The organism is Methylobacterium sp. WL119 (genome assembly GCF_008039875.1).
In the GTDB taxonomy this organism is placed as follows: Bacteria; Pseudomonadota; Alphaproteobacteria; order Rhizobiales; family Beijerinckiaceae; genus Methylobacterium.
Genome location: NZ_VRUU01000026.1, coordinates 1 through 52598 on the forward strand (window position 1 = coordinate 1; position 52598 = coordinate 52598).

General features: G+C 71.7%; 52 protein-coding genes and 1 pseudogene. 20 read left to right on the top strand and 33 right to left on the bottom strand.

Annotated elements, in window-relative coordinates:
- The 3 genes and pseudogenes from FV227_RS11855 to FV227_RS11865 all read right to left on the bottom strand — a co-directional run.
- A pseudogene (locus FV227_RS11855) lies at positions 1-190 on the bottom strand (sugar transporter); the annotation flags it as partial.
- A gap of 215 nt (positions 191-405) precedes the next feature.
- Positions 406-1902: an LTA synthase family protein gene (locus FV227_RS11860; protein ID WP_147858992.1), complete on the bottom strand. Its 1497-nt coding sequence runs from the start codon at positions 1900-1902 to the stop codon at positions 406-408.
- Positions 1903-1912: 10 nt separating this feature from the next.
- Positions 1913-3433, bottom strand: coding sequence for a capsular biosynthesis protein (locus FV227_RS11865; RefSeq protein WP_147858993.1), 1521 nt, complete (start codon positions 3431-3433; stop codon positions 1913-1915).
- Between the two features lie 406 nt (positions 3434-3839).
- Here FV227_RS11865 and FV227_RS11870 point away from each other — a divergent pair, with 406 nt between their 5' ends.
- Genes FV227_RS11870 through FV227_RS11880 form a run of 3 tightly spaced genes read left to right on the top strand, consistent with a single transcriptional unit; the run spans position 3840 to position 6808 of the window.
- On the top strand, positions 3840-5147 hold the full coding sequence (locus tag FV227_RS11870) for a capsular biosynthesis protein (RefSeq protein ID WP_147858994.1): 1308 nt from the start codon (positions 3840-3842) through the stop codon (positions 5145-5147).
- Positions 5148-5180: 33 nt separating this feature from the next.
- The gene (locus FV227_RS11875) at positions 5181-5948 is read left to right on the top strand and encodes an SDR family NAD(P)-dependent oxidoreductase (RefSeq protein ID WP_147858995.1); all 768 of its coding nucleotides are present in this window, start codon (positions 5181-5183) and stop codon (positions 5946-5948) included.
- Positions 5948-6808 (top strand): formyltransferase family protein, encoded by an 861-nt coding sequence (locus tag FV227_RS11880; RefSeq protein WP_147858996.1) that lies wholly within the window; start codon positions 5948-5950, stop codon positions 6806-6808. The genes FV227_RS11875 and FV227_RS11880 overlap by 1 nt, the downstream gene beginning before the upstream one ends.
- 9 nt (positions 6809-6817) lie before the next feature.
- Here the strand turns inward: FV227_RS11880 and FV227_RS11885 are convergent, their stop codons facing one another.
- The 8 genes from FV227_RS11885 to FV227_RS11920 form a co-directional block, all read right to left on the bottom strand.
- Complete coding sequence (locus FV227_RS11885) at positions 6818-7018, bottom strand: hypothetical protein (protein ID WP_147729517.1); 201 nt, start codon at positions 7016-7018, stop codon at positions 6818-6820.
- Positions 7019-7075: 57 nt separating this feature from the next.
- The gene (locus tag FV227_RS11890; RefSeq protein ID WP_147729516.1) at positions 7076-7672 is read right to left on the bottom strand and encodes a glutathione S-transferase; all 597 of its coding nucleotides are present in this window, start codon (positions 7670-7672) and stop codon (positions 7076-7078) included.
- Positions 7673-7700: 28 nt separating this feature from the next.
- Positions 7701-8876 (bottom strand): alpha/beta hydrolase, encoded by a 1176-nt coding sequence (locus tag FV227_RS11895; protein ID WP_147858997.1) that lies wholly within the window; start codon positions 8874-8876, stop codon positions 7701-7703.
- A 131-nt stretch (positions 8877-9007) separates the two neighbouring features.
- Positions 9008-9466, bottom strand: coding sequence for a response regulator (locus tag FV227_RS11900; RefSeq protein ID WP_147729357.1), 459 nt, complete (start codon positions 9464-9466; stop codon positions 9008-9010).
- 215 nt (positions 9467-9681) lie between these two features.
- Entirely contained in the window at positions 9682-10563 is an 882-nt protein-coding gene (locus FV227_RS11905; protein ID WP_147729356.1) for a dienelactone hydrolase family protein, read from the bottom strand.
- A gap of 81 nt (positions 10564-10644) precedes the next feature.
- Entirely contained in the window at positions 10645-11058 is a 414-nt protein-coding gene (locus tag FV227_RS11910; RefSeq protein ID WP_147843686.1) for a hypothetical protein, read from the bottom strand.
- A 150-nt stretch (positions 11059-11208) separates the two neighbouring features.
- On the bottom strand, positions 11209-11652 hold the full coding sequence (locus FV227_RS11915) for a DUF192 domain-containing protein (RefSeq protein ID WP_147728639.1): 444 nt from the start codon (positions 11650-11652) through the stop codon (positions 11209-11211).
- Between the two features lie 65 nt (positions 11653-11717).
- Positions 11718-12326, bottom strand: coding sequence for a cold-shock protein (locus tag FV227_RS11920; RefSeq protein WP_147728637.1), 609 nt, complete (start codon positions 12324-12326; stop codon positions 11718-11720).
- A gap of 378 nt (positions 12327-12704) precedes the next feature.
- Here FV227_RS11920 and FV227_RS11925 point away from each other — a divergent pair, with 378 nt between their 5' ends.
- The gene (locus tag FV227_RS11925) at positions 12705-13715 is read left to right on the top strand and encodes a heparan-alpha-glucosaminide N-acetyltransferase (RefSeq protein WP_147858998.1); all 1011 of its coding nucleotides are present in this window, start codon (positions 12705-12707) and stop codon (positions 13713-13715) included.
- A gap of 19 nt (positions 13716-13734) precedes the next feature.
- Here the strand turns inward: FV227_RS11925 and efp are convergent, their stop codons facing one another.
- Entirely contained in the window at positions 13735-14301 is a 567-nt protein-coding gene (gene efp, locus FV227_RS11930; RefSeq protein WP_147728635.1) for an elongation factor P, read from the bottom strand.
- A gap of 202 nt (positions 14302-14503) precedes the next feature.
- Between efp and epmA the strand changes: the two genes are divergently transcribed.
- From epmA to FV227_RS11955, 5 genes are all read left to right on the top strand, one after another.
- Positions 14504-15559, top strand: a complete 1056-nt coding sequence (gene epmA / locus FV227_RS11935; RefSeq protein ID WP_147728634.1) for an EF-P lysine aminoacylase EpmA — start codon at positions 14504-14506, stop codon at positions 15557-15559.
- Entirely contained in the window at positions 15556-16626 is a 1071-nt protein-coding gene (locus FV227_RS11940; protein ID WP_147858999.1) for a lysine-2,3-aminomutase-like protein, read from the top strand. The genes epmA and FV227_RS11940 overlap by 4 nt, the downstream gene beginning before the upstream one ends.
- Before the next feature lie 4 nt (positions 16627-16630).
- Complete coding sequence (locus tag FV227_RS11945; RefSeq protein ID WP_147729734.1) at positions 16631-17251, top strand: glutathione S-transferase family protein; 621 nt, start codon at positions 16631-16633, stop codon at positions 17249-17251.
- A gap of 119 nt (positions 17252-17370) precedes the next feature.
- A complete protein-coding gene (locus FV227_RS11950) occupies positions 17371-18015 on the top strand; it encodes a dimethylmenaquinone methyltransferase (RefSeq protein WP_147859000.1) in 645 nt (214 codons plus the stop codon).
- A 27-nt stretch (positions 18016-18042) separates the two neighbouring features.
- Complete coding sequence (locus tag FV227_RS11955) at positions 18043-18867, top strand: YdcF family protein (RefSeq protein ID WP_147726994.1); 825 nt, start codon at positions 18043-18045, stop codon at positions 18865-18867.
- On the opposite strand, the gene FV227_RS11960 is transcribed toward FV227_RS11955, so the two are convergent.
- From FV227_RS11960 to FV227_RS12000, 10 genes are all read right to left on the bottom strand, one after another.
- The gene (locus FV227_RS11960; RefSeq protein WP_147726996.1) at positions 18840-19070 is read right to left on the bottom strand and encodes a DUF3253 domain-containing protein; all 231 of its coding nucleotides are present in this window, start codon (positions 19068-19070) and stop codon (positions 18840-18842) included. The genes FV227_RS11955 and FV227_RS11960 overlap by 28 nt on opposite strands.
- Positions 19071-19117: 47 nt before the next feature.
- Positions 19118-19876, bottom strand: coding sequence for a DUF599 family protein (locus FV227_RS11965; RefSeq protein WP_147726993.1), 759 nt, complete (start codon positions 19874-19876; stop codon positions 19118-19120).
- A 130-nt stretch (positions 19877-20006) separates the two neighbouring features.
- Positions 20007-20288 (bottom strand): acylphosphatase, encoded by a 282-nt coding sequence (locus FV227_RS11970; protein ID WP_147726992.1) that lies wholly within the window; start codon positions 20286-20288, stop codon positions 20007-20009.
- Between the two features lie 52 nt (positions 20289-20340).
- Positions 20341-21147, bottom strand: a complete 807-nt coding sequence (locus FV227_RS11975; protein WP_246686547.1) for a formate/nitrite transporter family protein — start codon at positions 21145-21147, stop codon at positions 20341-20343.
- A 131-nt stretch (positions 21148-21278) separates the two neighbouring features.
- Entirely contained in the window at positions 21279-21710 is a 432-nt protein-coding gene (locus FV227_RS11980; protein WP_147726990.1) for a gamma-glutamylcyclotransferase family protein, read from the bottom strand.
- A gap of 39 nt (positions 21711-21749) precedes the next feature.
- Positions 21750-21872 (bottom strand): hypothetical protein, encoded by a 123-nt coding sequence (locus tag FV227_RS30320; protein ID WP_281406255.1) that lies wholly within the window; start codon positions 21870-21872, stop codon positions 21750-21752.
- Complete coding sequence (locus FV227_RS11985; RefSeq protein ID WP_147726989.1) at positions 21869-22096, bottom strand: hypothetical protein; 228 nt, start codon at positions 22094-22096, stop codon at positions 21869-21871. Before FV227_RS11985 ends, FV227_RS30320 begins: the two co-directional genes overlap by 4 nt.
- Positions 22097-22126: 30 nt before the next feature.
- Complete coding sequence (locus FV227_RS11990; RefSeq protein ID WP_147726988.1) at positions 22127-24145, bottom strand: acetyl/propionyl/methylcrotonyl-CoA carboxylase subunit alpha; 2019 nt, start codon at positions 24143-24145, stop codon at positions 22127-22129.
- Positions 24146-24294: 149 nt separating this feature from the next.
- Entirely contained in the window at positions 24295-24738 is a 444-nt protein-coding gene (locus FV227_RS11995) for a hypothetical protein (RefSeq protein ID WP_147859001.1), read from the bottom strand.
- 392 nt (positions 24739-25130) lie between these two features.
- Positions 25131-25709, bottom strand: a complete 579-nt coding sequence (locus FV227_RS12000) for a L,D-transpeptidase (RefSeq protein ID WP_147726986.1) — start codon at positions 25707-25709, stop codon at positions 25131-25133.
- Positions 25710-25896: 187 nt separating this feature from the next.
- Between FV227_RS12000 and FV227_RS12005 the strand changes: the two genes are divergently transcribed.
- The 3 genes from FV227_RS12005 to FV227_RS12015 all read left to right on the top strand — a co-directional run bounded on the left by FV227_RS12005 (position 25897) and on the right by FV227_RS12015 (position 31298).
- Positions 25897-26823 carry a histone deacetylase family protein gene (locus FV227_RS12005; protein ID WP_147726985.1) on the top strand — a complete coding sequence of 309 codons (927 nt, stop codon included), beginning with the start codon at positions 25897-25899 and terminating at the stop codon, positions 26821-26823.
- A 175-nt stretch (positions 26824-26998) separates the two neighbouring features.
- Positions 26999-28108, top strand: a complete 1110-nt coding sequence (locus FV227_RS12010; protein WP_246687858.1) for an efflux RND transporter periplasmic adaptor subunit — start codon at positions 26999-27001, stop codon at positions 28106-28108.
- Between the two features lie 4 nt (positions 28109-28112).
- Positions 28113-31298 (top strand): efflux RND transporter permease subunit, encoded by a 3186-nt coding sequence (locus FV227_RS12015; protein WP_147859002.1) that lies wholly within the window; start codon positions 28113-28115, stop codon positions 31296-31298.
- Here the strand turns inward: FV227_RS12015 and ribB are convergent.
- The 4 genes from ribB to FV227_RS12035 all read right to left on the bottom strand — a co-directional run bounded on the left by ribB (position 31238) and on the right by FV227_RS12035 (position 35915).
- Complete coding sequence (ribB, locus tag FV227_RS12020; protein ID WP_147726622.1) at positions 31238-32314, bottom strand: 3,4-dihydroxy-2-butanone-4-phosphate synthase; 1077 nt, start codon at positions 32312-32314, stop codon at positions 31238-31240. The two genes, FV227_RS12015 and ribB, sit on opposite strands and share 61 nt — an antisense overlap.
- 70 nt (positions 32315-32384) lie before the next feature.
- The gene (aroC, locus tag FV227_RS12025; protein WP_147726624.1) at positions 32385-33479 is read right to left on the bottom strand and encodes a chorismate synthase; all 1095 of its coding nucleotides are present in this window, start codon (positions 33477-33479) and stop codon (positions 32385-32387) included.
- A 140-nt stretch (positions 33480-33619) separates the two neighbouring features.
- Entirely contained in the window at positions 33620-34717 is a 1098-nt protein-coding gene (locus FV227_RS12030; protein ID WP_147726626.1) for a catalase family protein, read from the bottom strand.
- Positions 34718-34772: 55 nt separating this feature from the next.
- Positions 34773-35915 carry an anhydro-N-acetylmuramic acid kinase gene (locus tag FV227_RS12035; protein WP_147726627.1) on the bottom strand — a complete coding sequence of 381 codons (1143 nt, stop codon included), beginning with the start codon at positions 35913-35915 and terminating at the stop codon, positions 34773-34775.
- A gap of 221 nt (positions 35916-36136) precedes the next feature.
- Here FV227_RS12035 and tyrS point away from each other — a divergent pair, with 221 nt between their 5' ends.
- Positions 36137-37411, top strand: a complete 1275-nt coding sequence (gene tyrS / locus FV227_RS12040; RefSeq protein ID WP_147726629.1) for a tyrosine--tRNA ligase — start codon at positions 36137-36139, stop codon at positions 37409-37411.
- 61 nt (positions 37412-37472) lie between these two features.
- Here tyrS and FV227_RS12045 read toward each other — a convergent pair whose 3' ends face one another.
- A complete protein-coding gene (locus FV227_RS12045) occupies positions 37473-38219 on the bottom strand; it encodes a glucose 1-dehydrogenase (RefSeq protein WP_147726631.1) in 747 nt (248 codons plus the stop codon).
- Positions 38220-38326: 107 nt separating this feature from the next.
- On the opposite strand from FV227_RS12045, the gene FV227_RS12050 reads away from it, so the two are divergent.
- Entirely contained in the window at positions 38327-38695 is a 369-nt protein-coding gene (locus tag FV227_RS12050) for a helix-turn-helix domain-containing protein (RefSeq protein ID WP_147726633.1), read from the top strand.
- Between the two features lie 25 nt (positions 38696-38720).
- On the opposite strand, the gene FV227_RS12055 is transcribed toward FV227_RS12050, so the two are convergent.
- Positions 38721-42044, bottom strand: coding sequence for a DUF3971 domain-containing protein (locus FV227_RS12055; protein ID WP_246686555.1), 3324 nt, complete (start codon positions 42042-42044; stop codon positions 38721-38723).
- 312 nt (positions 42045-42356) lie between these two features.
- Between FV227_RS12055 and FV227_RS12060 the strand changes: the two genes are divergently transcribed.
- Together FV227_RS12060 and FV227_RS12065 are read left to right on the top strand one after the other, a co-directional pair.
- The gene (locus tag FV227_RS12060; protein ID WP_147726636.1) at positions 42357-42824 is read left to right on the top strand and encodes a peroxiredoxin; all 468 of its coding nucleotides are present in this window, start codon (positions 42357-42359) and stop codon (positions 42822-42824) included.
- A gap of 25 nt (positions 42825-42849) precedes the next feature.
- Positions 42850-44058, top strand: a complete 1209-nt coding sequence (locus tag FV227_RS12065; protein WP_246686554.1) for a M23 family metallopeptidase — start codon at positions 42850-42852, stop codon at positions 44056-44058.
- Positions 44059-44164: 106 nt separating this feature from the next.
- Here FV227_RS12065 and prfB read toward each other — a convergent pair.
- A protein-coding gene (prfB, locus tag FV227_RS12070; protein WP_147728103.1) for a peptide chain release factor 2 occupies positions 44165-45293 on the bottom strand; the annotation gives its coding sequence in 2 pieces (ribosomal slippage) (positions 44165-45223 and positions 45225-45293; 1128 coding nt in all).
- Between the two features lie 197 nt (positions 45294-45490).
- Between prfB and FV227_RS12075 the strand changes: the two genes are divergently transcribed.
- Complete coding sequence (locus FV227_RS12075) at positions 45491-45862, top strand: DUF3140 domain-containing protein (protein ID WP_147728102.1); 372 nt, start codon at positions 45491-45493, stop codon at positions 45860-45862.
- A gap of 48 nt (positions 45863-45910) precedes the next feature.
- Here the strand turns inward: FV227_RS12075 and FV227_RS12080 are convergent, their stop codons facing one another.
- The 4 genes from FV227_RS12080 to FV227_RS12095 form a co-directional block, all read right to left on the bottom strand.
- A complete protein-coding gene (locus tag FV227_RS12080) occupies positions 45911-46246 on the bottom strand; it encodes a hypothetical protein (RefSeq protein ID WP_147728101.1) in 336 nt (111 codons plus the stop codon).
- Positions 46247-46398: 152 nt separating this feature from the next.
- Positions 46399-46611 carry a hypothetical protein gene (locus FV227_RS12085; protein ID WP_147728100.1) on the bottom strand — a complete coding sequence of 71 codons (213 nt, stop codon included), beginning with the start codon at positions 46609-46611 and terminating at the stop codon, positions 46399-46401.
- 128 nt (positions 46612-46739) lie between these two features.
- Positions 46740-47957: an LL-diaminopimelate aminotransferase gene (locus FV227_RS12090; RefSeq protein ID WP_147842879.1), complete on the bottom strand. Its 1218-nt coding sequence runs from the start codon at positions 47955-47957 to the stop codon at positions 46740-46742.
- A gap of 111 nt (positions 47958-48068) precedes the next feature.
- Positions 48069-48512, bottom strand: a complete 444-nt coding sequence (locus FV227_RS12095) for a hypothetical protein (protein WP_279603625.1) — start codon at positions 48510-48512, stop codon at positions 48069-48071.
- A 154-nt stretch (positions 48513-48666) separates the two neighbouring features.
- On the opposite strand from FV227_RS12095, the gene phaC reads away from it, so the two are divergent.
- From phaC to FV227_RS12110, 3 genes are all read left to right on the top strand, one after another.
- Entirely contained in the window at positions 48667-50460 is a 1794-nt protein-coding gene (gene phaC / locus FV227_RS12100) for a class I poly(R)-hydroxyalkanoic acid synthase (RefSeq protein WP_147859004.1), read from the top strand.
- A 69-nt stretch (positions 50461-50529) separates the two neighbouring features.
- Positions 50530-51414, top strand: coding sequence for a fumarylacetoacetate hydrolase family protein (locus FV227_RS12105; RefSeq protein WP_147729626.1), 885 nt, complete (start codon positions 50530-50532; stop codon positions 51412-51414).
- 110 nt (positions 51415-51524) lie between these two features.
- Positions 51525-52517 carry a DUF808 domain-containing protein gene (locus tag FV227_RS12110; RefSeq protein ID WP_147859005.1) on the top strand — a complete coding sequence of 331 codons (993 nt, stop codon included), beginning with the start codon at positions 51525-51527 and terminating at the stop codon, positions 52515-52517.
- The last annotated feature ends 81 nt before the right edge of the window (positions 52518-52598 follow it).

Sequence of the window (52598 nt, forward strand, 5' to 3'; positions counted from 1 at the left end):
GGCGCCCGCGCAGGGCCTCGATCACCGCCGGGGTCACGTCCACCAGCTCGTAGCGCGCCAGCAGCCCCTCCGGCGTCGACAGCTCCGCCCCCGCCTCCACGGCACGCGCCGTCGGACCCGAAGCCGGGAGAACCGAGCAGCCGCCGACGAGGCAGGCCGTCAGCGCGAACAGCGCCGTGAAACGAACCATCTTCGAACTCCCGGAGCCGTGCCCGTCTCCGTGAGACCGGCACGCAACGCCCGTATGACCCTGTCGTCTTCGTCGCGAGCCCGCGCCACCGAGGTCCGTGCCGAAGTGTCGGCGGACGACGCGCGCATGGCTGGAGCCTCGACGTTGCGCGCCAAAGCCTGCGATCGCTTTAACGACGGCTCGAGCACGCGCGCCGGACATCGCCCGGCATTGCGTCACGACCGTGGCACGGCCACGCTTGGCCCATCCGCCGACGTCGCGGCTCGGCCGATCGCGGCTCGCAGCCGGCGCCCGAGATCGTCGGCGGTGCGGTCGACCCGACGCGGCGCGGCCGGGTCGGCGTGGCCGAACCGGAACAGCGCGTAGTCGGTGGCGGTGTCGCCGAAGCCGGGCCGGCAGGTCGGCAGGGCGGGCGCGTGGTCGCCGTAGATGCAGAGCGTCGCGTTCAGGCCCGCGAGCGCGGCCACGAGGTCCTCGACCATGCGCCCGGCGGCGGCGACGTGGTGGAGGTACTGGGCGACCGGGTCGTCGATCCCCGGCAGGCGTCCCGGCTTCCAGGGGCCGTGGTTCTCCATGGTGACGCCGAACAGGAACAGCGGCCCGCGCCGTGCCGCGACCTCGGCGCGCACGCGCTCGCCGAAGGCCGCATCGCCGACATAGGGTCCGATGCGGGGCGCGTCGCCGAACGCCTCCTCCATCACGAGGGTGTCGAAGCCGAACGCCTCCATGACGCGGGCGCGCTGGAAGAAGTCGCGGTGGAACGGGTGGACGAAGGTGGTCGCGTAGCCGTTCCGCCGGGCCGTCCGGGCGAGGCTGTCCGGCTCGTTCCCGCCCGAGGCGAGATAGGGGTCGAACACGCCGAAGCCGAGATCGCGCGCGCCGCGCCCGGTGAGCACGGCGTGCTCGGTCCGCATGGTGTAGGCGCCGTGCGCCGGCACCCGCAGGCGGCCGTGCTCGCTGGCGCGCGCCCGGATCAGGTCCATCAGCGGCAGGTGCGGTCCGCCGAGCCGTTCGGGGTCGAGGAAGGATTCGAGCTGGATCACCACCACGACGTCGTCGCCCGGCGGCTGCGCGATCGCGGGCGCTGCGACGGCCGCGGGGTCGCCGCGCTCGCTCCGCCACCGCAGCGCGTAGGCGATCAGGCAGGCGGGCAGGCCGTAGCGGGCGAGGTCGGCTTCGAGCTCCGGCTGCGGGAACCGCCGGGCGACCCGGCCGGCGAACGGCCCGCGATCGGCGGCGACGAGCAGGGCGGCGAGGCCGAGCGGCAGGCCCAGGACGGCGGCCAGGGCCCCGCCGGCGGAGGCGGGCAGCAGGCTCGGCTCGATCCGGTACCACAGCGCGATGTTGGCCAGCCCGAGCAGGAGCGGCACGGCGATCCGCGGGCTGGTGACCGGCGGCACGTAGTAGAGCTGCGGATGGCGCGGCACCTGCGGCAGCAGCGCGAAGTCGCTGAACACCAGCGGCTCGCCGATCACCGCGCGTTTCAAGTGGCTGACGAGGTGGAGGATCGCGACGGTGAGCACGCAGCTCGACGCGGCGAGCCACGGGCGCCACGAGAACACGAACCAGAACAGCAGGATCAGCCCGTAGGCGCCGAGCCGGATGGCGAGGTCGCCGGGCCTGCGGCTCGCGCGCCCCGGCACGTCGCCGAAGCGGAACTCGATCGCGAGGCAGAGGACGAAGGCGACCACCGTCGCGAGGAGGAAGGACATCGTGCTCGGCTCAACCTTGCCCGGGCTTCCGGGTGACGGGCTTGTCGCCGGACGCGACGCCGCGCCGGGCGCGCAGGGCCCGCACGATCGGGTTCAGCAGGCGGTAGCGCGCTCGCATGCCGAAGCCGGCGAGCCGGCCGAGCGCGAGGGCGCTCGGGGGCGCTGCGGCGCGGGCGGCGCTGAGGCGGTCGAGCAGCTGCTCGGGGCCGCACGGCTTCATCGCCACCGGATCGAGGTAGCGCGGATACAGGATCAGCGCGCCGGCGACGAGCTGGTCGAGGGCGAGCGTCCGGCCGCGGTCGGCGCCGGGCGCGAGATCCTCGGTGAGGCCCCAGCCGGCATAGAACGGCCGCCCGTGCGTCGCGACGCTCAGGCCCCGGATCAGCGCCTCGAAGCCGGCGAGCGAGGTCATCGTCTCGACGTGGTGCACCCGGTCGAGCAGGTCGACGATGCTCAGGCCCGAGACGATCCGGTCGGCGAGCCCCAGGGCCTCGGCTTCGGGGATCGCGCCGGGGCGGAACCCGGCCTCCACGTCGGGATGCGGCTTGTAGAGCAGGAAGGCGTCCCGGTTGCGCGCCCGCGCCGCCTGCAGCAGCGCCCGGTTCGAGCGCACGTTCGGCGAGCCGTAGCGGACCGAGGCGTCGTCCTCGACCTGGCCCGGCACCAGCACGATCCGCCGGTCCGCCGGCCACGCGCCCGCGGCGACCGTGAGGCCGACATTGTACTTGCTCAGGCGCCGCGCGACGATCGTCTCGCGCAAGGACTTCGCCCGGGTGACCAGGGCGTCGGAAAATTCGGCTTCGGCCAGGATCCGCGAGAGACGGCTCTCGCGCCGCGGATCGTAGTAGATGCCACGATCGTCGACCACGATCGAGGCGCCGGGCTGCAGGCTCGCCCCGAGGCCGACCGAGCGCAGGAAGCCGTCCTCGACCCGCGCCAGCGGCAGGCCGGCCTCCGCGCAGACCGCCTCCAGGGCCTCCGGCGCGCGCGTGGCCCAGGCGAGCACCTGCCCGTCGTGGCGCTTCGCGGCGGCGACCGCGTCGGCGACGGTCATGGTGTGGATCGGCGTGCCCTTCGGGCCGACGGCGAAGGCGTCGAGCGCCGGCCGCTTCCAGCGCGAGATGCCGACGTAGACGACGCGCCGCGCGTTCTCGGAAAACCGCGCCCGGAGCCAGGCGACGCGCTCGGCGCAGGCCGCGCGGTCGATCGGCGCCCGCGTCCAGGGGTCGAAATGGTGCAGGCCCGGCGTCTCGCGCCCTCCGACCGGCTCGCCGGCCAAGGTCAGGATCAGGCTCGAGAACCCGGTCTCGGCGCTGTCATAAGGGCTGAGCAGCGGCCCGGGCGCCACGACAAGCGGGGGACGGCCGGCGAGCCGCAGCAGCCGGGCGGCCGGCCCGTCGCGCCAGACGACGGCGCGGCCGCAAAGGCCGGGCGCGCCGAAGCGGCTGCCGGTGGCGGCCTCGATCTCGGCGCGCAGCAGCCGGATCGTGCGGCCGACGGGAAACAGCGTGTCGGGAAGGATCGGGCGCATCACCATTTCGGTCGAGGGCTCCGGGCCGGGCGGGTCGCGCGGCGGCGCCCGGCATCGCCTGCCGGGATCCCGCGACCCATCGTGAGGGCCGAGCGACGGGTCGCGCCGGCCTCGACGCGTTCCTGCCCGGACCCGCGGGCTTTAGCCCAATTCATCCGCGGCAGGCGAATGCTTCCTGGGGCGGGCGGATGAGCGGGACATGAACGGACACCCCCCGGACATATCGCCGCCGCGATTGGCTCCTAGCTCGTTACCCGTTCGGGGCCGGCCGCGACGGCGTTGCGGGACGGCCACGACCCGGCGGAATCGTGCGGGGCGGAACGGCCTCGGATTGCCGGGCCGCCTCGGCCGTGCGACCCGTGGTGGCTGCCCCGTCCCGTCCGCTGAAGGTACAGAGCGCTCCGGAATGCTTCAGCCTCGCCCAGATTCCGTCGATGCGAGCCCGGCGACGTTCCTCTTCCTCCAGGGCCTCGCCTCGACCTTCTTCTCCGATCTCGGCGGCGCCCTGGCCGCCCGCGGGCATCGGGTGCGGCGGATCAACTTCTGTCCCGGCGACTGGCTGTTCTGGCGCGGCGACGCGGACCATTACCGCGGCACCCGGCCCGGCTGGGAGCGCTGGCTCGACGCCTACGTCGCCACCTACGGCGTGACCGACATCGTCCTGTTCGGCGATTGCCGCCCCTATCACGTCGTCGCGCGCGCCGTCGCGGTCGCCCGCGGCCTGCGCGTCCACGTGTTCGAGGAGGGCTACATCCGCCCGAACTGGATCACCTGCGAGCTCGGCGGCGTGAACGGGTACTCGACCCTTCCGAAGACCGCCGAGGGCGTCCGGGCGCTGGCGCGCCGCCTGCCGCAGCCCGGCCGCGCGATGCCCTCGACCGGCGACATGGCCCTGCGCAGCATCTGGGACGTCGGCTACAACGTCGCCAACGTCTGCTTCCCCTACCTTTACCCGCGCTTCCGCAGCCACCGCCCGACGCATATCGCGATGGAATATGCCGGCTGGATCAAGAAGTTCTCCCGCCGCGGCCGGACCAGGCGCGAGGCCGCCCGCTGCAACGAGATCTACAACGCGGTCGGCTGCGACTACTTCCTGCTGCCGCTCCAGCTCGACAGCGACTACCAGATCCGCGTGCACTCCCCCTTCCTCGGGGTCGAGGGCTTCATGGACCGGGTGATCAAGTCCTTCGCAGAGGCCTCGCAGGCGCCGACCCGCCTGCTGGTGAAGCTCCACCCCCTCGATGCCGGCCTGATCAACTGGCGCAAGTTCGCCCGCGCCTCGGCCCGCCGCCACGGCGTGAGCGAGCGCCTCGACTTCATCGACGGCGGCGAGCTGCCCAGCCTGATCGCCGGCGCCCGCGGCGTGGTGATCGTCAACAGCACCGTCGGCATGCTCTCGCTGGAGATGAGCCGGCCGACGATGGCGCTCGGCACCGCGATCTACAACATGCCCGGCCTCACCCATCAGGGCGACATCGACGGGTTCTGGACCGCACCGACCGCTCCGGATCTCGGCCTGATGTCGGATTTCCGCCGCGTGGTGCTGCACCGGACGCAAGTGAACGGCGGCTACTTCTCCAAGGCCGCCATCGCCCGCGCCGTCGCCGCGACGGTCCCGCGGATGGAGGCGGCGCTCCCCGACGCCCGGGTCGCGGCCGCCCGGACGATCCGCGAGGGCGAGGCCGATGCCGGCCGTCTCGCCGAGGTGTATTGATTCGGCCGACCGGCGCGCGGTAGCACCCGGATCATGCCCCACATCCTGATCACCGGCGCGTCGAGCGGCATCGGCGCGGCGCTCGCCCGCCGCTATGCCCTGCCCGGAAACCGCCTGACCCTCAACGCCCGCGACCGCGGCCGCCTCGAAACGGTGGCCGCCGCGTGCCGCGCCCGCGGCGCCGAGGCGACGGTCGTGCCCCTGGACCTGCGCGACCGCGAGGCGGTCCGCGCCTGGATCAGGACCCTCGACGGGGATGACCCGATCGACCTCGTGATCGCCAATGCCGGCGTCAACGGCGGCCATCCGACCGGCGAGGTCGAGAGCGAGGACGTCGCCTTCGAGACCCTCGACATCAACCTCGTCGGCTGCCTCAACGTCGTGCTGCCCTGCGTCACCGCCATGGCGGCCCGGGGGCGCGGGCAGATCGCCCTGATCTCCTCGCTCGCCGCCTACGCGCCGCTCGCCGACGCCCCATCCTACAGCGGCACCAAGGCGGCGCTGGTCGCACATGGGCAGGCCCTGCGCGCCAAGCTCGCGCCGAGGGGCGTGCGGGTCAACGTGGTGATGCCTGGCTACGTGAAGACGCCGATGGGCGGCCAGCTCAAGGGCTGGCGGCCGCTCGAGATGAGCGCCGATCAGGCCGCCGAGCGCATCGCCCGCGGGCTGGTGCGCAACCGGGAGATCGTCACCTTCCCGAGCGTGCTCTTCCACCTCGCCCGGGCCGGCCTCGTCGCACCGGAATTCCTGCGCACCGCCGCCATGCGCGCCTTCCGCTTCCAGCTGCGGCCGCGCCGCTGATGCCCAAGCCCAGCATCGCGCTCTTCGCCCTCGAGGCGCTGCCGAACGCGCGCGCCGTGCGCCGGTTCGTGGCCGATCACGCCGCGGAGATCGCCTTCGTCGGTCTGTCGAACGCCGAGCGGCCCTCGACCGGCGGCCTCGTCGGGCAGGTCCGGCGCCATCTTGCCCGCTCCGGGCCGGCCTTCCTGCCCTACCTCGCGGTGAATTTCGGCCTGCCCGACCTGCTCCGCCCGGTCGCGCCGCTGACCCAGCGCATCGCCGGCACCACCGGCTCGCCCGAGGCGACGCCGCTCGCGACCCTGTGCCGGCGGCACGGCATCCCGACGCTGACGGTCGACGACGTCAACGGTGCCGACGTCGCCGATCTCCTGCGCCGGCACGAGCCGGACCTGATCGTCACCTTTCACTTCGACCAGATCCTGGCGGGCGAGACGATCGCGCGGGCGCGGCTCGGTGGCCTCAACGTCCATCCCGGCCTGCTGCCGCGCCATCGCGGGCCGGTGCCGACGATCCACGCGCTGGCCGAGGGGCCGGACGCCTTCGGCGTGACGGTCCACCGGCTCGCCGTGGCGATCGATGCCGGCGCGATCCTCGAGCAGGCGCCGGTCGCGCTGCCCGCGGACGTGACCGCGACCCGCGCCGCCGTACTGCTGCACGAGCACGGCCGGAACCTGCTCGATGCGGTGCTGGCCGATATCGCCCGCGACGGCGCGGTGCCGGAAGGCCGCACCGTGCCGGTGCTGCCCTATTGCCCGTTCCCGGATGCCGGCTTCCTCAAGGCGATGCGCCGCCGGGGCCGCTATCTCACCGATGTCGGCGACCTGCGCGAAGCCCTGAGCCTGTCGGCGCGCGGCGCTTGATACGGCGGCCTAGGTGATGCGGCGGACCGGAGCGCGCCGGTAGGCGACGCGGGCCAGAACCACGGCGCCTCCGAGCTGCAGGAAGCCGTTCTCGGCGAGGTCGGACGGCGCCAGGTGCCAGTGGACCAGCCCGCGCGTGAGCGCGTTCAGGGCCATGAGGACGAGGCAGAAGGCGGCGGCGGCAAGCAGCGCGGCGACGAAATCGGGCATGGCTCGGCATCCCACTCTCGGACGATGCCGGCCGCCGCAAGAACCGCGCCGGTCGCGTCAGGCCGTCGCCCGCATCGACGCCCGCTCGCCGAATGTCGCGAACCAGGCGGCCAGGCCCGGTCGGCTCGCGCGCCAGCCGAGCTCGGCGAAGCGCAGGTCGAGGTAGCCGAGGGCGCAGGCGAGCGCGATCGTGCCGATGTCGACGCCCGTGAGCGACGGCGCCTGCGTCTCGAACCAGTCGAGGGCGCTGACGATCTTGGCGGTCTGCCCGTCGATCCACGCCTGCGAGCGCTCGGATTCGGGTCGCGCGGTCAGCTCGTAGCGGATCAGCAGGGCGGCATCGAGCACCGCGTCGGCGGTCGATTGCAGGTTCAGCGCGGCCCAGCGCGCTGCGCCCGGCGCCGGGAACAGGTGGCCGCCGGCGAGCGCATCGAGGTACTCGCAGATCACCCGGCTGTCGGCGATCGCCGCGCCGTCGTCGAGGATCAGAGTCGGGACCTGCGCCAGCGGATGCACGCTCAGCACGCGCCCGTCCCGGGTCACCGGGTGGACGGCGCTCGGCAGCGTCTCGATGCGCTCGGCCAAGCCGAGCTCGTGGGCCGCCACCATCACCTTGCGGACGAAGGGCGAGGTCGGGGAATGGAACAGCTTCATCGGGGTCTCGTCGGCGTGGGCGGCGCGATCAGCGCCGGGCGGCGGGTTTGGCCGGGACGGTGCCGGCCGTCGCCGCCGGCGTGACGGCGGCGGGCGGGCTCGCGCGCGGCGTCTCGACGAAGAGGCGCTTCACCGGCCAGCCGTCGGCCCAGCGCTCCATGTCGCCGAAGCGCGGATTGGTCTTCAGGCCGGTGGCGTCCTGACCGGCGAAGGCCGCGGTCGCCGCGAGGTCGAAGGTCTTCCAGAACGCGAGGTAGTCGAGGGTGTCGGCGCGGGCGTTGTTGATCTGCGCCACCAGCGTCTGCTGCTCGCCGGAGAGCGACATGTCGGCCAACCACTTGAACGGCGGCGGCTTGGTGTCCTTCGGGTCGGCCGGCAGCTTGATCGCCGCGCCGTCGAACGCGGCATCGAGCCCGGCCGGCGCCGCAAGCGTCGCGGTGAGCGCCGGGAAGCCGTGGTCGTCGGAAAGCGCGCGCATGAACAGCTTGCGCTCCGTCGGCACGGCGCTCGCCTCGCGCAGCAGCCGGCGGGCGGCCAGGTCGGCCGCGCGGGCGTCGCGATCGCCGATCATGGCGATCAGCAGCGTCTGCGGCGCGATCTTCGCGAGATCGCCGAGCACGATGCCGCGCGACTTCGGCCCGCTGGCGATGCCGCCCGGCATCACCCCGAACACCAGCTTCGGCACGGGCAGTTCCTGCGCCTTCGCGTCGGCCGCGATGTCCATGGCGAGCGGGACGCCCGCGAGGTGGCCGATCAGCGCGACCTTCCCCAGGTCGGGCTTGCCCTCCGCGTCGGCGGCCAGCGCCTCGAAGGCGGTCTTGAGCGCGCCCTCCGCGTTGGCGACCGCATCGACGGGCCGGGTCCGGTTCACGTCCTGGAAGCGCGGGAACAGGACGAGCCAGCCGTTGCGGGCGAGATGGTCGATCCAGGCGCCGTAGCTCTGCGGGTTGGTGGCGCCCCAGCCGTGCAGGAGCACCGCGACCGGGCGCCCCTCGGCGGGGGCCGCGCCGGCGGCGTGGAACACGAAGGTCGAGGCGCCGGTGCGCCCGACCGCGCGCTTGACGATGGTGAGCTTGCGGTCGCCGACGCCGCCCGGCCCGTTGTTCGGCTGGGCCGGCGGCGCCGCGGCCGCGGCGGGCAGCACCGAGACGAGGAGGCCGAACAGGCCCGCGGCCAACGGGCCGCGATGGTCTTTCAGGAACATGGACGGCTCGATCGCTTCGAGAAGGGGGGCGGACCGCTCGTGGGCCGGCATAGCAGATTCGGCCTCCGGGGCGATGCGCCGGCCGCCTCGCGGCAGGCCCTGCACCGGGGCGGGGTTCGCACGGCGAAGCCTCAGGGTTCGAGGGCGTGCGGGACCAGCTTGCCGCCGGGGCCGATCACCGACGGCCCCGTCGACGATCCGGCCGGGCGCCCGGCCGCCTGCTCGACCCAGGCCAGGATGTCCTCGGCCCGCCACGGCTTCGGGATGAAGGTCGCCGAGACGCGCAGGTCGCTCGGCTGGTCGCCGGCATCGCCCGAGGTGAGGAGCACGCGCACCCGCGGCCACGTGACGCCGATGATCCGCGCCAGCTCGAAACCGCCGATCGGTCCCGGCGTGCGCACGTCCGAGAAGACCACGCTGACCTCGTCGCCGCGATCGTTGAGGATGGCGAGCGCCCGCTCCGCGGTCTCCGCCTCGATCACGGTGAAGCCGGTTTCCTCCAGGAGGGTCGCGGCGAGGAAGCGCTCGTCCGGTTGATCCTCCACCACGAGGATGACGGGCTTCTGTCCGGGCGGGTTCACGTCGGTCATAGCCGGGACACTCTAAGCGGGCCGGATGGTCGGCCCCTCGGATCGGTCGTTCATCGCCATCGTCGATGCGAACGGGGGTCGACCCGTGCGTGCACGCGCCGCCCGGCCCCATCCTGGCATAAACCGGTCGTCCCCGCCGTGTCGGATAGGGCACACAACCCTGAAGGAGCGTGCCGGAGCTGCCGTGACCGCTGGTCGCGGCCCGTCGGCGCGACTTAGCCGACGCCGTTCGCCTTCAGGAATGCGAGGGCGCGGCGCCAGCCGTCCTCGGCCGCCTCCTTGCGGTAGCTCGGCCGGTAATCGGCATGGAAGCCGTGCGGGGCGTCCGGGTAGACGACCAGCTCCACCGGCTTGCCGGCGGCCTTCGCCGCATCGCGGGCGGCCTCGGCGGTCGCGACCGGGATGCCGGTGTCGGCGCCGCCGTAGAGGCCGAGCAGCGGTGCGTTGAGCTGGCCGGCGACCGATCCGGCGCTGCGCGGCTGGATGTCGGTCGGGTCGCCGCCGAGCGGGCCGTACCAGGCGACCGCCGCCTTCAGGTCGCGGCGGTGGGCGTCGTAGAGCCAGGCGGCACGGCCGCCGCGGCACCAGCCCATCACCCCAAAGCGCGCCGGATCGCCCTTGGCGGCGGAGGTCGCCCAGGCGACGGTGGCGTCGAGGTCGCCGATCCACTGCGCGTCCGGCGTCTTCGAGATCACGTCGCGGATGATCAGCTTGGGGTCGGTCATCTGCGACAGGTCGCCCTGTCGGGCGTAGAGTTCCGGCGCCACGGCGCAGTAGCCGGCCTTGGCCAGGCGGCGGCAGATGTCCTTGATGTATTCGTGGACGCCGAAGATCTCCTCGATCACCAGCACCAGCGGAAACGGCCCGGCCCCCTCGGGGGCCGCGCGGTAGCCCGGCATCGGCCCGTCGGCCGCCGGGATCCGCACCTCGCTGGCCTCGATCCCGGTGTCGTCGGTGTGGATGACCTGCGCCTCCACCGGCGTCACCGCGAGGGTGAAGCCGCTGATCAGGCTCGTCATCACGAAGCCCCGCCGCGACAGCGGCGGGACGATCAATCCGTCGAGGCCCTCGCCGCCGCCTTCGTTGTCGTGCGTCATGCCGTGCTCCTCGAACCCTCCGGCCAGCGCACCACGCCGCCGGGCCCGGGTCAACCGTGCGGAGCCGCCCGGGCGGGACGCTCAGGCGCCGGCGGAGACCCGCGCCGGCCGGCGCGCCGGCACCGGGACGGGCCGCGGCGCGGGCTGCGGCCGCAGCAGGTCGGCGAGCGCGACGAACCCGTCGGCCTGCGGCGCCTGCCCGGCGCGGAAGCCGAAGCCGAGAGCGAAGGCCTGGCTCAGGCCGGCGTCGCGCGCGATGCCGAACGCGTCGAGCGCGGTCAGGAACGCCTCGCGGAACAGGCTCGGCCGGCACCAGCTCTTCTCGGCCATCTGCAGCGGCCAGTCCCACAGGCCCTCGGCGCGGCGGGCGGCGAGCACGTCGCGACCGATGAAGTAGCCGGTCGTGCGGTGTTCCAGGCCCTCGCCCGACAGGGTCCAGTCGGCGTTGCGGAACAGGACGGCCTTTGCGCAAGAGGCGATAGTTGCGTCGATCATCGGGATCCTCGCCACCTTCGCGGAAGAGGCGCGACGATCGCGCGCCTGTTCCACGTGGAACATACGAGGAACAGTGATCCGCAACGGAACGGGCGTCAAGCGCGATGTTCTCGATGCGTTCATATTTTCCCGGCGCGACGGCGCTCCGGGTCAGCGTGCCTGGAACAGCGGGTGCTCGACGCGGTCGCCGGCCTTGATCCCGAGCTTGGCGGCGATGCCGGCATTCAGCTCCAGCACCGAGAGCACCGGCTCCGGCGATGCGATGATGGCGGTCGACAGCGGCTCGGTGTCGGCAGCGACCCGGGCGATGGTGCCGTCGGCGCGGATGAACAGCATGTCGAGCGGCAGGTAGGTGTTCTTCATCCACATCGCGACCGGCTCGGACCGCTCGAAGTCGAACAGCATGCCGTGGTTCGGCGCCATCGTGCGGCGGAACATCAGCCCGCGGGTGCGGCCGGCATCGTCGCGCATCACCTCGACGTCGAAACGGTGGGTGCCGTCCTTGGAGCGGATGCTCAGCGGCTCGGTCTGGCTCCTGGCCTGTCGCGCCTCCTGGGCCGAGGCGGGAGCGAGCGCCGACGGAAGGGCGGCCATGCCGAGGAGGCCGAGGGCCAGGCCGCCGGCGAGCAGGTTTCGGACGCGAGACAAGCGCAACACCATCAATGCGAGGACGGAACGGCTCCGTCGGGCAGCCGGACCTCGGCGGCCATCACGCCCTTGGAGCCGTCGCCGTATCGCACGAGCACCGTCTCGCCGGGCTTCAATTCGGCGATACCGTAGCGTCGCAGGGTTTCCATGTGCACGAAGATGTCCGGCGTGCCGTCGCCCCGCGTCAGGAAGCCGAAGCCGCGCAGGCGGTTGAACCACTTCACCACGGCGGTCTCGAGCCCGCTCGTCGGCGTCACGCTGACATGGGTGCGCGGCAGCGGCAGCTCGGACGGGTGCGTGGCGGAGGATTGGTCGAGCGACAGGACCCGGAAGGCCTGCCAGCCGCGGGCGCGCTCGGTCGCCTCGACCACGATGCGGGCGCCCTCGCTGGCGTTCTGGTGGCCGTCGCGGCGCAGGCAGGTCACGTGGAGCAGCACGTCGGGCATGCCGTCGTCGGGGACGATGAAGCCGAACCCCTTGGCGACGTCGAACCACTTGATCCGGCCCGACACCTCGACGAGGTCGAGCGGCTCCTCGACGTCGGCCTGCGATGATGCGCCGATGCCCGCGCCGTCCGTTGCCCGTGAGCTCGCCGGCCCTGATCCGAACCCGTCAGACATGTCGATAAGCAACCTACACCGAATCGCGACGCGCGTTTCCCGGCCAGGATTAACGAAGTCTTGAAGCGGCGAAAGCCTCTTTGCCCGGCAGGCCTGGACGGTCCGACGGCAATGGCCGGCCCGATCGGCACGCTCCGCAGCGATCCGTGCCGGTTCGGCGAGCATCGAGCAGGCCCAAGTCCGTGTCCGGACTCACGCTTTTGCGCCGGCCGACCCCATCGGAACGCTCCCGGCGCAAACAACCGAGTTCGGTCACTTTCTCGTGACTGTTGCTGCGGCGCAGCAGGTGGCGGGAGCACCGTCGACGCGCCGTCCGCCGCACGAATCTTCGGAGCCGCCCATGGCCGCGCGCGGCGAATGGTGCTTAGGGGGCCGGCCATGCCACCCGATCCCACATTCGCCCCGACGAACGCGCCGGAAGCGCCTGCCGTCGCGTCCCGCCGGATCCCGGCGATCGATGCGGGGCGTGCCGCCGCGCTCGCCGCGATGGCCGCTTATCACCTGACCTGGGACCTCGGGTACCTCCGCCTCACGCCCGAGAACGTCGCGCTGTCGCCCGCGGGGCGGGTCGCGGCGCACGTCATCGCCGGAACGTTCCTCGTTTTGGTCGGGGTCGGTCTGGTGCTGATGAACGGCCGCGGCGTTCGGCTGCGGCCGACCGCCCTGCGGCTGCTGCGGGTCGGCGGGGCGGCGGCGCTGATCACCCTGGCGACGTTCTACGCCTTCCCGGACAGCTTCATCTTCTTCGGCATCCTGCACTGCATCGCGGTGTCGAGCGTGCTGGCGCTGCCGTTCCTGTTCGTGCCGGCGGTGGTGACGGCGCTGGCCGGCGCCCTGGTCGTGGCGCTGCCGCACCTCGTGGCGCATCCGCTGCTCGATGCGCCTGCGCTGTTCTTCCTCGGCCTCGGCCGGCTGACGCCGCAGACCAACGACTACGTGCCGCTGTTCCCGTGGTTCGGGATCGTGCTGCTCGGGGTCGCCCTCGGCCGGATCGCCCTGCCCTGGTTCGCGCGCTCGCGGGCGGGTCTCTGGCAGCCGCGGAGCCGAGGCGCACGGGCTGCGACCTTCGCCGGTCGCCACAGCCTGGCGATCTACCTCGTGCACCAGCCGCTCCTGCTCGGGGCGCTGACGGGCCTGGTCGCGCTGACCGGGCCGCATCCGCGCGCCGGGCTGGCGAAGTTCTGGGCGGACTACGTCGAGACCTGCACCCGCACCGGGGGCGAGCCGGGCTCGTGCCGGATCGCGGCGCGCTGCACCGCCGACGCCCTGCGCAGGGAGGGCCTGTGGTCGGTGGAGGGCCGCGGCTTCACCGTGCCGGAGCGCGTGCGGGCGCAGGGTCTGTCGCAGCGCTGCTACGAGGCCTCCGAGGGCACGGCGCCGCCGCCGTAGCCCCCCGTTCCGGGATGCCTCAGTCCTTGGCGCGCTCGACGTAGGCGCCGTCGGCGGTCATCACCACGATGCGGGTGCCGGCGGCGATGTGCGGCGGTACGGTGGTGCGGACGCCGTTCGACAGGGTGGCCGGCTTGTAGGAGGACGAGGCGGTCTGCCCCTTCATCGCCGGCTCGGTCTCGGCGACCTCGAGCACGACGCGCTGCGGCAGCTCGATCGTCAGCGCCACGCCGTTGTGCTGCGAGACCATCACCGCCATGCCCTCCTGCAGGTAGGGGGCGGCGTCGCCGACCACGTCGGCCGGCACCTGGATCTGCTCGTAGCTCTCCGGGTTCATGAAGTGGAACCCCTCCGAGTCGCTGTAGAGGAAGGTGTGCTCCTTGTCCTCGACGAAGGCGCGCTCGACCTGCTCGGTGGTGCGGTAGCGCTCCGACACCTTCACCCCGTCGGTGATGCGGCGCATGTCGAGCTGCGTCACGGGGGTGCCCTTGCCGGGATGGATGTTCTCCGCGAACAGGATGACGTAGAGCTTGCCGTCCTTATCGACGACGTTGCCCTTGCGGAGGGTAGAAGCGATCACCTTCACGGGGTCAGGTCCTGCGTTGACAAGGCGGGGTTCGCGCGCCTAGCGCGGTGCCCCGCGGGAGAGGCATATCCCTCGAGAGCGATATCGGGCTCCGGCACTATCCTATCCGCGGCCCGGTTGCCAGCCGCGCCAGTATCGGTCCGCCGGGAGCGCGCGTGTTCGAAGCCGGAAACGTCCGATCCGCCGATCGCAGGGCAGCCCGGTGACGGCGGCCCCCTCCCCGTGGTGGGCGCCGCACCGGCACGCCGACCGGCGCCCGCTGCTGATCCTGCGCAACCGCATCGCCCATGCGCTCCGCGGCCACTTCGCGGCCCGCGACTTCGTCGAGGTCGAGGCCGCCTGCCTCCAGGTCTCGCCCGGCAACGAGGCGCATCTCTCCGCCTTCGCCACCGAGGCGATCGGCGGCGACGGGCTTCGCGCGCCGCTCTACCTCCACACCTCGCCGGAATTCGCCTGCAAGAAGCTGCTGGCGGCCGGCGAATCGCGGCTGTTCAGCCTCGGCCACGTCTTCCGCAACCGCGAGCGCGGGTTGCTGCATCATCCCGAATTCACGATGCTGGAATGGTATCGCGCCGGCGAGCCCTACGCCGTGCTGATGGCCGATTGCGCCGACCTGCTACGGCTCGCCGCCGAGACGGCGGCGACGGCGCGGCTGCGCCATCGCGATCGGACCTGCGATCCCTTCGCCGATCCGGAGCGGCTGACGCTGGCCGACGCCTTCGACCGGCATGCCGGCATCGACCTCCTCGCCACCCTGTCGCGGGACGGCGCCACCGACCGCGACGGGCTCGCCGCTGCGGTTGCGCAGGCGGGCCTGCGGGTGGCCGCCGACGACACCTGGGCCGACCTGTTCAGCCGCGTGCTGGTGGCGCGGATCGAGCCGCATCTCGGGCACGGGCGGCCGACGATCCTGTGCGAGTACCCGGTGAGCGAGGCGGCGCTCGCCCGCCCGAGCGCGGACGACCCGCGGGTGTCGGAGCGGTTCGAGCTCTATGCCTGCGGCGTCGAGCTCGCCAACGCCTTCGGCGAGCTGACCGACGCCGCCGAGCAGGGCCGGCGCTTCGCCTGCGAGATGGCGGAGAAGCATCGCGTCTACGGCGAGACCTATCCGATCGACGACGACTTCCTCGACGCCTTGGCGGTGATGCCGGAGGCGTCGGGCTGCGCGCTCGGCTTCGACCGGCTGGTGATGCTCGCGACCGGCGCGCCGCATATCGAGGACGTGATCTGGACCCCCGTCGCGGGCGGAACGCGATGAACCGCCCGCTGCGCAGCCCGGACGAGCTCGCCGCCGCGGGCCTCGTGGCGGCGGCCGACCTGCCGGCCCTGCGGGCGGTGGCCGCGCGCTACGCCGTGTCGATCACCCCCGACATGGCCGAGCTGATCGACGCCGCCGACCCGCATGACCCGATCGCCCGCCAGTTCGTGCCGCGGGCGGAGGAAGTCGTCACCGCGGCCGAGGAACGCGCCGACCCGATCGGCGACGCCGTCCACGAGAAGATGCCCGGCCTCGTCCACCGCTATCCCGACCGGGTGCTGCTGAAGCCGCTCCACGTCTGCCCGGTCTATTGCCGCTTCTGCTTCCGCCGCGAGGTGGTAGGGCCGGAAGGCGCCGGCACGCTGAGCGAGGCCGAGCTCGATGCGGCGCTGGCCTACATCGCCGCCGACCCGGCGATCTGGGAGGTGGTGCTGACCGGCGGCGACCCGTTCGCGCTCTCGCCGCGCAGGCTGTCCGACATCGCGCGGCGGCTCGAGTGCGTGCCCCACGTCAAGGTCCTGCGGGTCCACACCCGCGTGCCGGTGGTGAGCCCCGCCCTGGTGACCGACGCTCTAATCGCCGCGCTGAAAGGCTTCGGCCGGGCGGTGTTCGTGGCCCTGCACGCCAACCACGCCCGCGAGTTCGGCGCCGAGGCGCGGGCCGCCTGCGCGCGGCTGGTCGACGCCGGGATCCCGATGGTGAGCCAGACGGTGCTGCTCGCCGGCGTTAACGACGATGCGGCGGTGATGGAGGCGCTGATGCGGAGCTTCGTCGAGAACCGGATCAAGCCGTACTACCTGCATCACGGCGACCTCGCGCCGGGCACGGCTCACCTGCGCACCGGGCTCGATGCCGGGCAGGCGCTGATGCGCACGCTCCGCGGCCGGCTTTCGGGGCTGGCCCAGCCGACCTACGTCCTCGACATCCCCGGTGGCCACGGCAAGGTGCCGGTCGGGCCGGGCTACGTCGCGGCGGATCGCGACGGCACCCGGATCACCGATCCGAACGGCGGCGTGCATGCCTATCCGCCCGAGCCGTATCGGCCCGAGGCGAGCGAGCAGGAATAAGCCGATGCGCAGGCTCTGGGGGCGGGCGAACTCCGTCAACGTGCAGAAGGCCCTCTGGGGGCTCGACGAATCCGGCCTCGCCTACGAGCGGGTCGAGGCCGGCGGCGCGCACGGCGTGGTCGCCGACCCCGCCTACCGGGCGATGAACCCGAACGGCCTGGTGCCGGTGCTCCAGGAGGACGACTTCGCCCTGTGGGAGTCGAACGCGATCCTGCGCTACCTCGCGGACGGGGCGGAGGGCGTGCTCCGCCTGCCCGACGACCGGCGCGAGCGGGCGCAGGTGCAGCAATGGCTCGACTGGCAGGCGACGAGCTTCACCCCGGCGATGCGCGACGCGTTCTGGCAGCTCTACCGCGCCGCGCCGGATGCGCGCGACCACACGCTGATCGCCGCCTCGCTCGAACGGTCCGAGGTCCTCGCCGCGATCCTCGACCGGCACCTCGCCGACCGAACCTTCGTCGTCGGCACGCGCTTCTCGATCGCCGACATCGCGCTCGGCTGCGCCGCCCACCGCTGGCTCGCCCTGCCGGCGGAGCGCGTCGAGCGGCCCGAGATCCGGTCCTGGTACGCGGCGCTGGCGCAGCGGCCCGCCGCCGCCCGGATCTTCGCCGCGCCGATCAGCTGACGCCCGCACGTCCTCGCCGATCGGCCTTGCCCTTGCCCTGCTTAACCGTTGCCCGCCTTGCCCCCGCCCCTGCGCGACCCACTTGGGCGTCAGGCAGCCTGCCCGGAGACCGCACCCCGATGGCCCTCGACCCGACCCTGCGCGACGCCCTCTCCGCGGTCACCGTGGCGAGCCTCGCCCGCGCCCTGGCGCGCCGCGGCGTCCCGGCCTGCCCGCTCTCCGGCATCACCGGTTCGGGCCGAGCCGTCGGGCCGGCCGTGACGCTGCGGATGATCCCGGCGCGCGGCGAGGTCGCGCGCTCGCTCGCGGAGGCGATCGAGGCGGTGCCCGAGGGCGCCGTCGTCGTGGTCGATACCGGCCGCTCCGGGCTCGCCCTCCCCTTCGGCGCGATCCTGGCCGCGCGGCTCTCCGCCCGCGGCGTCGCCGGCCTCGTCACCGACGGCTGCCTCGCAGCCGAGAGCGGCCTCGCCGTCTGGGACGCCGCGTTCGCGCCGGGCGAGGGTACGCTTCAGCTTGCGGGCTCCGGCGAGCCGATCGCCTGCGCCGGGGCCGCGGTGCATCCCGGCGACGTCGTGGTCGGCGGCCCCGACGGCGTGGTGGTGATCCCGGCCGACATCGCCGAGGCGGTGGCGCTGGAGGCGGTCGAGCAGCAGCGCCTCGATCTCTGGCTCACCCGCGAGGCGGAGAAGGGCGCGAGCCTCGCCACCCTGCTGCCGCCGGACGCCGAAACCCTGGCCCGCTACGAGGCCGAGACGAAGGCCTGAGGTCCGACGCCCGCCGGACCCGCGCCGATGTTCTTCCCGCTCTCGAAGGTGATCTTCTTCCTGATCACCCCGTCGAACGTTTTCGCCCTCGTCGGGCTCGTCGGCGTCGCGCTGACGCTCGCGACCGCGCGGCGGCGCCTCGGCGGAGCTTTGAGCGCGTTCGGCCTCCTCGGCCTGCTCGCAGGCGGCCTGTCGCCGCTCTCGGCCTGGGCGGTGCTGCCGCTGGAGCAGCGCTTCCCGGCCTACGCCGACGACCGCCCGCCCGACGGCATCATCGTGCTCGGCGGCGGGATCGAGGCCGGGTTGTCGTCCGGCCGCGGGCAGGTGATCGTCAACGATGCCGGCGAGCGGCCGATCTACATGGCCGATCTCGCCCGGCGCTACCCGCAGGCGCGGCTGATGTTCTCCGGCGGCAGCGGCAGCCTCGTCGACGGGGCGATCGCCGAGGCCGACATCGTCAGCCGCGACGCCGACACCCTCGGCCTGCCGCGCACCCGGCTGATCCTGGAGAACCGCTCGCGCAACACCCGCGAGAACGCGCTGTTCTCCGCCGCGATGGCCCAGCCGAAGCCGGGCGAGCGCTGGGTGCTGGTGACCTCGGCCTTCCACATGCCGCGGGCGATGGGCTGCTTCCGCGCGGCCGGCTTCGACGTCGTCGCCTTCCCCGTCGACTACCGCACCCGCGGCCCGCGCGACGCGCTGCGCTTCGGCAGCTTCGCCTCGGAGGGGCTGCTGGTGCTCGACCTGGCGGTGAAGGAATGGATCGGCCTCGCGGTCTACCGGCTCGCCGGCTACACCGACGCGCTGCTGCCGGGGCCGGCGGATCAGCCCTCGGGGAGCGACAACCGGTAGATCCCGCGAAAATCGTCCGGATCGGCGGGCTTGCCCTTCCGCAGGATGGCGAGGCGGCCGGCCTTGGTCAGGCGCACGGCGATGCGGCGCACCGGCTGCATCAGGGGGCTCCACTGGTCTGGATCCGACCCCGCCAGCGCGCGTGCGACCTCCGAGGGGCAGATGGTCTTGCCGGGGCCGCGCTCGGCCACGAGACGCAGCATCGTCTCCTCGATCGCGTCCTCGCTGCGGGTTCCGGTGCGGTCGTCGCTCACGGCGTGGATCCTTCGGCGGGCGGGGCACCGTCGGCGAGCAGGATCGCGCGGATCTCGGAGACGAACTGGCGCCGCCACATCACGAACACGACCGCCGTCGTCGAGGCGACGAGGAAATAGGGGCTGACGAACCACCCGAGATACGCCAACGCGAAGAAGAACGCACGCTGCCCGCGGGCGAAGTGGAGCCCGGCCGCGGTGTTCATCGCCGCCACGCGCCGCGCGGCGCGCAGCATCGCGGACTCGCTCGCCCCCGAGCCCTTGGGCGGCACGGTCCCAAGCAGGATCGCGCTGTAGTTGAACAGCCGGTAGGCCCAGGCGAACTTAAAGAAGGCATAGACGAACACGACCGCGAGCCCTGCGACCTTGATCTCCCAGGTCGTGCGCGTGGCGATCGTGCCGAAGGGCAGCGTGCCGAACAGGTTCAGCACGTCGTCGCCGGAGCGCGACAGGGTGAGCACGCCGCCGAGCGCGATCAGCGACGTCGAGGCGAAGAAGGCGGTGCCGTTCTGCAGCGAGGCGTTGATCGTGGTGTCGACCACGCGGTTGTCGCGCACGATCAGCTGGCGCGCCCATTCCTCGCGCTGCGCGTTCATGATCTGGCTCAGCGACACCATCCGCCCGCGCAGGCGCCCGACGGAGAGGCCGTAGCCGACCCAGGCCAGCACGAAGTAGATCAGCGCGCCGAGGTCGATCGGCGAGAACCCGGAGGGCAGGTAGGCGGCGAGCAGCGTAGTGGAAGGGAGGTCGGTCATCGTCCCCGGGGTGCCCATCGGGCCCGCGCGCCGCGCCGGCCGTGGGCGCATCGGGACCGCGGGATGGCTACCCCGGCGCGGCGCGCGCTGTCGAGACGCGCCGGAGCAGGCCGTCCATGCGCGGGTCCCCTCACTGCCGGATCGCGAACCCGGAGGCGCCGGCGGACGGCTCGCCGGCCGTCACCTCGACTCGCTCGACGCGGGCGCCGGGCGGCCCGGCCCAGCACGCCTGCACCATCGCCTCGACCGCGTCGGCCGGCCCGGTGAACGCGGCCTCGACCGCGCCGTCCGCACGGTTGCTCACGTGCCCCGACAGGCCGCGCGCCTCGGCCTCGCGCCGGGTCCAGGCGCGATAGGTGACGCCCTGGACCCGGCCGACGACGACGACGGCGACGCTTGTGATCTCGCTCATGACGGCACAACGCGGCCGGACGCCCGAGGTGTCCGGCCGCGTCGGGTCGTTCTCAGCGGGCGATGGCGGCGCGGCCCTGCGGACGGCCCTCGACGCGGGCCGGATCGACGGTCTTCTGACGGTAGGTCAGGTACCAGGCCACCGAGATGAACAGCACCCCGCCGACGAAGTTGCCCAGCGTGACGGGGATCTGGTTCCACAGCCACCACTCGCTGAAATGGACCGGCGCGCCGAGCATCATGCCGGCGGGAATGACGAACATGTTCACCACCGCATGCTCGAACCCCTGCGCGAAGAACAGGAAGATCGGCAGCCAGGCGCCGAGGATCTTGCCGAAGGTCGAGGTCGACATCATCGACATCGTCACGCCGAGGCAGACCATCCAGTTGCACAGCATCGCCTTGACGAAGCAGGTTAGCATCCCGGCCGTGCTGAGGTTCTCGTAGGCGATCGTCTTGGCCGAGGCGATCTCGACCAGCTTCTGCGCGACGCCGGCGACGGGCGTGTGCCACGCATTGGTCAGCGCGATCACCAGGAGCAGCGCGTACAGCACGCTGCCGAGCAGGTTGCCGATGAAGCTCCAGGCGAAGTTGCGCATCATCGGCGCGAACCCGATCCGGTTCTCCATCCAGGACAGCGTCAGGATGCCGAAGTTCCCGGTGCAGAGCTCGAGCCCGAGGCACACGATCATCACGAAGCCAACGGGAAAGACGATGGCTCCGACGAAGGGCACGCCGGTCTGCACCGCCCCGGTGAGGGCGAGGCTGGTGGCGATGCCGAGCAGCGCGCCCGCCATCATGCCGCGCACGAGCATGTCGCGGATCGACAGTTCGGCGCGCATGACGCCCGAATCGCTCATGGTCGCGGCCATGTCCGTAGGTTTAACGAAGTCCATTGGCGGAAGGCTCCCGGTGTTCGATGTTCTGCGATCCGGGAGCAGGCAAGGTCAGGGCCAAACCGGACGTTGAAGCCGCGGCATCTGCGTCGCACCTAGGTCGGCGCTCCGCGACGCCAGCCGCGCACCTCGCGCAGGTAGGGGGGCGGCAGCTGCGCCGCCTCGCCCGCCGCGAGCACGGCCTCGAGATAGCCGGGCTTCGGCACGCCGCAGGCGGTGGAGCGGCCGAGATAGATCAGCGCGCGCTTGACGCCGCCCGCGGTCGCGACCGGCTGCGAGGCCTTCACGTAGAGGCCGCCGGCAACGCCCTCGTAGCGGTCGAGGGCGGGGACGTCGGCGAGGGCCAGCTCCCACAGCACGCCCCAGACCGTGTGGCGCCCGTCGCGCACCACCGAGGCGTAGCCCTCGCGCATGACGATGAAGCGGTGGCGGTGCAGCCGGCCCTGCCCGATCAGCCGCGAAGCCGGGCAGCGGGAGGCCATGGCGGCCGCATCCATGTTGGCGCCGTAGGCGAAGTAGAGAGGCATGGATTTCGGTGCGAACCGGTCGGGTCGGGGAACCCCCGATTACTCGCCGGACTTCCGATCGTCGCGGCGGATCGCCCATTCATTGGCGTGCATGGCGAGATAGGCCACGGTCAGCATGATGGCCGGAATGACGAAGATGACGAAGATCTCACCGGAGTTCATGGTTTGAGGCTCCGCAGGACGCGCCTTGCGATCCAATGTATGCCGAACCCGGTGCAAAGCCAGACCCCGGCGAAGAACACGGCCACGGCGGTCGGTTTGGGGGCGTTCGCGATCCCGAAGCTCACGGCCGTCACCGGCGTCACCACCCCGATGATGATGAACGCGGCGATCGTGTTGAGCCCGGTCGCAAGCAGTTTCGTCTGCTCGTTGTGAACGAGGCTCATCGCCGCCGGGTCTCAGGACGCTGACGCGAGTCAGGCGAATTCCAGGATCACCGCATCGACGGCGAGGCTCTCGCCCTCCTTGGCGTAAACCTTCGCCACCGTGGCGTCGCGCTCGGCGCGGAGCACGTTCTCCATCTTCATCGCCTCGACGATGGCGATAGCCTCGCCGTTCTTCACCTCCTGGCCTTCGGTGACCAGAATCTGCTTCACCAGGCCGGGCATCGGGCAGAGCACCTGCTTGCCGGAGCCGGCATCCTCCTTCACCGGCATCAGCGCGGCGAGCTCGGCCTCGCGGCGAGTGTAGACGCGGGCCTCGGCCGCGGCGCCCGCATGCTGGAGTGCGACGCCGTTGAGCAGCCCGCGCACCTGGATCGCGACGCGCTGCGCGCCGATCGTGCCGGTCCAGACCGGCTCGCCCGGGCGCCAGTCGCTCTCGACGACGTGGGCGGTGCCGTCGGCCTCGGTGACGACGAGGCAGTTCTGCGCCAGCGCATCCTCGTGCGGATCGACGGTGACGGGGAAGGCCTCGCCGGCCAGCATCACCACCCGGTCGCGCTCGAAGTGCAGCAGCGCGGGGTCGCGCATCTGGCCGGAGATGCCGCGCTTGCGCGCGTTGAGCTTGTGGTCGATGGCGGCCGCGGCCGCCATCATCCGCTGCGCCACCGCGCCTTTCGGCTCGGGCGCGGAGAACCCTTCCGGGAACTCCTCGGCTATGAAGCCGGTGGACAGCGCCCCCTCGCGCCAGCGCGGATGCGCCATCAGGGCGGCGAGGAACGGGATGTTGTGGCGGATGCCGTCGATGGCGAAGGCGTCGAGCGCCTCGGCCTGGAGCTCGATCGCCTCGGCGCGGGTCGGCGCCCAGGTGACGAGCTTGGCGATCATCGGATCGTAGTGGATCGCGATCTCGCCGCCCTCCTCCACGCCGGTGTCGTTGCGGACCTTGCCGGTGCCGAACGTGCCCTCCTCCGGTGGCCGGTAGGTGGTGAGCCGGCCGATCGAGGGCAGGAAGTTGCGGGTCGGATCCTCGGCGTAGACGCGGCTCTCCACCGCCCAGCCGTCGAGCGTCACCCGATCCTGCGTGAGCGGCAGCGTCTCGCCGGCCGCCACCCGGATCATCAGCTCGACGAGGTCGACGCCGGTGATCATCTCGGTGACCGGATGCTCGACCTGGAGGCGGGTGTTCATCTCCAGGAAGTAGAACGACTTGTCCTGGCCGGCGACGAACTCGACCGTGCCGGCGGAATCGTAGTCCACGGCCTTCGCCAGGGCGACCGCCTGCTCGCCCATCTTCCGGCGGGTGGCCTCGTCGAGGAGGGGCGAGGGTGCCTCCTCGATGACCTTCTGGTTGCGGCGCTGAATCGAGCACTCGCGCTCGCCGAGGTAGACCACGTTGCCGTGCTTGTCGCCGATCACCTGGATCTCGATGTGGCGCGGATCGGTGATGAACTTCTCGATGAACACCCGGTCGTCGCCGAAGGACGAGGCGGCCTCGGACTTCGCGCGGGCGAAGCCCTCCGCGACCTCGCCCGAGGCGTAGGCGATGCGCATGCCCTTGCCGCCGCCGCCGGCGGACGCCTTGATCATCACCGGGTAGCCGATGCCGTCGGCGATCTCGACGGCGTGCTCGGGGCTCTCGATCACGCCGAGGAAGCCCGGCACCGTCGAGACGTTGGCGGCGGCCGCCGCCTTCTTGGATTCGATCTTGTCGCCCATCGCGGCGATGGCGCCGGCGTTCGGGCCGATGAAGACGATGCCGGCCTCGGCGAGCGCGTTGGCGAAGGCCTCGCGCTCGGACAGGAAGCCGTAGCCCGGATGCACCGCCTGCGCCCCGGTCTGCTTGCAGGCGTCGATGATCTTCTCGATGACGAGGTACGATTGCGCCGCCGCCGCCGGGCCGATGTGGACGGCCTCGTCGGCCATCGCCACGTGGACCGCGTCGCGGTCGGCGTCCGAGTAGACCGCCACGGTCTTGATGCCCATGCGCCGTGCCGTCTTGATGACGCGGCAGGCGATCTCGCCCCGGTTTGCGATCAGGATCTTGTCGAACATCTTTTATCGCGCTCAGGTCTGGTCGTCTTCAGGAAGCGGCTTGGCGTGAGCCGGATATAGCGTTCCCGATAAAGCAGATCCGCAGGCGACGGAAGCTGTGCCGGCGGCCGATGCCTGGGCGACCGCGGTCAAAAGTTTTTCGTCTCGTTTCAAGCGGCCAGCGCGAAGCGCGGCCGGTCGGTCCTGGCCGGCTCGCGGGTCCAGCGGTTGGCTTCCATCGCGAACACCATCAGCGCCTCGGCGCTCCCCTGCGCCTCCCGGACGATCTCGACGGCGATTCGCGCGCCGGCCGGCGTCGGGCCGGTGAGGCCGGCGAGCGACGCCGAAAGCCAGGCGGCGACCGCGCGGTCGACGTAGCCCGAGGGACGCTCGCCCCAGACCGCGAAGTCGACCACGAGGGCGACCAGCGCGTCGGCGAAGGCCGGATCGGCGTCGGGCACCGCCCGCTCCAGGGCGATCAGCATGTCGGCCTCGTCGCGATGGGCGATGCCGTCCGGCAGCACGTCGCGCAGCAGAACCTGCACGGCGGCCGACGCAATGCGGCCCTCGGCGACGGCATGGTTGCAGAAGTCTTGAAGAGAAACGTTGATCATGACCGAATTCCTCCGCGACCTTTGTTCGGTCGCCGCCTGTCCTCGTGTGTATTGGACTGTAGGAGACGAGATCGTCTTCAGAGGTTAACGGCCAAATCTGAACCGGCGTTCAGGTTAAAGCGTGCTCACGAATGAGCGTTTCGAGAATCTTGCTTTTTTCGAGCGACATGCCGGCATCTGTCGAGACCGCACGATCGTCGCCCGCTCTCCGGGAACGCAGATGAAACGTCACCCGCTCACCGCTATCCCGTCATTCCGGGGCGCCGCAGGCGAGCCCGGAATCCAGAGCCGCCGGCGGTGGCGGATCCGGCTGGCGTCGGCGGTTCTGGATTCCGGGCTCTGCTTCGCAGCCCCGGAACGACGAGGGGAAACGGACCGAAGGTCGTCCGCCCTCAGCGCACGATCACCGTCGCGCCCACCGGCACGCGGTTGAACAGGTCGACCACGTCGATGTTGCGCATGCGGATGCAGCCGGACGACGCGGCCTGGCCAATCTTCTCCGGCTCGTTGGTGCCGTGGATGCGGTAGAGCGTGTCGCGGCCCTTGTCGGACAGGTAGAGCGCGCGGGCGCCGAGCGGGTTGCCCGGCCCGCCCTGCATCGGGTGGACGTGCGGCCAGCGCTTGATCATCTCGGCCGGCGGGTTCCAGGCCGGCCATTCCGCCTTGCGGTCGACCGTGGCGGTGCCCTTCCAGCCATAGGCCTCGTCGCCCACGGTGACGCCGTAGCGCATCGCCTTGCCGTCGGGCAGCACGAGGTAGAGCTGCCGCTCCATCGTCTCGATCACGATGGTGCCGGGCTGCTCCTTCGTCGGGTCGGTGACCTGGTAGCGGGCGAAGTGCGGGTCGAACTCGGCGTCCGGCACCAGCGCCATGAAGGCGGTGTCCCGTGCCGACAGGGCCGGATCGGGCACCGCCTTGAAGTTGCAGCCCGAGAGCAGCACGGCACACGCGATGATCGGGGCGAAGCGCATGGCGGGCCTCTCTCGAGTGGGCTTCCGCCGTTCGAACCAGGGTTGACGGAAACTGACCGAAGCATAGGCGGACGAGGCACTTCGGCGTAGCGTCCCGCGTTGCCCGCGGGCACAATGCCAAGCGCTGTTGCCGCTTTGCGACAGGTGCGTCCGCAGCGAGGCGGCGCGCACAGCCGGAGGGATGATCGTGACGACCCTGTACGTGAGCCACCCGGCCGCCCTCGACCACGCCGTGCCCGAGGGGCATCCCGAGCGGCCCGACCGCATCCGCGCGATCGAGCGCGTCCTGGAGAACGAGCGCTTCTCCGGCCTCGTCCGCACCATGGCGCCGCAGGCCGAGGCCTCGGTCGCCACGCTCGCCCACCCCGCCGCCTATGTCGAGGCGATCGTCGCGGCCTCGCCCAAGGACGGGATGGTCGCGATCGATTCGGATACGCTGATGTCCCCGGGCAGCCTGGAGGCGACGCTTCGCGCCGTCGGCGGCGGCATCATGGCGGTCGATGCGGTGATGGGGGGCGAATGCAGCAACGCCTTCGTCGCCATGCGCCCGCCCGGCCACCATGCCGAGCGCACCCGGGCGATGGGATTCTGCCTGTTCAACCACGCCGCCATCGCCGCGCGCCACGCCCGCGCCAAGGGTGCGACCCGCGTGGCGCTGGTCGATTGGGACGTGCACCACGGCAACGGCTCGCAGGACATCTTCTGGGACGATGCCAACGTGATGTACGCCTCGACCCACCAGATGCCGCTGTTTCCCGGCACCGGCGCGGCCTCCGAGCGCGGCGCGAAGGACACCATCGTCAACGTGCCCCTGCGCCCGGGCGACGACGGCGCGGTCTTCCGCGAGGCGTTCGAGGCCGGCATCCTCGCCCGCCTCGACGCCTTCGCGCCCGACGTGATCATCCTGTCGGCCGGCTTCGACGCCCATCACCTCGATCCCCTGGCCAACCTGCGCCTGACCGAAGCCGATTTCGGCTGGGCCACGCGCATGCTGATGGAGGTCGCCGACCGGCACGCCGGCGGCCGCCTCGTCTCGATGCTGGAGGGCGGCTACAGCCTCGACGGCCTCGGACGCTCGGTGTCGGCGCATGTCGACGCGCTGATGGGGCGATAAGGGAGAGATCGGGTGCCCTTCCCTCCCCCGAGAGGGGGGGATCGTCGGGAAAGTGTAGCCAACGATCGTCATCGTCGGGTTTCAGGATAATTCGGCAATCGGAAACGGGATTATGTGGTAATGCCGCGCCCGGCGTCGGCCGGCATGGCGGCCGCTCGTCGATAGGGTGGATCGGGTGCGGCAGAGGCGTGGCTACGGGCTGGTTTGGGCGGCGGCGATCGGGCTGGCCGGTGTGGCGCTCGTCGCGGCTTTCGCCGGCGACGACGTTCGGCAGGTCGCTTCACGGCTGACGAACCTTTTCGTGGCGCGCGATGCGGCCAGGTCCGCCCCCGCCCCCGCCAAGCCCACGCCATTCGCTGCCCCCCAGCGCACCGCGGTCGAGGGCGGACGCGTCGTCGTGGTGCTCACGCCCGAGGAACGCGCCCGGATCGGCCTCGAGACCGCACGGCGGCAGCCCGAATCGCACCCGATCGAGATCCAGGCCTACGGCAGCGTCCTCGACCTCGCGCGGGTGACGGAGCTCACGAATTCCTACGCCGCCGCGACGGCGCAGCTGCAGACCGCGCAGGCGCGGGTCGAGGTCTCGCGCGCCGCGTTCCAGCGCGCCAAATCCCTCGGGCCCTACGCGACGCAGGTGCAGATCGAGACCACCGAGGGCACGTTCCAGACCGACCAGGCGGCGCTCGCCGCCGCGCAGTCGCAGGTGCGGACGCTCAGCGCCACCGCGCAGCAGGAATGGGGGCCGGTGATCGGCCGCGGCATCGTCGAGCGCTCGGTCCTCGTGACCCGGCTGATCGAGCGCGCCGACTTCCTGGTGCAGGTGACGCTGCCGCCCGGGGAGACGCTGAAGGGCCGGCCCGGCGCGGCCTTCGCGGAGGTGCCGCCGCAGAGCGAGCGCGTGGCGCTGCGCTTCGTCTCGGCCGCGACCCGCACCGACCAGCGCATCCAGGGCCTCAGCTCGTTCTACACGGTCTCCGGCGACAGCGGCCTCCTCCCCGGCATGAGCACGCTGGCCTTCATCACCTCGTCGCGGGCCGCCACCGGCGTGCTCGTGCCCGAGGAGGCGGTGGTGCACTGGCAGGGCGGGGCCTGGTTCTACCGCGCGGTCGGCGAGACCGGGTTCGCCCGCCACGCGCTCGGCGCCGACCCCGCGCTCTCGGGCGACGGCTTCGTCGTCGCGGATCTCGCCGGCGAGACCGAGATCGTGATGCGGGGCGCGCAGGCCCTGCTGTCGGAGGAGATGAAAGCCCAGGTGCAGGCCGCCGGCGGCGCGGACGACGACTGAGCCGATGTCGTCCGATCAAAGCCCCGCCGCGCCCGATCCCGTCGGCCCGCAGGCCGCCCTGGTCGCCTTCGCGATCCGCTTCCCCGGCATCGTCGTGGCCTTGGCGCTGGCGTTGCTGGTCTACGGCACCGCCAGCCTCGGCCAGGCGAAATACGACGTCTTCCCCGAGTTCGCGCCGCCCTCGGTGGTGATCCAGACCGAGGCGCCGGGGCTCAACCCGGAGCAGGTCGAGATCCTGGTGACCCAGACCGTCGAGGTCGCCGTCAACGGGCTTCCCGGCCTCGCCAGCCTGCGGTCGAGCTCGATCCAGGGCCTGTCGGTCATCACCGCCACCTTCACCGCCGGCAGCAGCATCTACCGGGTGCGCCAGCTCGTGACCGAGCGACTGGCGAGCCTCGCCGGGCGCCTGCCGCAGGGCGTGCTGCCGCCGGCGATGACCGCGCTGACCTCCTCGACCAGCACCGTGCTCCTGGTCGGGCTGACCTCGGAGAGCCGCTCCGCCCTCGACCTGCGCACGATCGCCGACTGGCGGGTGCGCCTGCGGCTGCTCGCGGTGCCCGGCATCGCCCAGGTCTCGGTCTACGGCGGCGCGGTGCGCGCCTTCCAGGTCGAGGTGCGGCCGCACGACCTGATCCGCTTCCGCCTCGGCCTGAACGACGTGCTCGTGGCCGCGCGCAAGGCCACCGGGGTGCGCGGCGCCGGCTTCGTCGACACCCCCAACCAGCGCATCGCCCTCCAGACGGAAGGCCAGTCGCTGACGCCGGAGGAGATCGCCCGCACGGTGCTCGTCAACGAGGGCGGCGCGAGCGTGGTGCTCGGCGACGTCGCCACCGTGGTCGCCGCCCCCGAGCCGCCGATCGGCGCGGCGCTCGTCGACGGCCGGCCCGGCATCCTCCTGATGGTCGGTGCGCAGATCGGCGCCAACACCCTGGAGGCGACGCGCCGGGTCGAGGCGGCCCTCGACGAGCTTCGGCCCGGGCTGGCGCGCGACGGCATCGTGCTGCGCGGCGACCTCTTCCGCCCGGCGAACTTCATCGCCCAGGCCAACGGCAACGTGCTGCAGGCGCTGGCGCTCGGCGGCATCCTGGTCGTCGTGGTGCTGTTCGTGTTCCTGTTCGACTGGCGCACGGCCGTCATCAGCGCGGTGGCGATCCCGCTCTCGCTGCTCGCCGCCGTGCTGGTGCTCGGGGCGATGGGCGAGAGCCTCAACACGATGACCCTCGGGGGGCTGGCCATCGCCATCGGCGAGGTGGTGGACGACGCGGTGATCGGCATCGAGAACGCGGTGCGGCGCCTGCGCGAGAACCGCCGCCTCGCCGTGCCGCTTCCGGTCGCGCAAGTGGTGCGCGACGCGATTATCGAGGTGCGGGGCGCGGTGGCCTACGCCACCTTCGCCGTGCTGCTGGTGTTCCTGCCGGTGCTGGCGCTCACCGGCGTCGCCGGGCGCCTGTTCGGCCCGCTGGCGCTCGCCTACATCCTGGCGGTGGTGGCCTCGCTCGCGGTGGCGCTCACGGTCACCCCGGCGCTCGCGATGGCGCTGGTCGCGCGCAAGGACCTGCCCGCGCGCGATCCCCCGGTGATGCGGATCGCGCGCGCCGCCTACGCGCGGATGCTTGGGGCCGTCGAGCGGCGCTTCGGCTGGGCGGCGACGGCGGCCGTCCTCCTCACCCTCGCCGGCGCGGCCGCCCTGCCCTTCTTCGGCGGCACCTTCCTGCCGGACCTCAAGGAGGGCCACCTGATCCTGCACATGGCGGCGGCGCCGGGCACCTCGCTGCAGGAATCGCTGCGGCTCGGCGCGCGCATGACCGCCGGCCTCAAGGCGGTGCCCGGCGTCCGCGCCGTGGCGCAGCAGGTCGGGCGGGCCGAGGCCGGCCAGGACACGGCCGGCACGCATTACAGCGAGATCCACATCGACCTCGAGCCCGGCCTCAACGGCGCGGCGCAGGGGCGGAGCGAGGCCGGCATCCGCGCGCTGATGGCGGGCACGCCCGGCGCCGCGTTCTCGCTCAAGACCTTCCTCACCGAGCGCATCGAGGAGACGGTCTCGGGCTACACCGCACCGGTGGTGATCAACGTGTTCGGCGCCGACCTCGACCGGATCGAGGCGGCGGCCCGCGACGTCGCCCGCGAGCTCGCCGAGGTGCGGGGCGCCGCCGACGTGCAGCAGCAATCGCCCGCCGGCCTGCCACAGATCACCGTGTCCTTACGCCGGAACGACTTGCGCCACTGGGGCCTCGACGCGATCGAGGTGCTGGAGATCGTCCGTACCGCCTACCAGGGTGACGTGGTCGGCCAGGCCTACGAGGGCAACGCCGTCTTCAACGTGATCGTCGTCCTCGACCGGGCGACCCGCGCGCACCTCACCCGCCTCGGCGACCTGCCGCTGCGGACCACGAGCGGCAGCTACATCCGGCTGGCCCAGGTCGCCGACGTCTACGAGACGGCCGGGCGCTACCAGGTCCAGCACGCGGGCGCGCAGCGGGTGCAGGCGGTGACCGCCAACGTGACGGGGCGCGACGTGGCCTCCTTCGTCGAGGCGGCCAAGCGCAAGGTCGCCAAGGAGGTGACCCTTCCGCCCGGCGTCTACGTCGCCTTCGAGGGCGCCGCGGAGACGCAGGCGCGGGCGCGCGCCGACCTGCTGACCTATTCTGCGCTCGCCGGCCTCGGCATCGTGCTGCTGCTCGCGGTGGTCACCGGGTCGGTGCGCAACCTCGTCCTGGTGCTGGTCAACCTGCCCTTCGCCTTCGTCGGCGGCGTGCTCGCCGTGGCGGCGACCGGCGCGGTGGTCTCGCTCGGCTCGATCGTCGGCTTCGTCACCCTGTTCGGGATCAGCTTGCGCAACGCGATCATGCTGATCGCCCATTACGAGCACATGGTCGCCCGCGAGGAGCGCAGCTGGGACGCCGCCACCGCCGCGGAGGGCGCCGGCGACCGGCTGGTGCCGATCCTGATGACCTCCCTCGTCACCGGCCTCGGCCTGCTGCCGCTGGCGCTCGGCGCCGGCGAGCCGGGGCGCGAGATCGAGGGGCCGATGGCGATCGTGATCCTGGGCGGGCTCGTCACCTCGACGGTGCTGAACCTCGCGATCCTGCCGGCCTTGGCGCTGCGCTACGGCCGGTTCGTCGCGGACTATCCCTCCAGCGGCTCGTCGCCGAGCATCTCGATCCCGAAGCCCGACAGGCCGACATAGGCGCGGGCCGAGGTCGAGACGTTGCGGATCGAGACCACGCCGAGGTCGCGCAGGATCTGCGCGCCCAGGCCCACCTCGCGCCACTGGCGCACGCGCTGCGCCTCGGTGCCCTCGTCCGCGACGCGGTTCAGCGGAACCCCGGCGGTGCCGTCGCGCAGGTACACGAGGATGCCGCGGCCCTCCCGCGCGAACCGGCGCATCACCGTCTCGATCTGGCGGCCGCCCTCGATCACGTCGGCGACGACGTCCGAGCGATGGAGCCGGACCAGCACGTTGCGGCCGTCGCCGATGTCGCCGTGGACGAAGGCGAATTGCTGGATCGCCTCGAACGGCGTGGTGTAGGCGTAGCCCGTCATCGGGCCGAACTCGGTCTCGACCGGGAAGTGGCCGACGCGCTCGACCAGCTTGTCGCGCGCCTGGCGGTAGGCGATCAGGTCGGCCACCGAAACGCGGGCGAGGCTGTGCGTCTCGGCGAAGGCCGCGATCTGCGGCCCCTTCATCACCGTGCCGTCGTCGTTGGCGAGCTCGCAGATCACGCCGACGGGCGGCAGGCCGGCGAGCTTGCACAGGTCGACCGCGGCTTCCGTATGGCCTGAGCGCATCAGCACGCCGCCGTCCCGCGCGATCAGCGGGAAGACGTGCCCGGGGCGGACGAAGTCGTCGGCGCCCATGTTGCCGTTGGCGAGCGCCCGCACGGTGTTGCAGCGCTGCTCGGCCGAGATGCCGGTGGTCAGCCCGTGCTTCACGTCCACCGTGACGGTGAAGGCGGTGCCGAGCGGCGCGTCGTTCGAGGCGACCATCGGCGCGAGGTTGAGGCGGCGCGCCTCCGCGACCGTCACCGGCGCGCAGACGATGCCGCAGGTGTTGCGGACGATGAACGCCATCTTCTCCGGCGTGCAATGGATCGCGGCGACGACGAGGTCGCCCTCGTTCTCGCGATCGTCGTCGTCGGTGACGACGACGATCTCGCCGCGGGCGAAGGCTTCGATGGCGGAGGTGACGGAGGTGTGGGGCACGGTTCGGTACTCGAATGGGCTTTGCGTCCGGGGACGGTCGGGCGTCAGACGCCGACGTGAGGCGCCGAAGTCAGGTGCCGACCTGCCCCCGATGGCGGAGATGGTGGTCGGCGAGCACGCACGCCATCATCGCCTCGGCGACGGGGACGGCCCGGATGCCGACGCAGGGATCGTGGCGGCCCTTGGTGATCAGGTCGACGTCGCGGTTGTCGCCCGTGACCGTGCGCCGGGGTGTGAGGATCGACGAGGTCGGCTTCACGACAAACCGCACCACGATCGGCTGGCCGGTCGAGATGCCGCCGAGCACGCCGCCGGCATGGTTGGCCAGGAACGTCGGGCGCCCGTCGTTGCTCGCGCGCATCTCGTCGGCGTTGTCCTCGCCGCGAAGCGCCGCCGAGGCGAAGCCGTCGCCGATCTCGACGCCCTTGACCGCGTTGATGGACATCATCGCGGCGGCCAGCTCCGCGTCGAGCTTGCCGTAGATCGGCGCGCCGAGGCCGGGTGCCACGCCCTCGGCCACCACCTCGATCACCGCGCCGATCGACGAGCCGTCCTTGCGGATGCCGTCGAGGTAGTCCTCGTAGAATTTCGCGGTCGCCGCGTCGGGGCAGAAGAACGGGTTGGCGCCGACCGCCTCCCAATCCCAGCTCGACCGGTCGATCGCGTGCGGACCCATCTGCACCAAAGCCGCGCGGATCGTGACGCCGGGAATTACCTTGCGCGCGATGGCGCCGGCCGCGACCCGCGCCGCGGTCTCGCGCGCCGACGAGCGCCCGCCCCCGCGATAGTCGCGGATGCCGTACTTGGCGTCGTAGGCGTAGTCGGCATGGCCCGGGCGGTAGCTGTCACGGATCTCGGAATAGTCCTTCGAGCGCTGATCGGTGTTCTCGATCATCAGCGCGATCGGCGTGCCGGTGGTGAGCTGGCGGCCCCCGGTGCGGTCGTCGGCGAACACGCCCGACAGGATCTTCACCTGGTCCGGCTCGCGCCGCTGGGTGGTGAAGCGCGACTGTCCGGGCTTGCGCCGGTCGAGCTCGGCCTGGATCTCCTCGGCCTCCAGCGCCAGCCCGGGCGGGCACCCGTCGACGACGCAGCCGAGGGCGACCCCGTGGCTCTCGCCGAAGGTGGTGACGCGGAACAGGTGGCCGAACGTGTTGTGGGACATCGTGCGCGTGCTCTAGCGCGCGGGCGGCGGAGGCACAAATCGGGGCCGCGTTGCGTCTGCGTCGGGTGGCCGCCTCCCTCCCCCGAAGGGGAAGGGAGAGCGTTCGGCGCGACGCCGACTGGCGGCGCCCATGCGGGCGATCAGGCCGGCACCTCCTCAATGGCGCGCGGCTCGGTTTCCGGCACGCCGTTGCGGGCATGGCGGAAGCTCGAGAGCGCCTGGTAGGTCTTCAGCCGCGCCCGCATCAGCGAGCCCAGCGGACGGTGCGCCGCGAGGCTGTGGGCGGGACGGAAGGAGAGCACGTCGTCGGCGTAGGCGCGGCGGGTCTCGCTCGTCGCGTCCTGCGCCGGCAGCACGAGGCGGGCGACGGTGCGGTAGGGGCTGGCCTCCTCCGACCATTCCTTCGAGGCGTCCTCGATCGGCATGTCGTTCAGGTCGAGGCAGAGCTGCACGCGGATCTCGAACACCACCTCCTGGCCGCGGAAGAAGGCCGCGACCGCGTGGCGGAAGGTGTCCGGGTCGTCGCCGGGGTGAAGCTCCTCCTTCGCCAGGGCCTCCTGCGCGGGCGCGGCCGGGAACGCGGCGATCTTGGCGATATGGTCGCCGTAGCGCAGCGCCGCCTGCGTGTAGTACGGCTCGGCCAGGGGATGCAGCGGCTGGTGTCCGAAGAAATCGAGCAGCGGCGCGCTCTTGCCGGTCACCGCCTTCACGACCGAATCGGCCGCCCGCGCCGTCGCCGAGACCGCGACCTTCACCGCCTCCGGCGCCTTGGTGCCGGCTTCGAGCTGCTTCATGCTGCCGAGGAAGCCCTTCGCGTCCGGGTTCGGGAAGACCGGCCCGGTGGCGAGCACGAAGTCCTGGGTGTCGGCCGCGTGACCGGCGAGCTTCTCGCCGGCGACGCCGAGCACCTTGATCGCCATGCCGCGGTGGGTCGAGACGCTGTCCTTCAGGAGCTCGCCCGGCCCCTGCGCGAACCGCACGATCGCCGGATGCGTGCCCGCCGTCGCGAACAGGCCCTGGGCCAGCTCCGCGGGCAGGTTCGGCAGCACCTGGAGCTCGCCGACGACGATGCCGCTAATCTTGGCGTGCGAGGCGCGCACGGCGTGCTTGTAGCGTGCGGCGGTGGTCTCGCTCTCGCGGGTCATCGAGGCGATGATCTCGTCGATGACGTGGTTCTCGTCGGGGGCCGGGGTTTCGACGTTGTCGTGGTAGCGGATCGGGGTCGCGCGGTCGGTCATGGGGCTCGCTTTGAAGCTCTTCGAGAATCGCTCCAGGGTGAACCGCGCTCGGCGTTCAGGTATCCCGCGGTCGCGCCAGGACGCCGCCGGTCAACGGCTCGCGCACGCCGGTGGTCGACGGAAACGTGATCGGCAGACCCTTGAGCGAGCGCACGGCCAGGTGCGCGAAGGCCTGCGCCTCGAGGAAGGCCGAGGACCAGCCGATGGCGTCGGCCGTCGTGATCTCGGCGCGCAGGTGATAGTTCAAGAGCCGCACCAGCTCGCCGTTGCGGGCCCCGCCGCCCGCGACGATCCAGCGGGCCGGGATCTCCGGGGCATGGTCGAGCGCCCGGGCGACCGCGCGGGCCGTGAAGGCGGTGAGCGTCGCCGCGCCGTCCTCGGTCGAGAGCTGGCCCGCGAGCTTGTGCGAGAACCAGTTGCGGTCGAGCGATTTCGGCGGCCGCCGGAAGAAGAACGGGTGCGTCAGCAGCCACGCCAGCAGCGGCTCGTCGGCTCGCCCGCGCGCGGCGGTGCGGCCGCCGTCGTCGAGATTCTTGCCCTCGCGCTCCTGCATCCACTCGTCGATCAGCGAGTTGCCGGGCCCCGTGTCGAAAGCGATCACGCCGCCCTTCGCGTCGACCAGGGTCGCGTTGGCGACGCCGCCGATGTTGAGGATGCCGTAGGCGCCCTCGAACCCCGAGGCCGCGGCCAGCGCCTGGTGAAACACCGGCACCAGGGGCGCCCCCTGCCCGCCCGCCTCGATGTCGGCGCGGCGCAGGTCGGAGACGACCGGAATGCGCAACCGGTCGGCGAGCGCCTGCCCCTCGCCGATCTGGATCGTGATGCGCTGGTCCGGGCGGTGGATCACCGTCTGGCCGTGGAAGCCGATCACGTCGATGTCGGCGGGCGAGAGCCCGTTCTCGGCGAGGAACTGCTCGACCGCCTGGGCATGCGCCTCGGTGACGAAGGCCTCCGCCTCGGGCAGCCGGCCGGGCCGGTCGCCGGGGGCGACGACGCCCTCGGCGTCCTTGGTGGCGGCGCGCAGCAGGACCTTCTCGTCCTCGGAATAGCCGCGGTAGCCGGTCGGCCCCAGGGGCTCGAGGTAGTTGTTGTGGCCCTTGACCACGTGGACGGCCTCGCCGTCGGTCTCGATCAGGGCGACGTCCACGCCGTCGAGCGACGTGCCGCTCATCAGGCCGATCGCGCGCATCATGGTCATGACCTGCCCCCGTGCCTTTCGCCGGTCGTCCTGCTATGGGTGACCCTCGCAAAACCTCCGATCCCTGCGGGCGCCCGAGATGGCGACGACGACGCGACGGAGGTTTTGCGAGTGACACTCAGCCGCCTCATGCCCTTTTGCGAGCGGACGCGCCAGCGCGCAGGACCGGTCCGGTCCCGTGCCGGAGCCGCCCGCTTCGAACCGAGAAGTCCGAGCCTCCCATGACCGCCGCCGAGCCCTTCGCGCCGAAATCCGAGTTCCTGAAAGTCCTGAGCGAGCGCGGCTACGTCCACCAGTGCTCGGACTTCGCCGCGCTGGACGCGGCCGCGGCCGAGGGGCGGCTCACGGCTTACGTCGGCTACGACTGCACCGCGGCCTCGCTCCATATCGGCCACCTCTTGTCGATCATGATGCTGCACTGGCTGCAGAAGACCGGCGGCCGGCCGATCGCGCTGATGGGCGGCGGCACCACCCGCGTCGGCGACCCCTCGGGGCGCGACGAATCGCGAAAGATCCTCAGCCTGGAGCAGATCGAGGCCAACAAGGCCGGCATCCAGAAGACCTTCGCCCGGTTCCTCGCCTTCGACGGCTCGGCGACCGGCGCGATCATGGTCGACAACGCCGAATGGCTGACCAAGCTGAACTACATCGAGATGCTGCGCGACGTCGGTCGCCATTTCTCGGTCAACCGCATGATGTCGATGGACAGCGTGCGGATGCGGCTGGAGCGCGACCAGGAACTCTCGTTCCTGGAATTCAACTACATGATCCTCCAGTCCTACGACTTCGTCGAGCTGAACCGCCGCCACGGCTGCACCATGCAGATGGGCGGGTCGGACCAGTGGGGCAACATCGTCAACGGCATCGATCTCGGCCGCCGCATGGGCGTCCCGGGCCTGCTCGGGCTGACCTGCCCGCTGCTGACCACCGCGTCGGGCGCCAAGATGGGCAAGACCGCCGCCGGCGCGGTCTGGCTCGATGCCGGGATGCTGAAGCCGTACGATTACTGGCAGTTCTGGCGGAACACCGAGGATGCCGACGTCGCGCGCTTCCTCAAGCTGTTCACCTTCCTCCCGCTGCCCGAGATCGCCGACCTCGCCGCGAAGGGCGGGGCCGGGATCAACGAGGCCAAGGTGCGGCTCGCCACCGAGGCGACGGCGCTGATGCACGGCCGCGAGGCGGCGGACGCCGCCGCCGAGACCGCGCGGAAGACCTTCGTCGAGGGGACGCTGGCCGAGGACCTGCCGAGCGTCACCGTCTCGCGCGACCTCGTCGATGCCGGCCTCGGCGTGCTCAGCGCCTTCGGGCCGGAATACGCCAAGCTGGTGCCGTCCACGAGCGAGGCCCGCCGCCAGATCAAGAGCGGGGGCCTGCGCATCGACGACGTGGTCCTCACCGACGAGCGCGCCGTGCTGCGTACCGCCGACTTCGCCAAGACCGGCGTGATCAAGCTCTCGTTCGGCAAGAAGCGCCACGTGCTGCTGCGCGTGGCGTGACCGCTCGCGGCGAAGCGGGGCCCGGACCGGGCTCGGCTTCGTCTTTATGCGGGGCCGTTCGTCAGCGGATGCCGCCGCTCGCGGTGATCACCTCGCCGGTGAGCCAGCGCGCGTCGTCGGAGGCGAGGAAGGCGACCACCCGGGCGATGTCGTCCGGCGCGCCGGCGCGGCCGAGCGGGGTCTGCGCGACGAAGCCGGTTTCCATCTCGGATCCGGCGATGCCGGCCGAATGGGTGCCCTCGGTCACCACGTAGCCCGGGCTGACCGTGTTGACCCGGATCCGGCGCGGCGCCAGCTCGTTGGCGAGCACCCCCGAGATCGCGTTGAGGGCGCCCTTCGTCCCGGCATAGACCGCCGCCGTCGGCGTATGCACGTGGGTGATCGCCGACGAGATGTTGACGATGCTGCCGCCCTCGCCGAGGTGCCTGGCGGCCGCCTGGGTCGCCAGCAGCACGCCGAGCACGTTGACGTCGAACAGCTTGCGGTAATGCGCCTCGGTGATCTCCTCGATCGCCGCGAAGTCGTAGACGCCGGAATTGTTGACCAGCACGTCGAGCCGGCCGAATGCCGTCACCGCCGCCTCGATCACCGCTTGCGCCTGGGCGGCCTGGGAGACGTCGCCCTGGACCGCGATCGCCCGGCCGCCGGCCGCGGTGATCGCGGCGACGACCGCCTCCGCGCCGGTTTTGCTCGATGCGTAGTTCACGACGACCGCCGCGCCGTCCTGTGCCAGCGCCTTGGCGATGCCGGCACCGATGCCCTTCGATGCGCCAGTCACGACGGCGACTTTGCCTGCGAGCTTGGACATGTATGCTAACCCTCGGCATGGGCCGGCACCGGGATGGCCGCCGTATTCCCATAGTTCGGGATTTCGGAACTAATGTCGCGCGGATCAAGCCCCCATATGCCGAAATCATGAGATCCCTGTTCCATCCCGCGATGGAGGACGTGCGCCCGGACGCGATCCTCCACGCCCTGTCCGATCCGAACCGCGCGGCGATCTTCGCACGGATCATGCGCGCGGGCTGCGTCGAGGCGTGCTCGGCCGTCTCCGCCCTCGGAGACCGGGTGATCCCGAAATCGTCGCTGTCGACGCACTTCAAGGTGTTGCGCGAAGCCGGCTTGATCCGCAGTGCGCGCCACGGCGTGGAGATGCGCAACGAGTCGCGCTACGCCGAGGTCGAGGCGCGCTTTCCGGGCCTGCTCGGCGCGATCATCAACGCCTACGCGTCCGGAGCCTGCGACGGGTCGCCCGGTGCCGGCCCGTCGGCGCCCGCGGAGTAGGCCGCCCGCCGGCGGATCGGCCGCCTCAGCGGTCGCCCTGCACCGCCGGGGGCACGCCGTCGGCGAAGTTCGAGCCGCCGCCCGCGCTGAAGAGTTTTCGCAGGAAGCCCGGCGCGACCGCCGAGAGCGGGTTCACGCTGACGTCCGGCGCGTTGAGCTTGCCCGCGACCCGGAAGTTGACCGCGAACAGGCCCTCGTTGTGGCCGCCGCCGAGGAGCGGTCCGATCAGCGGCACCTGCGAGACGATGTTGTTCAGGCCGTAGAGTGGCACGAAGGTGCCGTTGATGTCGGTGCGCTCGCGGGCGGTGTCGAGGAAACCCGACAGCGTGAAGCCCATCGCCGCATTCGAGATCGCCGCATCGGAAAAGTCGACGCGCGAGCCCGAGCGGACGAAGTTCGCCCGCATCCGGTCGAACGAGACCGCGCTGCCCTGCCCCGCGACCGTGCGCTTGCGCCCGCGGGCATCGACGGTCTCCACCGTCTCCGGTCCCTGGGCCATGATGCTGGAGAGGGCCGGCTCGTTGCGCAGCGCGAACTCGCGGATCTGCACCACGCCGGCCTGCGGCCCGTCGCTCAGCACGATGCCGAGATTGAGCCGGCCGCCGTACATCCGCCGGTAGACGTCGACGAAGCGCAGCGTCGCGCCGGCATCGCCGGATTCGATCGCCAGCGTCGGCGTGCCGCGCTCGCCCTTGGTCACGCTCGCGACGAAGGGGGCGGAGCGGAACTTGCCGCTCATCGCCGCCGCGCGCACGTCCTTGCCGCGCATGGAAAGCTTCACGCTGGCGTTGGTCAGCGCCTCCTCGTTGAAGCCGGTGAGGATGCCGAGCTGGATGTCGGCGTCGATGTCCTTCGGGTTGGCGTCCCGCTGCGACTTGCCTTCGGGCGCGGTCAGCATCTTCAGGAACGGGCGCGCGTCGGCCACCGCCCCCTTCACCGCGACGCGGTAGCCGGTTCCGTTGCGATCCAGCGTGACGCGCATGTCGTCGCCGGGCGAGAGCTTGAGGTTGGTCAGGTCCGCCCGCTCGAGGCCGCCCTCGCCGGTGATCGAGGCGCTGCCGCGGGCCGTGGTCGAGCCGGCATCGAGGGCGATGTCGCGCAGGTCCATCCCCGGGCCGGTATCGACCAGGGAGAAGGTCAGGCGCCCGGCCTTGCCCGCGGCCTTGCTCAGGCCCGGCAGCAGGCCGTCGATCCCGGCGCGGGCGAGGTCGGCCTCGACCCGGATCGGGGGTTTCGTGGCGCCGGCCTTGACCAGCGGGATGGTGGCCTTGACCGCGATCGGGCCGCTCAACTGGGGGGCCGTCGGCAGGCCCTTGCGCGCCCGCAGGGCGTCGTCGACGGTCAGGTTCACCAGCACCTCGCCGGTGCCGCCGGTCTTGGCCTGATGCATGTCGATCGAGACCGGCGCGCCCGACAGCTTGGCGTCGCCCTTCAGGGTGAAGCCGCGCGGGTCGTAGGTCACGGCGAAGCGGCCGGCTTCGAGCTTGTCCTTGCCGACGACCTTGTCGACAGCGAGGTCGTTCAGCGTGCCCGAGACGCCGACCGGCAGGTCGGGCAGGTCGGGGATGTGCTTGAGGTCGAGCGGGAAGCCGATGCGCAGGTCGGCCTGACCCTTCACCGTCGACGGGTCGAGATCGACGCCCGACAGCGCCTTGAACATCTTGGTCTGCAGCAGGGCCGCCAGCGCGTCGGCGCCGCCCGACAGGCGAAGGCCGATATCCGCCACGACCTTGTCGGGCGAAATCTCCGGGATGACGAAGGCGCCCTCGGTGATGTTCAGCGCGCGCCCGTCGGCCATGCGGATGTCGGCGGTGACGTTCCTGATCCGGGTCGAGCGTCCGGTGATCGTGCCGGCGACGTTGCCTCGGGTCAGCGGCGGCGCGTCGGGCGAGACCTCGAGCGTCGCGTCCGAGACACGGAAGTCGATATGCACCGCGTTGTCCGGCATCGGGTCGCCCCGCGTCGCCGCGGCGAGCTCGGCGCCCGACATGTCGACGGTGATGTCGACCGCCTCGATGCGGGCGGCGCGCAGCTCGTCGACGAGGTAGTTGCGCGCGCCCGGCGCGATGTTCTCCGGCCAGAGCCGCAGCGCCGTGCGGGCCTCGCTGTCGCTGGCGGTGACGTGGAGCGTGAGGCCGTCGTCGTCGGAGGTGGTGCCGAGGGTGCCGGACATGTTGCCGTGGATGCCGTCGCCGCTCATCGCGAAGCTGTCGATCGCGACGCCGCCGGCGCGGCCGGTGAGGTGCCCGTCCATCGCCGCGATGGTGATCGGCTTGTCCTTGGGGGCGGCGCCCCGGAGCGTCGCGTTCCGGCTCGACAGGGTCGCGGTCCAGGCGAAGTCCTCGCCCGGCTTGGCCACGGCCCAGGTGCCGGTGAGGTTCACCGCGTTGCCGGCGCCGAGGTAGTCGAGCCCGTCGAGCGTCATCACCCGGGCGGTCTCGTCCCAGCTCACCGTGGCCTTCAGGCTCTCGACGGTGACCGGGTTGAAGTCCTTCTCCTCGACGAGGAAGGTGCCGTCGCTGGTGCGCAGCGTCGCCTTCATCGCCTCGATGCGGCCGCCGTCGAGGGCGACGTCGGCCCGCGCCGAGAGCTTCAGGTCGGTGGTGATCGGCAGCTTCGACTGGCCGGAGAGCAGCAGCAGGTCGGTGGCCGGCAGGTCGTCGAGGGTGATGATCCCGGTGCGGCGCGGGCCGCCGGCCTCGCGTAGGGTGCCGCCGAAGCGCCATTGCCCGTGCGGCCCGTCGATGCGCAGCTCGAACAGGCGCGCGTCCTGGTTCGGGTCCCGGCCGAACAGGCCGTTTACGTGCTCGAACACCGCGCGCTCGCGGGCGTCGTCGTCGATCAGCGTGAGGCGGGCATTGGTGATGCGGGCGCGGTCGAGCGCGCCGACGACGCCGGCGGAGTCGAGCACGACGCCGAAGATCGAGGCCGTTGCGGCCGAGAGCGGCGAGACCATGCCGCGCGCCGCGTCCACGCTCGGCGGCGTGTGCGGCGAGGCGTCGCCCGGATGCGCCGGCTCGGCGGCCGCGAAGGCGATCGAGCCGTCGCGGTGGACGAGCGCCGTCATTTGCACGTCGCGGAACTCGATCGAGCGCGGCGTCGGCGCGAGCTTCAGCAGGCTCCAGGGATCGATGCTGACGAGGGCGAGCGGCGCGCGGACCACGAGGGCGCCCTGCGGGTTGCAGATATCGAGCCCGCTGACGCGCAGCGCCAGGGCGTTCTCGGAGTCGAGCTCGAGGGTGCTGTCGCGCAGGCTGATGCGCCAGCCCGGCCCGATCCGGTCGGCGAGCGCCGACGAGACCCGCGCCGACAGGCCGTCGATCTGCAGGGGCCCGTATGCGAGGCGCATGACCCCGCCCCCGAGGCCGAGGCCGAGCACGACGACGAGGGCGGCGGCCGTCCACAGGCAGCGCCGCGTCCAGCAACGAACGGCCTTGCGCGTCTGCCCGCCGCCGGGCGTATCCTCAGGCCGGGCCTCTTCCTCAGGCATGAAGACCTTGCATCGGCGCGTCCGCTGTTTCGCAACGTGCGCTCATTCTAGGACGCAACCTCGTGACGACGCGTTTCCGGAGCGTGTCCGGCTCTCGCGCCCGAAGCGCGGGCATCGGATGGTCCGGCACCGCGCCCAAGCACACCATCAATCGGCCGAAAGGATGGCACGATGCCCCTCGCCCAAGGCGAACGCGCTCCCGACTTCACCCTTCCCGGCTCCGGCGGCAAGACGCTCCAGCTCGGCGAGCACGTCGGTCACAAGATCGTGCTCTACTTCTACCCGAAAGACGACACCAGCGGATGCACGTTGGAGGCGCAGGCCTTCAACGCGAGGCTGGCCGACTTCGACGCGGCCGACGCCGTCGTGATCGGGGTCTCGCCCGACCCGGTGAAGAGCCACGACAAGTTCGCGTCCAAGCACGACCTCGCCTTCCCGCTCGCCTCCGACGAGGGCAAGGCGATGCTCGAGGCCTACGGCGTCTGGGTCGAGAAGAGCATGTACGGGCGCAAGTACATGGGCGTCGAGCGCACCACGATGCTGCTCGACCGAGACGGTCGCATCGCGCGGATCTGGCCGAAGGTGAAGGTGCCGGGCCATGCCGAGGAGGTGCTCGAGGCCGCCCGCGCCCTCCCCTGAGCCGATCCCGCGTCCCGAGGGAGGCATGAGGGTTCTCGGTTTCTTAACCCTGTCGGCCTTCGATGGCGCCCTCGGCATCGGGCCCGAATCGATGACCCCTTCCGCCAGCCTTCCGCACCGCAGGAGCCGGCTTCTCGCCGCTGCCCTTCTCGTCACCGGCCTGTGGGCCGCCGGCGCGAGCGGGCTGGTGGTGTTCCACGACGACATCCTCGCCGGGTTCGTCGCGCGGCAGGGCGCGATGCAGACGGCCTACGAGGCGCGCCTCGCCGCGTTGCGGGCCGAGCTCGACCGCGGCGGCTCGGCGCGGGCGGAGGCGCAGGTCGCCGTCGCGGCGCGCCTCGACGGGCTGACGGCGCGCCAGAACGATCTGGAGCGGCGGCAGGCCGTGCTCGCCCGCCTCGCGCGGCCGGACGACGCGTCGTCCGACCCGATCGATCCGCCGACCACCGGTTCGCTGCCCGGCCCATCCTCGGCGGGCGAGAGCGATCTCGGCCTGCGCGGGGTCGAGGCGCGGCCCGGGCGTCGCAGCGCGCGCGAGACCGACCTGCAGGTTGCGGCCCTCGCCGGGCGGCTCGACGGCCTCGCGGCGGCGCAGGTGCTCGGGCTCGATCGCATCACCGAGCGGGCGGCGAGCGATCTCGGACGCCTGCGCCGCGCCCTGGAGCGGACCGGAATCGACCTGCAGCGTCCGGCCGCGGCGGGCCTGGGCGGGCCGCTCGTGCCGATCGATCCGAGCCTGTTCGCCGACGCCCTCGCGGTCGCGTCCCGCACCGTCGGCGATGCCCAGGCGCTGCGCCGGCTCGCCGCCCGCCTGCCGCTCGACCGCCCGCTGCCGCGCGACCGCGGCGTGGCCAGCACCTTCGGGCCGCGGCTCGACCCGTTCACGCGGGGGCTCGCGCTGCATACCGGGCTCGACCTGAAGGCGGAGATGGGCGAGCCAGCGCTGGCCACCGCGCCCGGGCGCGTCGTCACGGCGGAGGCCACTGGCGGCTACGGCAACATGGTGGAGATCGACCACGGCCACGGCGTGGTCACGCGCTTCGCGCACCTGTCACGCATGGCGGTACGGGCCGGCCAATGGCTCCGCGCCGGTGATCTGGTCGGCCGCGTCGGCTCGACCGGGCGCTCGACCGGCGCGCACCTGCACTACGAGACCCGGATCGACGGCGAGCCGGTCGACCCGCTGGGGTTCCTGGAGGCGGGGCGCGAACTCGCCAAGGGCGGTGGGCCCTGACGTCGCGGCCGGCGCGACGTCGCGTGTCCCGCCATTCCGGGGCGCCCGAGGCGAGCCCGGAATGGCAAGGGTTCGATGGACGAAAAACGGTTCCCGTCCTGCCGCCTCAGTCGATGTCCTCGACCTTCTCCGTCGCCCCGTACAGGCGCTGCGCCAGCGACGCCTCGATGAAGGGGTCGATGTCGCCGTCGAGGACCTCGTCCGGGTCGGTCGACTGCGTGCCGGTGCGCAGGTCCTTCACGAGCTGGTAGGGCTGCAGCACGTAGGAGCGGATCTGGTGGCCCCAGCCGATGTCGGTCTTGGAGGCGGCCTCGGCGTTGGCCTTCTCCTCGCGCTTCTTCAGCTCGGCCTCGTACAGGCGGGCGCGCAACATGTTCCAGGCGGTCGCCCGGTTCTTGTGCTGCGAGCGCTCCTGCTGGCACGCCACCACGATCCCGGTCGGGTTGTGGGTGATGCGCACCGCCGAGTCGGTGGTGTTGACGTGCTGCCCGCCCGCGCCCGACGACCGGTAGGTGTCGATCCGGCAGTCGGATTCCTTGATCTCGATCTCGATCCGGTCGTCGATCACCGGGTAGACCCAGACGGAGGCGAAGCTGGTGTGCCGCCGCGCGCTCGAATCGTAGGGCGAGATGCGCACCAGGCGGTGCACGCCGGACTCGGTCTTGAGCCAGCCGTAGGCGTTGTGGCCCTTGATCAGGAGCGTCGCGCCCTTGATCCCGGCCTCTTCCCCGTCCGACCACTCGACGATGTCGACCTTGTACTTCCGGCGCTCGGCCCAGCGGCCGTACATGCGCTGAAGCATGTTGGCCCAATCCTGGCTCTCGGTGCCGCCGGCGCCCGCATGGACCTCGAGATAGGTGTCGAAGCCGTCGGCCTCGCCCGACAGCAGCGTCTCGACCTGACGGCCGGCCGCCTCCTTCTCTACGGTGAGGATCGTGGCCTCGCCCTCGCGGATCGAGGCCTCGTCGCCCTCCGTCTCGCCGAGCTCGATCAGCATCGCCCCGTCGTCGAGATCCTGCTCGAGCTTGCGGATGGCGGCCACGGCCTCGTCGAGCTGCTGGCGCTCGCGCATCACCTTCTGCGCGGCGTCGGCGTCGTTCCACAGTTCCGGGTTCTCGGACGCCGCATTCAGCTCCGCGAGTCGTTTATCGACGGTATCCCAGTCAAAGATGCCTCCTCAGCAGTCCGATCGACTGCTTGGCGGCATCCGAGGCTTGCTCGATCTCGGCGCGCATTTCGAGGGTGTGTCGCTTGTGTCGGGGGCTCAAAGAGGTCGAGCGGGGTGATACCGGCGGCGGGCGCCCCTGTAAACGGCTCCCATCCCATGGCGCGTGCCGAGCTCATGCGACGCTCCCACCCGCGCCGATCCGTGAAACCATAGCCGACTCGTGCGTTGACCGGGGATTTTCACCCCGATCGGGAGGGACGCGCGATGACGAAGGCCGAGGACAAGGATTCGCGGGACGACGCCGAGCACGACCGCGAGCAGACCCGGAAGGAGTTCGACGCGGCGGTGAACATGACGCCCGCCGCCTTGAGGAAGCATCTCGACTCCGACGCCAGCAAGTCGGTTGGGCAGAAGTCCGGCGGCGGCGAGGCCACCGGGCACAAGGAGGGGCGCCGCATCCTCGAGATCAAGGCCAAGAAGAAGGCCGACCTCACGGACGACGATTACGGCCACATGCGCAAGGTCGTCGGCTACGTCCGCCGGCACCTCGCGCAGGGCGGCAAGTCGCGCAACGATCCCGACTCGGCCTGGGCGCTGTCGCTGATGAACTGGGGCCACGACCCGTCGAAGGACTGAGCCGGATCGCGCGGCACGTTGGAAAAATAGCGCGCCGCGTCGAGCCCGTCAGTGCTGGCCGTAGCCGGCGATCCAGGCCGGTGCCAGCACGTAGCGCCGCTTGGCGCGGGGATCGGTGCGGCCCTCCATGAGGCCGCTGTCGTAGTAGTTGAAGCCGGTGATGCCGTAGCCGCCGCCGTTCATCACCTGCGGCACGGCGATCGCCGGCACCGCGAGGTCGGGGCGCGCGGGCGGGACGATCGGGCGGTTGGCGCCGTCGACCTGCAGCACCGTGGGGCCGTCCGGACCCTGGAACACGTAGGCCCCGGACTGGGCCTGGGCGGCACCGGCACCGGCGAGCGCGAACAGGCCGGCGGCGAGGCCGTGTCGGAGGAAGGTGTTCATCGCGTACTCCGTCGCTGAGGGGCGGGTTCGATCGTCGGGGCATCATGCCCGATGCGCGGCCGCGTGTCCGTCGCCGCGACGCGCCGGCCGCGGCGTCGCCCCCGGAAAAACCGACCGGAAGCCCCGGTCGGTCGGCTCTCGATCGGCCTCGATCAGCCCTTGGAATGCAGCACGACCGCCGGCTGCCGGGCGATCGGCTTGCAGGTCGTGTCGAAGGCGTTCAGCACCAGCGGGCGCGAATCGCAGGCGAAGGCCGCATTGGGGCCCGGCGCCGGGATCGGGTCGCGGGCGACGATCGGGTTCGGCGCGCAGGCCGAGGCGGCTGCCGCCAGCAGCAGGGCGGCGGGCAGGGACAGGCGACGCATGCAAGCCTCGGGGACGCGAGTGCGGATCATTGCCGCCGACCCTGCGCACGGGGCCGGCGGGTGACAAGCACATGCAGCACACCCATCGCGCTTTGGCCGGGCCTGTCGCCCCGCCGCAACAATCGGGATCAGGCGCTCTTGGCCAGCGGCACGACGTTGTGCAGCGTCTTGTCCGCGGTCTCGAGGAAGCGGCGGACGTTGCGGGCCGCCTGGCGGATGCGCTGCTCGTTCTCGACGAGGGCGATGCGGACGAAGTCGTCGCCGAACTCGCCGAACCCGATGCCGGGCGCCACCGCGACGTCCGACTTCTCGAGGAGGAGCTTCGAGAATTCGAGGCTGCCGAGCGCCTTGAACTTCTCCGGGATCGGCACCCAGGCGAACATCGAGGCGGCGGGCGCCGGGATCTTCCAGCCGGCCTTGCCGAAGGACTCGACCAGCGCGTCGCGGCGCTTCCTGTAGATCGCCCGCATCTCCTGGATGCAATCGTCCGGCCCGTTGAGCGCGGCGGTGGCCGCGACCTGGATCGGCGTGAAGGCGCCGTAATCGAGGTAGGACTTCACCCGCGACAGCGCGGCGAGCAGGCGCTCGTTGCCGACGGCGAAGCCCATGCGCCAGCCAGCCATGGAATAGGTCTTCGACAGCGAGGTGAACTCCACCGTCACGTCGATCGCACCCGGCACCTGCAGCACCGAGGGCGGCGGCTCGCCGTCGAAATACACCTCGGCATAGGCGAGGTCCGAGAGCAGGATGATCTCGTGGCGCTTCGCGAAGGCGACGAGGTCCCGGTAGAAGTCGAGCGTCGCCACGTAGGCCGTCGGGTTCGACGGGTAGCAGACCACCAGGGCCACCGGCTTCGGGATCGAGTGCGCCATGGCGCGCTCCAGCGCCGGGAAGAACGCGGGCGTCGGCTCGGCCGGGACGGAGCGGATCACGCCGCCCGCCATCAGGAAGCCGAAGGCGTGGATCGGGTAGCTCGGATTCGGCACCAGCACCACGTCGCCCGGCGCGGTGATCGCCTGCGCCATGTTGGCGAAGCCTTCCTTCGAGCCGAGGGTGGCGACCACCTGGGTGTCGGGGTTCAGGCTCACGCCGAAGCGGCGCTGGTAGTAGCCCGCCTGGGCGCGGCGCAGGCCGGCGATGCCCTTCGAGGCCGAGTAGCGGTCGGTGCGCGGGCGCCCGGCCGTCTCGCACAGCTTGGCGATGACGTGCTTGGGTGCGTCGAGGTCCGGGTTGCCCATCCCGAGGTCGATGATGTCGGCGCCGTTGGCGCGGGCGGCGGCCTTGATCCGATTGACCTGCTCGAACACGTAGGGGGGCAAGCGCTTGATGCGGTGAAAATCGGTCATGGCCATCTGTCCATCGGCGCGGATCCCGCGGGGCGGCACTGGCGGCCCCGACGGGTGGCGGTCGGCCTTTCTAACATCGAAGCGGCCTGCCGCCGACCCCGAATATCGGCCTTATTGTGCCGGCTGGGCCGGCGCGCTCGCCGGCTTCGTCGCCTTGCCGGCGCTCTCCGCGGCCCGGCCCCGCGATTCGTTGCGGCCGCGGGCGCCTTCGAGCTCGGCTTCCAGCGCCTTCTGGCTCTCGGCCGACTTCGCCCGCACCGGACGTGCCGGAGCGGAGACGCCGACCGGCATGAACTCGGTCCCGCCCTTCGGCCGCGAGTTCGCGACGAAGTCCGGCGCGGCGACGGCCTTCGGGCCGTAGCCGGCCTCGACCGCCAGCGTCTTGATCGGCGAGAGGTCGGAGGAGCAGGCGCCCGTGGCTGCCGCCGCGCAGAGCGCGAGCGTGCCGAGGAGGCGCCGGAACGCGATGCCCTGCGCTGCGGAGCCGGACGGATTCGACGGCCTGCCCGGAGAAGTCGTGCCGGGATCCGGAACCTTGTCGCAAGTTGAGGTCATGCCGCAGTTATATCGCCGTTCGCGCCTGCCGCGCTGGGCAAATTCGGGGTTGGCGCGTTAATTTGGCGGAAACGAGGCTCGGACCGCCCTCCGGGGCGGGTGCTCGGGTCCGCCCGCGCTGCCGGCGCGGACGAAGCCAGGGAGTGGATCACGCGTGACGACGCAGCCGACGACGCCCGCGATGCTCGATTTCGAGGCCCTCTCGCGCAATGCGGGCCAGTTCATGGAACAGCTCGGACGGGCCGCCGCGCGCTACGTCGCTCCCGAGGACGGCCTGCCGGTCCAGCCCAAGCCGCCGCAGGAGGCGAGCGAGCTCGTGCGCACCCTCGGCACCGTGGCCGAGACGTGGCTTTCCGATCCGAAGCGGACGCTCGAGGCGCAGGCCAAGCTCAGCGAGGCCTTCGTCGCTCTGTGGGGCACGACGTGGATGCGCCTCCAGGGCCAGGAGGCCGAGCCGGTGGCGCAACCCGAGCCGAAGGATGCGCGGTTCGCCGACGCCGAATGGTCGTCGAACCCGTACTTCGACTTCATCAAGCAGGGCTACCTGATCACCACCCGCTGGGCCGAAGGCCTGGTGAACGAGGCCGAGGGCATCGACGAGCACACCCGCCACAAGGCGCAGTTCTACCTGCGCCAGCTCGCCGGCGCGCTCTCGCCCTCGAACTTCGTGATGACCAACCCCGAGCTGATCCGGCACACGCTGCAGGAGAACGGCGCCAACCTCGTCCGCGGCATGAAGATGCTGCAGGAGGACATCGAGGCCGGCGCCGGCGAGCTGCGGGTGCGCCAGACCGACCGGAACGCGTTCGAGTTCGGCGTCGACGTCGCGGTGACGCCCGGCGAGGTGGTGTTCCGCAACGACCTGATGGAGCTGATCCAGTACGCGCCGCGCACCGAGACGGTGCTGAAGCGCCCGTTCCTGATCGTGCCGCCGTGGATCAACAAGTTCTACATCCTCGACCTGAATCCGGCGAAAAGCCTGATCGGCTGGATGGTCGACCAGGGCCTCACCGTCTTCGTGATCTCCTGGGTCAACCCGGACGAGCGCCACCGCGACAAGGACTTCGAGTCCTACATGCGCGAGGGCATCGAGGCGGCGATCGACGCGATCGGCGTCGCCACCGGCGAGACGGAAGTGGCGGCGGCCGGCTACTGCGTCGGCGGCACGCTGCTCTCCGTCACGCTCGCGATGCAGGCCGCCACCGGCAACAAGCGCATCAAGAGCGCGACCCTCCTGACGACGCAGGTCGACTTCACCCATGCCGGCGACCTCAAGGTCTTCGCCGACGAGGGGCAGATCCGGCAGATCGAGACCCAGATGGCCGAGCGGGGCTACCTCGACGGCGCCAAGATGGCCAACGCGTTCAACATGCTGCGGCCGAACGACCTGATCTGGTCCTACGTCGTCAACAACTACGTCAAGGGCAAGCCGCCGAGCGCCTTCGACCTGCTGTACTGGAACGCCGACGCCACCCGCATGCCGGCGGCCAACCACGCCTTCTACCTGCGCAACTGCTACCTCGAGAACAACCTCGCGCAGGGCCGGATGGTGCTCGGCAACATCCGCCTCGACCTGAAGAAGGTGACGGTGCCGGTGTTCAACCTCGCCACCCGCGAGGACCACATCGCGCCGGCGATCTCGGTGTTCGAGGGCTCTTCGAAGTTCGGCGGCCCGGTGGACTACGTGCTGGCCGGCTCCGGCCACATCGCCGGCGTCGTCAACCCGCCCTCCAAGCCGAAATACGGCTACTGGACCGGCGGAAAGGCGGAAGGGCGCCTGGAGGATTGGCTCGGGGCCGCCACCGAGACCAAGGGCTCGTGGTGGCCGTACTGGTTCAAGTGGCTCGAGGCGCAGGCGCCCGAGCGCGTGCCCGCCCGCAAGCCCGGCGGCGACGCGCTGCCCTCGCTGGCGCCCGCCCCCGGCACCTACGTGCGCATGAAGGCTTGAGCGTCGGCTTGACCCGCCTGCCGCGTCGACCACCTTCCGCGTCAGGATTGTTCGAAACGGGGGGCGCACATGAAGCTGGTTCGGCACGGAGCGACGGGGGACGAGAAGCCGGGCCTGATCGACGGGAACGGCGGCCTGCGCGACCTGTCCGCGGTCCTGCGCGACATCGCCGGGCCCGGGCTCTCGCCCGAAGCGCTCGACCGCCTGCGCGTGATCGACCCGGAGACGCTGCCGCTCCTGCCGGCTTCGACCCGGCTCGGCCCCTGCGTCGGCGGCACCCGCAACTTCGTCGCGATCGGCCTGAACTTCGCGGATCACGCCGCCGAGACCGGCTCGCCGATCCCGTCCGAGCCGATCGTCTTCAACAAGGCGCCGTCCTGCATCGTCGGCGCCAACGACACGGTGATCATCCCCAAGGGATCGGCCAAGACCGACTGGGAGGTCGAGCTCGCCGTGGTGATCGGCTCCCGCGCCTCCTACGTCCACGCCAACGAGGCGCTCGACTACGTGGCGGGCGTGTGCATCTGCAACGACGTTTCCGAGCGCGAATGGCAGATGGAGCGCGGTCCGACCTGGACGAAGGGCAAGGGCTGCCCGACCTTCGGGCCGCTCGGCCCGTGGCTCGTGACCCTCGACGAGATCCCCGACCTCGGCAACCTCGCGATGAGCCTCGACGTGAACGGGCAGCGGATGCAGACCGGCTCGACCGCGACGATGATCTTCGACGTGCCCCAGCTCGTCGCCTACGTCTCGCATTTCATGATGCTCGAGCCCGGCGACGTCATCACCACCGGCACCCCGCCCGGCGTCGGCCTCGGCATGAAGCCGCCGCGCTATCTCAAGGCCGGCGACGAGATGATCGTGCGCATCGAGGGGCTGGGCGAGCAGCGCCAGCCGGTGATCGCCTTCGACGACTGGACCGCGAAGGTCTCCGCCGGCGAGCCCACGAACTGACGCTTTTCCTCGATGGCTGCGGTCGTGCCGCCACGACGGACGGCGATCCGATCTCGACTTCGTGAACGTCCTCTGCACAGAAGGCTCTGTACCTCGGAGGACGCCGTCACGTGAGCATCGGTTTGATCGCCCTTCTCGACGACATCGCCGGGATCGCCAAGGTCGCCGCGGCCTCGCTCGACGACGTCGCCGCCCAGGCGGCCAAGGCCGGCGTGAAGGCGGCCGGCGTGGTGATCGACGATGCGGCGGTGACGCCGCGCTACGTCGTCGGCTTCGCCGCCGAGCGCGAGCTGCCGATCGTCGGCAGGATCGCGCTGGGGTCGCTGCGCAACAAGCTGCTGTTCCTGCTCCCGGCCGCCCTGGCGCTCGGCGCCTTCGCGCCCTGGGCGATCACGCCGCTGCTGATGCTCGGCGGCGCCTACCTCTGCTACGAGGGCGCCGAGAAGGTCTACGAGGCGCTGTTCCCGCATGCCGGCCACGCCGACGACACCCCGCGCGATGCCGCCGGCGACGGCCGGGCAATGGAGGACCGCAAGGTCTCGGGCGCGATCAAGACCGACTTCATCCTCTCGGCCGAGATCATGGCGATCACCCTGGCGGTGCTGCCCGACGGCGGCGTCGCCACGAAGGCCGCCGTGATGGCACTGGTGGCCGTCGGCATCACCGCCTTCGTCTACGGCGCGGTGGCGCTGATCGTGAAGGCGGACGACGCCGGTCTGGCGATGGCGGCGAGCACCTCCACCTCCGCGTTCGGCAGCGTCACCCGCGCGCTCGGCCGGGGCATCGTCACCGGGATGCCGCCGTTCCTGGCCCTGCTCGCCATCGTCGGCACGGCGGCGATGATCTGGGTCGGCGGCGGCATCCTGGTCCACGGGCTCGAGACCTACGGCCTGCCGCAGGTCGCCCACGCCCTGCATGCGGCCTCCGAAGCGGTCGCCGGCCTGCTGCCGCCCGCCCTGTCCGGCCTTGCCGAATGGCTGGTGACGGCCGCCGGCTCCGGTCTCGTCGGCCTCGTCGTCGGCGGCCTGCTGATTCCGCTGACGAGCTTCGTGATCGCGCCGGCCTGGCATGGCCTGTCGCGCCTGCGCGGTGCGGCGGCCTGAGCCGGACGGCTTGATTTTCGCCCGCGGATTCGCCTCATGGGCGCATGATGCAGCCGACCCCGCTCCCCGCCGCCCCCGCCA

Excerpts from the sequence above, each read along its gene's own strand:
- FV227_RS12030 (WP_147726626.1), bottom strand. The coding sequence starts at position 34,717 with ATGACCGACCGCGCGACCCCGATCCGCTACCACGACAACGTCGAAACC.
- FV227_RS11975 (WP_246686547.1), bottom strand. The coding sequence starts at position 21,147 with ATGAGCGATTCGGGCGTCATGCGCGCCGAACTGTCGATCCGCGACATG.
- FV227_RS11980 (WP_147726990.1), bottom strand. The coding sequence starts at position 21,710 with ATGCCTCTCTACTTCGCCTACGGCGCCAACATGGATGCGGCCGCCATG.
- FV227_RS11925 (WP_147858998.1), top strand. The coding sequence starts at position 12,705 with ATGCCACCCGATCCCACATTCGCCCCGACGAACGCGCCGGAAGCGCCT.
- FV227_RS11890 (WP_147729516.1), bottom strand. The coding sequence starts at position 7,672 with ATGAAGCTGTTCCATTCCCCGACCTCGCCCTTCGTCCGCAAGGTGATG.
- FV227_RS11880 (WP_147858996.1), top strand. The coding sequence starts at position 5,948 with ATGCCCAAGCCCAGCATCGCGCTCTTCGCCCTCGAGGCGCTGCCGAAC.
- FV227_RS12035 (WP_147726627.1), bottom strand. The coding sequence starts at position 35,915 with ATGACCATGATGCGCGCGATCGGCCTGATGAGCGGCACGTCGCTCGAC.
- FV227_RS11910 (WP_147843686.1), bottom strand. The coding sequence starts at position 11,058 with ATGATCGACGCAACTATCGCCTCTTGCGCAAAGGCCGTCCTGTTCCGC.
- FV227_RS11940 (WP_147858999.1), top strand. The coding sequence starts at position 15,556 with ATGAACCGCCCGCTGCGCAGCCCGGACGAGCTCGCCGCCGCGGGCCTC.
- FV227_RS11985 (WP_147726989.1), bottom strand. The coding sequence starts at position 22,096 with ATGAGCCTCGTTCACAACGAGCAGACGAAACTGCTTGCGACCGGGCTC.
- FV227_RS11900 (WP_147729357.1), bottom strand. The coding sequence starts at position 9,466 with ATGACCGACGTGAACCCGCCCGGACAGAAGCCCGTCATCCTCGTGGTG.
- FV227_RS11915 (WP_147728639.1), bottom strand. The coding sequence starts at position 11,652 with ATGGCCGCCCTTCCGTCGGCGCTCGCTCCCGCCTCGGCCCAGGAGGCG.
- FV227_RS11960 (WP_147726996.1), bottom strand. The coding sequence starts at position 19,070 with ATGCTGCGTCTCGTGGCCGAGCGCGGCCCCGGCAAGACCATCTGCCCC.
- FV227_RS12080 (WP_147728101.1), bottom strand. The coding sequence starts at position 46,246 with ATGAACACCTTCCTCCGACACGGCCTCGCCGCCGGCCTGTTCGCGCTC.
- FV227_RS11990 (WP_147726988.1), bottom strand. The coding sequence starts at position 24,145 with ATGTTCGACAAGATCCTGATCGCAAACCGGGGCGAGATCGCCTGCCGC.
- FV227_RS11950 (WP_147859000.1), top strand. The coding sequence starts at position 17,371 with ATGGCCCTCGACCCGACCCTGCGCGACGCCCTCTCCGCGGTCACCGTG.
- FV227_RS11995 (WP_147859001.1), bottom strand. The coding sequence starts at position 24,738 with ATGATCAACGTTTCTCTTCAAGACTTCTGCAACCATGCCGTCGCCGAG.
- FV227_RS11865 (WP_147858993.1), bottom strand. The coding sequence starts at position 3,433 with ATGCGCCCGATCCTTCCCGACACGCTGTTTCCCGTCGGCCGCACGATC.
- FV227_RS30320 (WP_281406255.1), bottom strand. The coding sequence starts at position 21,872 with ATGAACTCCGGTGAGATCTTCGTCATCTTCGTCATTCCGGCCATCATG.
- FV227_RS12065 (WP_246686554.1), top strand. The coding sequence starts at position 42,850 with ATGAGGGTTCTCGGTTTCTTAACCCTGTCGGCCTTCGATGGCGCCCTC.
- FV227_RS11920 (WP_147728637.1), bottom strand. The coding sequence starts at position 12,326 with ATGTCTGACGGGTTCGGATCAGGGCCGGCGAGCTCACGGGCAACGGAC.
- FV227_RS12055 (WP_246686555.1), bottom strand. The coding sequence starts at position 42,044 with ATGCGCCTCGCATACGGGCCCCTGCAGATCGACGGCCTGTCGGCGCGG.
- aroC (WP_147726624.1), bottom strand. The coding sequence starts at position 33,479 with ATGTCCCACAACACGTTCGGCCACCTGTTCCGCGTCACCACCTTCGGC.
- FV227_RS12105 (WP_147729626.1), top strand. The coding sequence starts at position 50,530 with ATGAAGCTGGTTCGGCACGGAGCGACGGGGGACGAGAAGCCGGGCCTG.
- tyrS (WP_147726629.1), top strand. The coding sequence starts at position 36,137 with ATGACCGCCGCCGAGCCCTTCGCGCCGAAATCCGAGTTCCTGAAAGTC.
- FV227_RS12085 (WP_147728100.1), bottom strand. The coding sequence starts at position 46,611 with ATGCGTCGCCTGTCCCTGCCCGCCGCCCTGCTGCTGGCGGCAGCCGCC.
- FV227_RS11970 (WP_147726992.1), bottom strand. The coding sequence starts at position 20,288 with ATGAGCGAGATCACAAGCGTCGCCGTCGTCGTCGTCGGCCGGGTCCAG.
- FV227_RS12050 (WP_147726633.1), top strand. The coding sequence starts at position 38,327 with ATGAGATCCCTGTTCCATCCCGCGATGGAGGACGTGCGCCCGGACGCG.
- FV227_RS12095 (WP_279603625.1), bottom strand. The coding sequence starts at position 48,512 with ATGACCTCAACTTGCGACAAGGTTCCGGATCCCGGCACGACTTCTCCG.
- FV227_RS11870 (WP_147858994.1), top strand. The coding sequence starts at position 3,840 with ATGCTTCAGCCTCGCCCAGATTCCGTCGATGCGAGCCCGGCGACGTTC.
- FV227_RS11905 (WP_147729356.1), bottom strand. The coding sequence starts at position 10,563 with ATGACGCACGACAACGAAGGCGGCGGCGAGGGCCTCGACGGATTGATC.
- FV227_RS12015 (WP_147859002.1), top strand. The coding sequence starts at position 28,113 with ATGTCGTCCGATCAAAGCCCCGCCGCGCCCGATCCCGTCGGCCCGCAG.
- FV227_RS12090 (WP_147842879.1), bottom strand. The coding sequence starts at position 47,957 with ATGACCGATTTTCACCGCATCAAGCGCTTGCCCCCCTACGTGTTCGAG.
- FV227_RS12060 (WP_147726636.1), top strand. The coding sequence starts at position 42,357 with ATGCCCCTCGCCCAAGGCGAACGCGCTCCCGACTTCACCCTTCCCGGC.
- FV227_RS11860 (WP_147858992.1), bottom strand. The coding sequence starts at position 1,902 with ATGTCCTTCCTCCTCGCGACGGTGGTCGCCTTCGTCCTCTGCCTCGCG.
- FV227_RS12075 (WP_147728102.1), top strand. The coding sequence starts at position 45,491 with ATGACGAAGGCCGAGGACAAGGATTCGCGGGACGACGCCGAGCACGAC.
- FV227_RS11955 (WP_147726994.1), top strand. The coding sequence starts at position 18,043 with ATGTTCTTCCCGCTCTCGAAGGTGATCTTCTTCCTGATCACCCCGTCG.
- FV227_RS11875 (WP_147858995.1), top strand. The coding sequence starts at position 5,181 with ATGCCCCACATCCTGATCACCGGCGCGTCGAGCGGCATCGGCGCGGCG.
- FV227_RS11965 (WP_147726993.1), bottom strand. The coding sequence starts at position 19,876 with ATGACCGACCTCCCTTCCACTACGCTGCTCGCCGCCTACCTGCCCTCC.
- FV227_RS11895 (WP_147858997.1), bottom strand. The coding sequence starts at position 8,876 with ATGTTCCTGAAAGACCATCGCGGCCCGTTGGCCGCGGGCCTGTTCGGC.
- FV227_RS11885 (WP_147729517.1), bottom strand. The coding sequence starts at position 7,018 with ATGCCCGATTTCGTCGCCGCGCTGCTTGCCGCCGCCGCCTTCTGCCTC.
- FV227_RS12045 (WP_147726631.1), bottom strand. The coding sequence starts at position 38,219 with ATGTCCAAGCTCGCAGGCAAAGTCGCCGTCGTGACTGGCGCATCGAAG.
- FV227_RS12000 (WP_147726986.1), bottom strand. The coding sequence starts at position 25,709 with ATGCGCTTCGCCCCGATCATCGCGTGTGCCGTGCTGCTCTCGGGCTGC.
- FV227_RS11945 (WP_147729734.1), top strand. The coding sequence starts at position 16,631 with ATGCGCAGGCTCTGGGGGCGGGCGAACTCCGTCAACGTGCAGAAGGCC.